This is a genomic window from Achromobacter sp. 46006 (assembly GCF_059761975.1).
Window position 1 is genome coordinate 56,368 of record NZ_JCBANN010000006.1, and the last position, 57,142, is coordinate 113,509.

47 protein-coding genes and 2 pseudogenes (1 of these 49 cut by a window edge) are annotated in these 57,142 nt (G+C 65.4%); 21 read left to right on the forward strand and 28 right to left on the reverse strand.

The window, feature by feature from the left end; translation table 11 throughout:
• The 10 genes and pseudogenes from AC6LKG_RS05245 to AC6LKG_RS05290 all read left to right on the forward strand — a co-directional run.
• Positions 1–828: the 3' portion of an HpcH/HpaI aldolase/citrate lyase family protein gene (locus tag AC6LKG_RS05245; protein ID WP_498163261.1), read on the forward strand. It extends 18 nt beyond the left edge of the window; 828 of the gene's 846 nt are visible here — the last part of the coding sequence; its start codon lies off the left edge, out of view; the stop codon is at positions 826–828.
• A gap of 34 nt (positions 829–862) precedes the next feature.
• Positions 863–2,071 carry a CaiB/BaiF CoA transferase family protein gene (locus tag AC6LKG_RS05250; protein ID WP_498163263.1) on the forward strand — a complete coding sequence of 403 codons (1,209 nt, stop codon included), beginning with the start codon at positions 863–865 and terminating at the stop codon, positions 2,069–2,071.
• Positions 2,072–2,121: 50 nt separating this feature from the next.
• Positions 2,122–3,120 carry a cyclase family protein gene (locus AC6LKG_RS05255; RefSeq protein ID WP_498163265.1) on the forward strand — a complete coding sequence of 333 codons (999 nt, stop codon included), beginning with the start codon at positions 2,122–2,124 and terminating at the stop codon, positions 3,118–3,120.
• A 69-nt stretch (positions 3,121–3,189) separates the two neighbouring features.
• Positions 3,190–4,176, forward strand: a complete 987-nt coding sequence (locus AC6LKG_RS05260) for a Bug family tripartite tricarboxylate transporter substrate binding protein (protein WP_498163267.1) — start codon at positions 3,190–3,192, stop codon at positions 4,174–4,176.
• A 65-nt stretch (positions 4,177–4,241) separates the two neighbouring features.
• Entirely contained in the window at positions 4,242–4,694 is a 453-nt protein-coding gene (locus AC6LKG_RS05265; protein ID WP_498163268.1) for a carboxymuconolactone decarboxylase family protein, read from the forward strand.
• A 94-nt stretch (positions 4,695–4,788) separates the two neighbouring features.
• A complete protein-coding gene (locus AC6LKG_RS05270) occupies positions 4,789–6,702 on the forward strand; it encodes a B12-binding domain-containing radical SAM protein (RefSeq protein WP_498163270.1) in 1,914 nt (637 codons plus the stop codon).
• A 1,435-nt stretch (positions 6,703–8,137) separates the two neighbouring features.
• Complete coding sequence (locus AC6LKG_RS05275; RefSeq protein WP_498163272.1) at positions 8,138–10,690, forward strand: DNA methyltransferase; 2,553 nt, start codon at positions 8,138–8,140, stop codon at positions 10,688–10,690.
• A 3-nt stretch (positions 10,691–10,693) separates the two neighbouring features.
• A complete protein-coding gene (locus AC6LKG_RS05280; RefSeq protein ID WP_498163273.1) occupies positions 10,694–11,905 on the forward strand; it encodes a hypothetical protein in 1,212 nt (403 codons plus the stop codon).
• Positions 11,906–11,913: 8 nt separating this feature from the next.
• Positions 11,914–12,414, forward strand: coding sequence for a hypothetical protein (locus AC6LKG_RS05285; RefSeq protein ID WP_498163274.1), 501 nt, complete (start codon positions 11,914–11,916; stop codon positions 12,412–12,414).
• A gap of 798 nt (positions 12,415–13,212) precedes the next feature.
• Positions 13,213–13,638: pseudogene (locus AC6LKG_RS05290) on the forward strand (radical SAM protein); the annotation flags it as partial.
• Here the strand turns inward: AC6LKG_RS05290 and AC6LKG_RS05295 are convergent.
• Positions 13,574–14,785, reverse strand: coding sequence for a helix-turn-helix transcriptional regulator (locus AC6LKG_RS05295; protein ID WP_498163276.1), 1,212 nt, complete (start codon positions 14,783–14,785; stop codon positions 13,574–13,576). The pseudogene AC6LKG_RS05290 and the gene AC6LKG_RS05295 overlap by 65 nt on opposite strands.
• 58 nt (positions 14,786–14,843) lie before the next feature.
• On the opposite strand from AC6LKG_RS05295, the gene AC6LKG_RS05300 reads away from it, so the two are divergent.
• Positions 14,844–16,961: a TonB-dependent siderophore receptor gene (locus AC6LKG_RS05300; RefSeq protein ID WP_498163277.1), complete on the forward strand. Its 2,118-nt coding sequence runs from the start codon at positions 14,844–14,846 to the stop codon at positions 16,959–16,961.
• A gap of 217 nt (positions 16,962–17,178) precedes the next feature.
• Positions 17,179–19,359: a TonB-dependent siderophore receptor gene (locus AC6LKG_RS05305; RefSeq protein ID WP_498163279.1), complete on the forward strand. Its 2,181-nt coding sequence runs from the start codon at positions 17,179–17,181 to the stop codon at positions 19,357–19,359.
• Between the two features lie 70 nt (positions 19,360–19,429).
• Here AC6LKG_RS05305 and AC6LKG_RS05310 read toward each other — a convergent pair whose 3' ends face one another.
• The 4 genes from AC6LKG_RS05310 to AC6LKG_RS05325 all read right to left on the reverse strand — a co-directional run bounded on the left by AC6LKG_RS05310 (position 19,430) and on the right by AC6LKG_RS05325 (position 24,327).
• Positions 19,430–20,902, reverse strand: coding sequence for an NAD-dependent succinate-semialdehyde dehydrogenase (locus AC6LKG_RS05310; protein WP_498163281.1), 1,473 nt, complete (start codon positions 20,900–20,902; stop codon positions 19,430–19,432).
• A gap of 76 nt (positions 20,903–20,978) precedes the next feature.
• Entirely contained in the window at positions 20,979–21,743 is a 765-nt protein-coding gene (gene hpaI, locus AC6LKG_RS05315; protein ID WP_498163283.1) for a 4-hydroxy-2-oxoheptanedioate aldolase, read from the reverse strand.
• Between the two features lie 58 nt (positions 21,744–21,801).
• On the reverse strand, positions 21,802–23,322 hold the full coding sequence (locus tag AC6LKG_RS05320; protein WP_498163285.1) for a UxaA family hydrolase: 1,521 nt from the start codon (positions 23,320–23,322) through the stop codon (positions 21,802–21,804).
• A 3-nt stretch (positions 23,323–23,325) separates the two neighbouring features.
• Entirely contained in the window at positions 23,326–24,327 is a 1,002-nt protein-coding gene (locus AC6LKG_RS05325; RefSeq protein WP_498163287.1) for a tripartite tricarboxylate transporter substrate binding protein, read from the reverse strand.
• Between the two features lie 131 nt (positions 24,328–24,458).
• On the opposite strand from AC6LKG_RS05325, the gene AC6LKG_RS05330 reads away from it, so the two are divergent.
• A complete protein-coding gene (locus AC6LKG_RS05330) occupies positions 24,459–25,397 on the forward strand; it encodes a LysR substrate-binding domain-containing protein (protein ID WP_498163289.1) in 939 nt (312 codons plus the stop codon).
• An 18-nt stretch (positions 25,398–25,415) separates the two neighbouring features.
• Here AC6LKG_RS05330 and AC6LKG_RS05335 read toward each other — a convergent pair whose 3' ends face one another.
• Positions 25,416–25,553: a hypothetical protein gene (locus AC6LKG_RS05335; protein WP_498163291.1), complete on the reverse strand. Its 138-nt coding sequence runs from the start codon at positions 25,551–25,553 to the stop codon at positions 25,416–25,418.
• A 358-nt stretch (positions 25,554–25,911) separates the two neighbouring features.
• Here AC6LKG_RS05335 and AC6LKG_RS05340 point away from each other — a divergent pair, with 358 nt between their 5' ends.
• Positions 25,912–26,127 (forward strand): hypothetical protein, encoded by a 216-nt coding sequence (locus AC6LKG_RS05340; protein WP_498163293.1) that lies wholly within the window; start codon positions 25,912–25,914, stop codon positions 26,125–26,127.
• A gap of 26 nt (positions 26,128–26,153) precedes the next feature.
• Here the strand turns inward: AC6LKG_RS05340 and AC6LKG_RS05345 are convergent, their stop codons facing one another.
• The 10 genes from AC6LKG_RS05345 to AC6LKG_RS05390 form a co-directional block, all read right to left on the reverse strand.
• The gene (locus tag AC6LKG_RS05345; RefSeq protein WP_498163294.1) at positions 26,154–27,011 is read right to left on the reverse strand and encodes a class I SAM-dependent methyltransferase; all 858 of its coding nucleotides are present in this window, start codon (positions 27,009–27,011) and stop codon (positions 26,154–26,156) included.
• A gap of 78 nt (positions 27,012–27,089) precedes the next feature.
• The gene (locus tag AC6LKG_RS05350; RefSeq protein ID WP_498163295.1) at positions 27,090–28,259 is read right to left on the reverse strand and encodes a CMD domain protein; all 1,170 of its coding nucleotides are present in this window, start codon (positions 28,257–28,259) and stop codon (positions 27,090–27,092) included.
• 24 nt (positions 28,260–28,283) lie between these two features.
• Positions 28,284–29,642 (reverse strand): acyl-CoA thioester hydrolase/BAAT C-terminal domain-containing protein, encoded by a 1,359-nt coding sequence (locus tag AC6LKG_RS05355; protein ID WP_498163297.1) that lies wholly within the window; start codon positions 29,640–29,642, stop codon positions 28,284–28,286.
• A gap of 10 nt (positions 29,643–29,652) precedes the next feature.
• The gene (locus AC6LKG_RS05360) at positions 29,653–31,224 is read right to left on the reverse strand and encodes an ABC transporter substrate-binding protein (protein ID WP_498163298.1); all 1,572 of its coding nucleotides are present in this window, start codon (positions 31,222–31,224) and stop codon (positions 29,653–29,655) included.
• Positions 31,225–31,255: 31 nt separating this feature from the next.
• On the reverse strand, positions 31,256–32,389 hold the full coding sequence (locus tag AC6LKG_RS05365) for an ABC transporter ATP-binding protein (protein WP_498163300.1): 1,134 nt from the start codon (positions 32,387–32,389) through the stop codon (positions 31,256–31,258).
• Positions 32,386–33,408 (reverse strand): ABC transporter ATP-binding protein, encoded by a 1,023-nt coding sequence (locus tag AC6LKG_RS05370; protein WP_498163302.1) that lies wholly within the window; start codon positions 33,406–33,408, stop codon positions 32,386–32,388. Before AC6LKG_RS05370 ends, AC6LKG_RS05365 begins: the two co-directional genes overlap by 4 nt.
• Positions 33,405–34,316 carry an ABC transporter permease gene (locus AC6LKG_RS05375; RefSeq protein ID WP_498163304.1) on the reverse strand — a complete coding sequence of 304 codons (912 nt, stop codon included), beginning with the start codon at positions 34,314–34,316 and terminating at the stop codon, positions 33,405–33,407. The genes AC6LKG_RS05370 and AC6LKG_RS05375 overlap by 4 nt, the downstream gene beginning before the upstream one ends.
• A gap of 29 nt (positions 34,317–34,345) precedes the next feature.
• Entirely contained in the window at positions 34,346–35,320 is a 975-nt protein-coding gene (locus AC6LKG_RS05380) for an ABC transporter permease (RefSeq protein WP_049077724.1), read from the reverse strand.
• Entirely contained in the window at positions 35,317–36,792 is a 1,476-nt protein-coding gene (locus AC6LKG_RS05385) for a SidA/IucD/PvdA family monooxygenase (protein WP_498163306.1), read from the reverse strand. The genes AC6LKG_RS05380 and AC6LKG_RS05385 overlap by 4 nt, the downstream gene beginning before the upstream one ends.
• Complete coding sequence (locus AC6LKG_RS05390; protein ID WP_498163307.1) at positions 36,789–37,757, reverse strand: LysR family transcriptional regulator; 969 nt, start codon at positions 37,755–37,757, stop codon at positions 36,789–36,791. The genes AC6LKG_RS05385 and AC6LKG_RS05390 overlap by 4 nt, the downstream gene beginning before the upstream one ends.
• 331 nt (positions 37,758–38,088) lie before the next feature.
• On the opposite strand from AC6LKG_RS05390, the gene AC6LKG_RS05395 reads away from it, so the two are divergent.
• Positions 38,089–38,298, forward strand: coding sequence for a cold-shock protein (locus AC6LKG_RS05395; RefSeq protein WP_056323411.1), 210 nt, complete (start codon positions 38,089–38,091; stop codon positions 38,296–38,298).
• 225 nt (positions 38,299–38,523) lie between these two features.
• Here AC6LKG_RS05395 and AC6LKG_RS05400 read toward each other — a convergent pair.
• The 5 genes and pseudogenes from AC6LKG_RS05400 to dsdA all read right to left on the reverse strand — a co-directional run.
• A pseudogene (locus AC6LKG_RS05400) lies at positions 38,524–38,747 on the reverse strand (DDE-type integrase/transposase/recombinase); the annotation flags it as partial.
• Positions 38,748–39,016: 269 nt separating this feature from the next.
• Positions 39,017–39,655, reverse strand: a complete 639-nt coding sequence (locus AC6LKG_RS05405; RefSeq protein WP_498163309.1) for a hypothetical protein — start codon at positions 39,653–39,655, stop codon at positions 39,017–39,019.
• A gap of 243 nt (positions 39,656–39,898) precedes the next feature.
• Positions 39,899–41,422 carry an amidase gene (locus tag AC6LKG_RS05410; protein WP_498163311.1) on the reverse strand — a complete coding sequence of 508 codons (1,524 nt, stop codon included), beginning with the start codon at positions 41,420–41,422 and terminating at the stop codon, positions 39,899–39,901.
• 15 nt (positions 41,423–41,437) lie between these two features.
• Positions 41,438–42,424: a Bug family tripartite tricarboxylate transporter substrate binding protein gene (locus AC6LKG_RS05415; protein ID WP_498163313.1), complete on the reverse strand. Its 987-nt coding sequence runs from the start codon at positions 42,422–42,424 to the stop codon at positions 41,438–41,440.
• A 5-nt stretch (positions 42,425–42,429) separates the two neighbouring features.
• Positions 42,430–43,812, reverse strand: a complete 1,383-nt coding sequence (gene dsdA, locus AC6LKG_RS05420) for a D-serine ammonia-lyase (RefSeq protein ID WP_498163315.1) — start codon at positions 43,810–43,812, stop codon at positions 42,430–42,432.
• Between the two features lie 120 nt (positions 43,813–43,932).
• Between dsdA and AC6LKG_RS05425 the strand changes: the two genes are divergently transcribed.
• Entirely contained in the window at positions 43,933–44,856 is a 924-nt protein-coding gene (locus AC6LKG_RS05425; protein ID WP_498163317.1) for a LysR family transcriptional regulator, read from the forward strand.
• Positions 44,857–44,930: 74 nt separating this feature from the next.
• Positions 44,931–45,170, forward strand: a complete 240-nt coding sequence (locus tag AC6LKG_RS05430) for a hypothetical protein (protein WP_498163318.1) — start codon at positions 44,931–44,933, stop codon at positions 45,168–45,170.
• Between the two features lie 442 nt (positions 45,171–45,612).
• On the opposite strand, the gene AC6LKG_RS05435 is transcribed toward AC6LKG_RS05430, so the two are convergent.
• Entirely contained in the window at positions 45,613–46,578 is a 966-nt protein-coding gene (locus AC6LKG_RS05435) for a 2-hydroxyacid dehydrogenase (protein ID WP_498163319.1), read from the reverse strand.
• Between the two features lie 164 nt (positions 46,579–46,742).
• The gene (locus AC6LKG_RS05440) at positions 46,743–47,738 is read right to left on the reverse strand and encodes a Bug family tripartite tricarboxylate transporter substrate binding protein (RefSeq protein ID WP_498163321.1); all 996 of its coding nucleotides are present in this window, start codon (positions 47,736–47,738) and stop codon (positions 46,743–46,745) included.
• 175 nt (positions 47,739–47,913) lie between these two features.
• Between AC6LKG_RS05440 and AC6LKG_RS05445 the strand changes: the two genes are divergently transcribed.
• Positions 47,914–48,804, forward strand: a complete 891-nt coding sequence (locus AC6LKG_RS05445) for a LysR family transcriptional regulator (RefSeq protein ID WP_498163322.1) — start codon at positions 47,914–47,916, stop codon at positions 48,802–48,804.
• Positions 48,805–48,904: 100 nt separating this feature from the next.
• Here AC6LKG_RS05445 and AC6LKG_RS05450 read toward each other — a convergent pair whose 3' ends face one another.
• Positions 48,905–49,294 (reverse strand): DCC1-like thiol-disulfide oxidoreductase family protein, encoded by a 390-nt coding sequence (locus AC6LKG_RS05450; protein WP_498163323.1) that lies wholly within the window; start codon positions 49,292–49,294, stop codon positions 48,905–48,907.
• A 110-nt stretch (positions 49,295–49,404) separates the two neighbouring features.
• Complete coding sequence (locus AC6LKG_RS05455; RefSeq protein ID WP_498163325.1) at positions 49,405–50,025, reverse strand: DUF2239 family protein; 621 nt, start codon at positions 50,023–50,025, stop codon at positions 49,405–49,407.
• A gap of 207 nt (positions 50,026–50,232) precedes the next feature.
• Between AC6LKG_RS05455 and guaB the strand changes: the two genes are divergently transcribed.
• The 3 genes from guaB to AC6LKG_RS05470 all read left to right on the forward strand — a co-directional run bounded on the left by guaB (position 50,233) and on the right by AC6LKG_RS05470 (position 54,218).
• Entirely contained in the window at positions 50,233–51,693 is a 1,461-nt protein-coding gene (gene guaB / locus AC6LKG_RS05460; RefSeq protein WP_175135329.1) for an IMP dehydrogenase, read from the forward strand.
• Positions 51,694–51,813: 120 nt separating this feature from the next.
• Positions 51,814–53,406: a glutamine-hydrolyzing GMP synthase gene (gene guaA, locus AC6LKG_RS05465; RefSeq protein WP_498163326.1), complete on the forward strand. Its 1,593-nt coding sequence runs from the start codon at positions 51,814–51,816 to the stop codon at positions 53,404–53,406.
• 329 nt (positions 53,407–53,735) lie between these two features.
• The gene (locus AC6LKG_RS05470; protein WP_498163328.1) at positions 53,736–54,218 is read left to right on the forward strand and encodes a DUF8051 family protein; all 483 of its coding nucleotides are present in this window, start codon (positions 53,736–53,738) and stop codon (positions 54,216–54,218) included.
• A 60-nt stretch (positions 54,219–54,278) separates the two neighbouring features.
• On the opposite strand, the gene AC6LKG_RS05475 is transcribed toward AC6LKG_RS05470, so the two are convergent.
• The 3 genes from AC6LKG_RS05475 to msuE all read right to left on the reverse strand — a co-directional run bounded on the left by AC6LKG_RS05475 (position 54,279) and on the right by msuE (position 57,069).
• Positions 54,279–55,307 (reverse strand): methionine synthase, encoded by a 1,029-nt coding sequence (locus AC6LKG_RS05475; protein WP_498163330.1) that lies wholly within the window; start codon positions 55,305–55,307, stop codon positions 54,279–54,281.
• A 41-nt stretch (positions 55,308–55,348) separates the two neighbouring features.
• Positions 55,349–56,332 (reverse strand): DUF1852 domain-containing protein, encoded by a 984-nt coding sequence (locus tag AC6LKG_RS05480; RefSeq protein WP_498163332.1) that lies wholly within the window; start codon positions 56,330–56,332, stop codon positions 55,349–55,351.
• A 155-nt stretch (positions 56,333–56,487) separates the two neighbouring features.
• A complete protein-coding gene (gene msuE / locus AC6LKG_RS05485) occupies positions 56,488–57,069 on the reverse strand; it encodes an FMN reductase (RefSeq protein ID WP_498163334.1) in 582 nt (193 codons plus the stop codon).
• Positions 57,070–57,142 lie beyond the last annotated feature (73 nt).

A 57,142-nucleotide genomic window follows, 5' to 3' on the forward strand; every position in this document is an offset into this window, starting at 1 on the left:
GTGCCGGCATCGCGCCCGGAACTGTTCGACAAGGCCATGGCGAGCGAGGCCGATGCGCTGTCGTTCGACCTGGAGGATGCGGTTGCGCCGGCCCGCAAGCAGGAAGCCCGCACCGCCTTGGCGGCCTGGCTGGCCGCCCCCGCGTTCGCCGCCGTCCATGAGCAACATCCCAAGAAAATTATCGTCCGCGTCAACGCCGCCGATACGCCCGACTTTGCCGCCGACCTGGCCGCGCTGCCCGGCCTGCCGATCGACGTGCTGAACCTGCCCAAGGTCGAAAGCGCCGCCGCGCTGCGCGCCGCGATCGACGACGCCACGGACGCCGGTTTCGCCGGTGAATTCCTGGTCACCGTCGAAACGCCGCGGGCGCTGGCCGACGCCGCGCAACTGGCGGCGGCCCATCCGCGCGTTGCCGGCCTGCAACTGGGCCTGGCCGACCTGTTCGAGCCGCTCGGCATCGAGCGCTACCAGCCCGACACGCTGCGCGCGGTGATGCTGTCCCTGCGCCTGGCCGCCGGCTGTGCCGGCAAGTACGTCATGGACGCGGCCTATGCCCGCGTGCGCGATGCCGAGGGCTTTCGGGCCGAGGCGCAACTGGCGCGTTCGCTCGGGTTCCTGGGCAAGTCCTGCGTGCATCCCAGCCAGATCGCCATCGCCAACGACGTGTTCGGCTTCAGCGCGGACGAGATCGCCCAGGCCGAGCGCATCGTGTCCGCCAGCCGCGAGCATGACGGCGTCGGCGCCTTCGTGCTGGACGGCAAGATGATCGACGCCCCCTTCGTGCGGCGCGCCCAGGACGTGCTGCTGGCCGCCGGCCGCGCCGCCTGACGCGGCCGCGCTACCGATTTTGAGTGAATCCGCAATGCAACAAGAATCCCCCGCCGACCTGCCGCTGGCCGGCATCAAGGTCCTGGACCTGAGCGCCTACATCGCCGGCCCCTATGGCTGCGCCCTGCTGGGCGATCTGGGCGCCGACGTCATCAAGGTGGAGCCGCCCGAAGGCGACAACCTGCGCAAGTACCCGTCGACGCTGGCCAGCGAAAGCCGCGCCTTCCTGGGCATCAACCGCAACAAGCGCGGCCTGTGCCTGAACCTGAAGGAAGCCGCCGGCCACGAGATCCTGCTGCGGCTGGTGCGCGAGGCCGACGTGCTGATCCACAACTTCCGGCCGGGCGTGCCCGAGCGCCTGCGCATCGACTTCACCACGCTGTCGGCGGTCAACCCGCGCCTGGTCTATTGCGCCATGACCGGCTATGGGGCGGTCGGCCCGATGGCGCGCCACGCCGGCTACGACCAGGTGCTGCAATCGATGACCGGCATGTGCGCCGCCCAGGCCAAGGCCGACGGCCCGCCCGAGGTGCTGTACGGCTCGGTGGTCGACTACTACGGCGCCGCGCTGATCTCCAACAGCGTGGCGGCGGCCCTCTACCGGCGCGAGAAGACCGGGCGCGGCCAGGCGATCGAAGTGTCGCTGCTGGGCAGCGCCCTGGCGATGCAGTCGGCCCGCCTGGTCTGGGCCGATGGCGAACCGCGCCATATCGAGCGCGACATGCGCTCGGGCGGCATCACCGGCATCCATCCCACCCGCGACGGCTACCTGTACCTGTCGGCCAACACGCCGCACTTCTGGCGCGCGCTGTGCGGCCACCTCGACCTGCCCGAACTGGCCGAGCACCCCGACTACGACAGCGTGAAGAAGCGCGCCGCCCAGGCCGCGGTGCTGGTGCCGCTGGTGCGTCAGGCGCTGGCGCGCGCCTCGGCGCGCGAATGGGCCGAGCGCTTCGGCCAGAGTGTGCCTTGCGCCGAGGTGCGCCCGGTCGAGGACATGTTCGACCATCCCCAGGTCGAGGCCATGGGGCTCATGCGGCCTTATCACAACCCGCAGGCTGGCGATTACCTGGGCCTGGCGCAGTGGGCCCACTTTGGCGCCGCCGCCGATACCCCGGCCGCCAGCCAGGCGGTCGGGCGGGGCGCGCCGGGGCTGGGCGAACACAGCGAAAAAATTCTGTCCACCCTGGGATACAGCGAGCCGGAAATCCGCCAATTGCTGCAGTCGTCGGTGGTGCAATAGCCGCCACGACAAAATAAGACTCATCCGCCAACGAACGGGGAGACAACCGAATGCCCGCACGCTATCTGCAACGCCCCGAGGGCTCCAATTGGGGCGATTTCGGGGAAGACGACCAGCTCGGCACCCTGAATCACCTGGACCGCCAGGCGCGCCTGGCGGCCGTCGCGGAAATCCGGGAAGGCCTGTCGTTTTCCCTGAGCCTGCCGTTGACGGTGCCGCGCGCGCCGATCCTCAACCCCCGCCGCAAGGGCCCGCAGATCCAGCCCGCCGAAAAGAACGGCGTGCCGGTCTACCGCTATCCCCTGGCGCGCGACGTGCCCGGCGCCACCGACGTGGTCAGTGACGACCGCGTCACCCTGTCGCCGCAATACTCCACCCAGTGGGACGCCCTGGGCCACGTGGGGTCGATGTACGACGCCCATGGCACCGGCCAGCCCCAGCCCACCGGCTACAACGGCTTCACCGTCAGCGAACCGTGCGCCGAAGGTTTCACCGGCACGCGGGACCTGTCCATCGCGCCCATGGCGCGGCACGGCATCCAGGGGCGCGGCGTCATGGTCGACCTGCGCGCCCGCTTCGGCGACGCGCACCGCAAGGTCTCGCACCAGGACCTGATGGACGTGATGCAGGCCGACGGCGTGCAGGTGCGGCCCGGCGACATCCTGTGCCTGCATACGGGTCTGGCCGATCTGGCGCTGTCCCTGGGCGACGATGAACAGGAGCGCCTCAAGACCAGTTGCTGCGTGCTGGACGGCGCCGACGCGCAATTGCTGGCCTGGATCAAGGACAGCGGCATCGCCGCCATCGCCGCCGACAACCACGCGGTGGAATTGCGCAACCATCACCTGGAGACCGGCAGCGGGCCGCTGTTGCCGCTGCACGAACAATGCCTTTTCAAGCTGGGTTTGCCGCTGGGCGAACTCTGGCACCTGACCCCGCTGGCGCAATGGTTGCGCCAGCATGGCCGCCACGCCTTCTTCCTGACCGCCGCACCGATGTACGTGCCCGGCCTGGTGGGCGCGCCGGTCAACCCCATCGCGACCGTCTGACCTCGGGCGGATCGCGCCACGATCCTTGATCGATTCATCATCCCCGCAGGGGAGACGTGAGGAGCACACATGAAGAAAACCCGTCACGCGGCCCTGGCCGCACTGCGTCCCCTGGTCGCCGCCATCGGCCTGTCCAGCGCGCTCGGCGCGGCCCAGGCCGCCGGCTATCCCGACCAGCCCATCACCGTGGTGGTGCCGTATTCCGCCGGCGGCGGCGCCGACAATGCGGCCCGCATCATCGCCCAGGGCATGGGTGAAGTCGCCGGCCAGAGCGTGGTCATCGAGAACAAGGGCGGCGCCAGCGGCTCCATCGGCGCCGCTTACGTGGCCCGCGCCAAGCCGGACGGCTACACCGTGCTCTATGACGCGTCCGCCTTCTCGATCAACCCGGTGCTGCGCAAGCTGCCCTACGACGCCAAGAAAGACTTCATCCCGGTCTCGCAAGCGGTCAGCGTGCCCAACATCCTGGTGGCCGCGCCCGGCTCGGCCTTCAACAACCTGCCCGACTTCATCAAGGCCGCGCGCGCCCACCCCGGCCGCTACACCTTTGCCTCCTATGGCCCGGGCAGCCTGGCGCAGATGGCCGCCGAACTGCTCAAGAGAGACGCCAAGATCGACGTCGTGCACGTCCCGTACAAGGGCGGCGCGCCCGCCATCGTCGACGTCATGGGCGGTCAGGTCGATGTCTACTTCGCCAATGCCGCTTCCAGCCTGAACTATGTCAGCGGCGGCAAACTCAAGGCCCTGGCGGTGTCGTCGGCCAAGCGCATGCCGGAACTGCCGAACGTGGCCACGGTCAGCGAAAGCGGCATCAAGGACTTCAACGTGGTCGAATGGAATGGTTTCTTCCTGCCGGCCGGCACCGACCCGCAAGTCGTCGCCAAATTGCAGGATCTGGTGCAAAAGGCCCTGGCCCGCCCCGAAACCCGCGAGAAGCTCGCCAAGCTCGGCCTGACCCCGGTCGGCAGCAGCGCCGCGGACTTCGCCAAGTTCGTCGACGCCGAGCAGATCCGCTGGGCCGAGGTCGTGAAAGCCAATAACATCACCGTGAACTGATCGACAGGGGCGGGCAGCGCCGTTGCCCGCCCCGCCGATGCAAGCACCCAAGGGGAGATGCCGCAATGAGCCGGGAAGACGATTTCGAGCGCGGCCTGGCCAACCGCCGCGCCGTGCTGGGAGAAGAATGGGTGCAGCGCTCGCTGGACCGCGCCACCACCTTCACCGCCGATTACCAGAACCTGATCACCCGCTACGCCTGGCACGACATCTGGAGCCGTCCCGGCCTGCCGCACAAGGCGCGGCGGATGATGGTGCTGGCGGTGACCTTGTCTTTAGGGCGGTGGGAGGAATTCGAGCTGCACGTGCGCGCCGCGCTGACGGCGAAGGACGAGTCGCGGCTGAGTCCGGATGAACTGAAGGAAGTGCTACTGCAGAACGCGATCTACGCGGGCGTGCCGGCGGCCAATACCGCGTTCAATCTGGCGCAGGGGATTCTGCGCGAGGTGGCGGGGGAGATTGGGTATGTGGTGGAGCCGGCCGATGCGCGGCAGGCGGATTTGTTTGGCGGCAGGTAGACGGCCGGGGGGGCCCTGGGCTGTTGGCTGTTAGTCGCCGGTAACTATAATCCCCCCTCGATCCCCGCTTTGACGGCATTTTCCGCCGTGTTTCATGTCCGCCACGCCCCTTCGCGTGCTGTCCGTCATCCCGCCGATGACGCAGCTCAATACGCCATACCCGTCCACCGCCTACCTGACCGGCTTCCTGCGCTCCCGCGGCGTCACGGCCACGCAGGAAGACCTGGCGTTGGCGCTGGTCTTGCGCCTGCTGTCGCCCGACGGCCTGCGCGCCGTGGCGGCCAAGGTGGATGCGTTGCCGCTGGACAAGCACACCCCCGCGATCCAGGCCTTCGTCGCCATGCAGCCGCGCTACCTGGCCACCATCGGCCCGGTGATCGCCTTCCTGCAAGGCCGCGACTCGACGCTGGCGCACCGCATCGTTGGCCGTAACTTCCTGCCAGAAGGCCCGCGCTTCGCTTCGCTGGACGTGTACGTCGACGACGAGGGCGGCGACCCGCTGGGCTGGGCCTTCGGGGCCCTGGGCCTGCAGGACCGCGCCAAGCACCTGGCCACGCTGTACCTGAACGACCTGGCCGACGTGCTGCGCGACGCCATCGATCCGCGTTTTGAATTCGTGCGCTACGCCGAATCGCTGGCAGGCAGCCAGCCGACCTTCGACCCGCTGGCCGACGCGCTGGCCGCGCCGCTGAACCTGGTCGACGACACCCTGCGCGACCTGACCCTGGAAGCATTGGCGCGCCACCAGCCCACCATGGTGCTGCTGTCGGTGCCGTTCCCCGGCGCCGTGTACGCCGCCTTCCGCATCGCCCAGGCGATCAAGGCGCAGGACCCCAGGATCATCACCGTGCTGGGCGGCGGCTTCGTCAACACCGAGCTGCGCGAACTGAAAGACCCGCGCGTCTTCGACTACTTCGACTTCGTCAGCCTGGATGCCGGCGAGCGCCCCTTGCTGGCGCTGATGGAACACGTCGAAGGCAAGCGCTCGCGCCAGCGCCTGGTGCGCACCTTCCTGCGCGACGCCGACAGCGGCGCGGTGCGCTACGTCAACCTGGTCGAGCCCGACGTCGCCTTCGCCGAAGTCGGCACGCCCACCTGGGACGGCCTGCCGCTGGACCGCTACCTGTCGCTGCTGGACATGCTCAACCCCATGCACCGCCTGTGGAGCGACGGCCGCTGGAACAAGCTGACCGTGGCCCACGGCTGTTACTGGAAGAAGTGCAGCTTCTGTGATGTCAGCCTGGACTACATCGGCCGTTACGAAGGCGCCTCGGCCACCGTGCTGGCCGACCGCATCGAGGCCATCGTGCAGGAAACCGGGCAGACGGGTTTTCACTTCGTCGACGAGGCCGCGCCGCCCAAATCCCTCAAGGCCCTGGCCACGGAACTGATCGCGCGCAACGCCGGCATCTCGTGGTGGGGCAACATCCGCTTCGAGAAGACCTTCACCCCCGAACTGTGCGAACTACTGGCAGACAGCGGCTGCATCGCCGTCTCGGGCGGCCTGGAGGTCGCCTCGGACCGCCTGCTGAACCTGATGAAGAAGGGCGTGTCGGTCGACCAGGTGGCGCGCGTCACGCGCGCCTTCAGCGACGCCGGCATCCTGGTGCACGCCTACCTGATGTACGGCTTTCCCACGCAGACCGTGCAGGACACCGTCGACGCGCTGGAATACGTGCGCCAGTTGTTCGAGAACGGCTGTATCCAGAGCGGGTTCTTCCACCGCTTCGCCTGTACGGTGCATTCCCCGGTGGGATTGAATCCCGAGGAATACGGCGTGACGCTGCGGCCGCTGCCCGAGGTGACGTTCGCCAAGAACGACATCGGCTTTGACGACCCGACCGGGGTGGACCACGACGCGCTGGGACGGGCGTTGAAGAAGGCAATCTATAACTATATGCACGGGATCGGGCTGGACGAGGACGTGCGTAGCTGGTTTCCGTTCAAGGTGCCGAAGACGACGGTGGGGCGGCATCGGATTGCGAAGGCGTTGAGCCAGCGCGGCTAGAGCGAGGTGCTAATAACGGACTCGCACGGCGGCTGCATTATGTTCGGGCTCGCGGAGGAGCACCGCTTCAATATTTTTGCCGTCTGGATCAAGCACAAACTCCGCATGATAGCCTGATTGGTGTGAACGCTCGCCTGGCACCCCATTTTCCCGGCGGCCATGCGTTCGCAGTTTGGTAGAACACATCCACCATGGCTCGGCGGCGAGCCTGAAATGCTAGGTGAATACGTCCGATCAGGAGACCTTCCAGCCCGTCGCTGTCGGAAGTCGATATAAATAACTCGTCCACCCATAGATTATCGTCGTCCAGGCGGGATATTCGGCGAGGCTGGGATTCTAGCGGTAAGACCGGTGCCATTAACATATTCAGTCAAATAATCGCCGGCCATCTGGCGCCCGTCGCACTACTTTATTTCAACCTGTTCCAGGGTCGGTCGACTTCACGGCCAAGGTAGATCGTTGAAAAATGCATCCCGTTTCTGCTTGGCGCGTCTATCCTATTGGCGTTGTATGGTCCCAGTGATCATTGGCGACCTGCCGTCGCCCAGCGGGAAATACCATGTCGACGTTCGCAAATGCTCGTAAGCCGGGCGCATTGACATGGATGGAGAAAACACAAGTCTTCGTCTTTGAGGTACGCGTCTCGGAAGAATGTCAGTCTGCAGTGGAAGATTTGGCGGAGTTCGACGCGCCTACGCTGGGAGATCAGTTGTAGCTTGAATGGGTGTCGAAGGCCGAGCTTTGTTCATGGCATACGTCGTTCAACCCGCAATATGGCCTGCAGTCTGCGTCGTCAAAGGGGGGGGGGGGCGATCGTTGATCTACGCATCGAAAAAGTGAGCGGCTCTTGAGTCGCTTAGGAACCGCTCTGAAACTTTGCAACAGTGCCTTGACTGCTTCCTCGGCTGACTTGCCCTGATTTGCCGCGTCTTTCAGTTCAATGACGAATCGGGGAAAAGCAGCTTGGTGCTGGCGGCCAACAGGCCGATATGTATCCGCTCTTGTGGGGCGCGGGCTGTGGCCTTACCGGGAATTTAGCCAGTGCTCTGAATGACGCCCGGCATGGAAGGGGCAGGGTAGGTTGGATAGGCGTGGTTGTCGCTGCAGGCGTGGAGCAAAGACTGCCGCGGCAAGTAGAGAAATTTCGGTGAACAGGTGCGCAGGTTGCACATCCAGTGAAGCTACGGAGTCGTCCGCTGCGGTATTGTGGAAGTGCTTCGTAAGCGGACGGATGTGCCCGCAGTGCGTGGCAGGCTAAGGTACCGGAATGCAACTAGTGTCCCGAATCTGAAGTGTCGGAGGCGCGACCTGGCACCATTTTTTCGCCTACCCGATATGGACCGACGATTCCATGCATGGCCATGGTAAAATTACCAGTTAATGCACTGGTGGGGGGGGCTCCCTCATCTGCAGAAACAATTTAGGCATATACGATATGGTTGTGGTTAACGAGAATATTAAAAAGCGCGCGTTAATTCGTTCATTTGAACGAGAGGGCACGTTGTTAGATCAATTGACATCTTTGACCAGCCCGTCAGATTATGATACGAGCTACGCTACGCACGGCATTCATCCATATCCTGCAAAGTATATCCCTCAGCTTCCAAATCTAATAATACGTGAGCATACTGACGAGCGGAATATTGTCCTTGATCCATTTTGTGGTAGTGGAACGAGTTTATTGGAAGCAACGTTGATGGGGCGGCGCTCAATAGGTGTCGATTCCAATGTCGTGGCACAGCTGATTTCTTCAGCGAAGACTGCTGTGCTCAGCCAAACTGAGATTCAGGAAGCTATAGATTTTGCGGAACAAGTCAAGTCGTTTCGTAGTCCCAGAAAAGCTTTTAGGCCCGCGGGAGCCGATGAGTTAAATTTGTATCACTGGTTTCGACCCGATGTCGTTACTGATCTTCAGCATTTGAAAGATGCGATCGATAATAAATTTCGTGGCAGGGTGGCTCTTCACTCCGTTATGAGGTGCATATTTAGCAGCATCATCGTTAGTGTTAGTAATCAAGAGAGCGAGACTCGCTATGCGGCAATTGAAAAGGATCTGCCGGCGAGCGAAGTGTTCAGGCGCTTTAGTAAGAAATTAGAGCGAGAGATCCCTGGAGTGTTGGAGTTAGCGAACAGCGCCAGTGCTCGGAGGGCTCCTGCTCGAGTTATCCATTCGGACATCAGAAAAATAAGCACAATGGGAATTGAAGAGAATTCCATTGATTTGGTGGTCACGTCCCCGCCCTACCCAAATAGTTTCGACTACTATTTGTACCACAAATGGCGAACTTTTTGGCTTGGGCATGATTATAGAGATGTAATGGCTGCGGAAATTGGCTCTAGAAATGAGCACTCCTCACGCAAGCAGCCTATGGCTGCTTATATCTCAAAGATGCGCGACGCCATGATCCCAATTGGCCGAGTATTAAAACCAAGCAAGCTCGCTTATTTCTTTGTCGGCGATGCTGTTATAGGTGGCGAGTTTTTTGATATTTCAAAAGTTTTTCAGGAAATATTGCAAGGCACTGATTTGCGAATGATCGCAGATAGCAATTATTCGCTGGAAAAGGTGACGCGTTCGTTTCATGAAAAGACCTCCGACAACTGTCATGGAGGGCGCAGGAGCTTTAAGAAGCGTCAACATATTTTGATTTTTGAAAAGATTAATCGCTCGCGCGTGGCGATGAATGGAGCTAGAGCGCGAGCTTCTGCCAAGCCGGAATCTCAACAGGTACAACTTTCTGAGACCGTTCTTACGAACGGACAGGTGATCGCCCTAAAGTCCAGTGACGAGCAACGGCACGTTCACAGCATAGGAAGGTATCCCTCTAAATTCATTCCGGAAATTCCGAGATGGGCAATTGAGAAATATAGCTCGAAGGGAGCGACGGTGATGGACCCTTTCGGGGGGTCTGGGACTACGGCAGTGGAAGCGCTCCTAAGTGGCCGCAATGCAATTTGTTCGGACATTTCGCCCTACTCGATTCTTCTGACTCGCGCGAAGACCTGCAATGTAAATTCCGTTGGTCTGGCAGTAGCCGTGGAAAATTTCGTCACGGAAATTAAGGCTGGCTTTCCATCGGGACGAGTTCGCTTCGCCAAGTTTGAACTGGATGATTTCTGGTTTCCGCCGGGTTATCTAGATGATTTTGCATCAGCGACAAATTATATTAGAACGCACATCGAATCTCAGTATCACGACATATTGCTTGCCGCGGTGTCAATGGCTGTTCGACCTTGCAGCTACCAGGATGAAAGCCAGATAAAAGTCAAACGCGACCCCAAGAAAGTAATCGCTGGAACCCCCCCTCCAGCAGCAGTTATTAGCACCATGGCCAGTCGCGTTTTGGACCGAAAACTTGAGTTCTTGAAGCGCTTGCCTTCGCAGCTCAGTGCGCGTGTTATTACAGCTAGCGCTGATCGACTGTTGAATGACGGGGTGGCGAAGAAGGACGCCGTAGATTTGATTGTGACATCGCCGCCTTATATAAATGCGATGAATTATCCGATGACTCACCGGTATGAGAACATCGTCCTCGGTCTGCTCTCTCCCGAAAATAAGACGAAGCACGAGCAGGAATATTTTGGCTCCGAGCGGGTGTATGCTGCGGATTACTCAATTCCGCGGCAAGTTGAATGGGTGTTTTCTCGAAAGCAGGAGCTTAACTTTGCGCTGGAAAAAATATATGCCGGTGAGCCAAAGAGGAGCTTTGTTGCATATAGATTTTTTAATCTAATGCGAGAATCTCTCATTCAGCAATTTCAGTGCCTCAAGCCAGATGGGCACTTAGTCCTTGTGGTCGGTAGAAATACAATAAAGGGCGTTCCTATAGATACTTTTGGATTTCTGGTGTCGATTGCTGAAGCGCTTGGATTTTCAACCGAGCTTAGCTTTGAGTATGAAATTATCAAGAACGCATTTAAGCTTACGCGTCACGAAACTGCAGATATTATTAAGACGGATGGCGTTGCTGTTCTCAGGAAAAGATGAGAAATGCACTATCACTTATACCACCACAAAAATCTCCCTCTAGCCAACTACGTATTAGAATGCAGCCCCAGTCTCAAGGCTGCACGTGCAACTGGAGAGGCTAGCGTACACTCGTTGCCTCAGCAGCACTCCAGTAAAGATTTTGCGATGTTGCCGACAGCGCTACGTCGCCTGTTGTTTTTCGCACGGCCAGATTTAGTGGTATGTGTTGATGACGGCGAGCACCCTGTATATCCGATCTTCGCATTTGAGCTTACCGATCATGTGCCGGCACAGGATCACTGGATGCAGCGATTTAATCATTTAGTTGGGTGCGCACAGCAGGGAGTTCCGGGTGCATATGTCCTACCTTTCGGTATGCCGAATCACCCTAAGTTCCCTTCGCAGTTGGATCATGTCTTTTTCTTTGCATATGACCGTGTGACAGAGATTCACGAAACGCCGATGTTTATCGCGGAATGGGAAGTTGATGGTGGTCACACAACAAAATGCGACTCCATATACGCGTCGCTTCCTGATCGGCATTCATCGGACCTTGCGCTTACTTTCCAATATCTTGAAAGAGTCATAGACTACGCGATACATGGACGACCGCTGAGAGAGCTCTATCGAGAAAGACTAATCGTTGATCTCAGAAACCGCATAAGGCGACGGGCATACAGCAAGTTACCCAAAATTGCGGACTTCAAGCGACTCAAGTTCAACATGCCCAAAGGTGAGCCGCTAACAAGTTCGGAGTTTGCCTTCTGGCTTCAGGCTAAGGGATTGGTCTTGCCTTCTGACTTTCCAGACAGGCTAGTAAAGCGAGACAAATACTTAATATTTGTGCCTCAGAGTGATCGAGGGTCAGATACCATTGATGAATTGCGAGATAAACTCAAAAGACGGATAAAGGATAAGGGAGGAGATCCTTATTTAGGTCAGCCCTTGGCCTTTGATTATCTATTTTGTAGGTTAGGGCCGACCACTTATGAGCGCGATGTTAGCCTCGTGATTGATCTTAGCGTATTGAAATTCGAAGATATGGCTGAGTATCATCAGTCTGTTTGGAATAGTAGCCCTCTAAGACATACTGACCCAACGAAAGTGAAAGATATTCCGACATACACTATGCATTTAAAGGAAGGTTCGTCTCAGGTATTAAAAAATGTTCTGCGCATATATGCTTATGCGGCGGATGCTATTGTTTATAGAGATGCTTTAATCTACTTCTGAAGATAACCATGTTGGAAGATGAGGTTATTGATGTTCTTGCCAAAGCGGCAAGAGCCCGAGGACTGGCGGTGCTTGCCGAAGGGGGTAATCAAATGCGGGCCTTTCGTTATGTATCGGTAGGCGGTCGGCGCAAAGCTCCGGATTTGGTATTGTTTGGCGAAGGGCAATTGGTTTGCTTTGAGGCCAAAATCCAAGGGGGTTCGTTGTTACGTGTGCCGAAGGTTGGCCCCTCAGACGTGGAAACACAGATTTTCGCTCATCAATCAAGATGCACTAGAGACGCCCTTGCAAAAGAAGGGCAGCGGCGATTGGCAGCAGCGGGACGAGTCGACCAAATAGTAAAATCGGTTGGATTTGGTTTGATTTCGGCTACATGGCACGAAGACGTTGAAAAATTATCACACGAATTCGATCTGTGCTACGTTGTGTGTGACGTGAGCACCGGTAGCTGGCGAGTTCCAGTTTCGAATGCTGAATTCGAGATTTTATTTAAAAATCCTTGCGCCTGATAAAATTAGAAAAGTATATAATAATAATTCGACAAAATAATCATATTTGTGTTAAGTGTAAACTATCGCTCAAGGGGGGTTAATTTTTCTATCTATCCACGTGGGGCTCGTTAATTAATTCGTTTAAGGCTTGATGGTCGTCGTGAAGTAGTAATGCCGGGCTACGGTTTTACTCAGTCAAAGCTGTAGTGTGAGAGCCATGTTTGCAATAGTGTATATGGCTGATTTTATGGGTAGGTGCCTTGATGAAAACTTTCGATGTGCTAGTGGTTGCGAAACTAGTTCAGACTCATCTGCTACTAAGCCCATAAAACCTACAATATGATCAAAAAAGCCCCTCTATATCCTGCCCATCAACTTAGACGGAACCCAATTATCTAATGGCTGGGCGTTGGCAGTCTTTGGGTGGTTCGCGCTGTTCCCAATATCCGGATAATCGCCGAGGTCTCTCTGGCAAGCTCACTCCATTCGCCAAAGATCGACCAATCTAACAGCGCCATGTTCCGGATCGTCCGATGTGGCCCAGCGATCGAGGGTGCAAGGGGTATTCACAGCAGCCTTCTGTTGTTCGCGAGGCCCGCACCCCGCAAGTCAATCGGGTGAGCAGGCGCAAGGTCGGGTGTGGCACACCAATAGCGGGAGCAACCGATGCACGCTAGCGTGCATCGGCCAAAGCCTGCCGTAGAATAGAGAAGGGCCTACGGACGTGGAAATGCCGCTATTGCGAGGGCTGTCCCCGTTAGCTCGGGCAGTCAACGCGCGTGTTTGATGACGGCCCACCTGGTCGAGCCCGACGTCGCCTTCAGCGACGCGCGCATCCTGGTGCACGCCTACCTGATGTACGGCTTTCCCACGCAGACGGTGCAGGACACCGTCGACGCGCTGGAATACGTGCGCCAACTGTTCGAAAACGGCTGTATCCAGAGCGGGTTCTTCCACCGCTTCGCCTGTACGGTGCATTCCCCGGTGGGGCTGAACCCCGAGGAATACGGCGTGACGCTGCGGCCGCTGCCGGACGTGACGTTCGCCAAGAACGACATCGGCTTCGACGATCCGACCGGGGTGGACCACGACGCGCTGGGACGGGCGTTGAAGAAGGCGATCTACAACTACATGCACGGGATCGGGCTGGACGAGGACGTGCGTAGCTGGTTTCCGTTCAAGGTGCCGAAGACGACGGTGGGGCGGCATCGGATTGCCAAGGCGTTGAGCCAGCGGGGGTAGGCGACAGGCCACGCTTGTATTCCCCCGGCCCCACGCCAAACTCCTTGCGGAACGCCGCCGCGAAGTGGCTGGGATTCGAATACCCCAGGTCGAACGCCACCTCCATCACCGTCACCTTGCCCGCCCGCAGCCGCTGCTGCGCCTCGCGCATCCGCGTCTGCTGGAACAAGCCATAGACGCTGTGGCCGAACAACTCGCGGAACCCGCGCTTGATGCGCATGGCGCTCAAGCCCGTCTCCGCGGCCATCTGCGCCAGCGTGGGCGGGTGGGCGAGGTCGGCCAGCAGATAGTCGCGCGCGGCCATCAGGCGTTGCCGTTGCGGCGTGGCGGCATTGGCCCGGCGAGTGTCCGCGTGGCCGGCCTCGAGAAACAGCCCCGTCAGCATCATGGCCTGCGCTTCGCGGATCAGCCGTGCGCCGGGGGTGTCGCAGGCGGGCGTGCGCATGTGCTTCAACTCGCGGCTGATGGCGAGCGCGGCTTGATGCAGCTTTTCGCCGCGGTAGCCGGTGCGAAAGCAACTGCCAGAGTCCAGTGAGCGCCGCAGCGGCGCGTCCTCTTCGTCCTCGATCCACGTGCGCAGCACGTCCGGCCGCAACGCAACGGTCAGGCTCTCGCACACCCCATGTTGGGCAAAGCGTCCGCGCCGATCCGGCGTGTAGTACACGCAGCCGGACGTTTCCCTGACGGCCTCGCCCCGTCCTGCGATGCTCCCTTCCATCCAACAATCGGTCTCGCCGCGCAATTGGTACGACAGCAATACGCGGTCGCCGTCGTCACGCGTGTGCACGGTGAACGGCTGCTCGAATGCGCTTTGCCAATGGCACAGCTCGATGCCCTCCGCCACTTCCGCATACACCAACCGATGTCGTTGTCCTGACAGGTAGTGCGCCAGGAAGTCCGTGTCGAACATCGAGGACGTGGGCACATCGGGCAGGGAGGAAATGGCGCCGTGGCGCGGCGCGTCGGGATGGGTCTTCATAAAGCGGTGCCGGGGAACCGTTTCGGGGGTGACGACCCGATCCGGGTAGTTAAAGGAATGAGACGCAATATTAAATGGAGCGGCTTCCAAGCAATGCCCATACATCGCGCCCGGCGACATGCGCCGGGTCTCGGGATGCATGCCATCAAACAAACGGACCACGCTCATGATCTTCCAATCCCGCGCCAGATGCGCATCGCCCCGGGTTCTTACCGTCGGATTTCATTTGCTGCTGCTGGCCTGGACCCAGCCCGGCGCGGCGCAGGCGGCCGCAGCGGCCAAGGCGGGGGATGCGCGCACCTTGCCGTCCGTCGAGGTCGTCGGTATCCCGCAGGACGACGGCGTGGTGCCACGTCGCTCCAGTTCCGCCACGCGCACCGACACGCCCCTGATCGAGACGCCGCAGTCCCTCTCGGTGATCACCCGCGAACAGATGGACGCGCGCAACGTGCGCTCGGTCAACGAGGCCTTCCGCTACGCGCCCGGCGTCGCCACAGAATCCTGGGGCGCCGTTACCGCCTATGACGACATGAGCATCCGCGGCTTCAGCACGGGCAACGGCCCCGTCGACACCTTCCTGGACGGCATGCGCCTGAACCGCGGCGTTGTCTTCGGCGGCCAGCAGGTCGATCCTTTCCTGCTCGAACGCATGGAAGTGCTGCGCGGCCCCGCCTCGGTGCTGTACGGCACCTCCACGCCCGGCGGCGTCATTGCGCTGACCAGCAAGCTGCCGCGCGAAGACGCCGTGCGCCTCATCGAGTTGGAAGGCGGCACCAGCCGCTACCGTCGCGGCTCGTTCGACCTGGGCGGCAAGGCCGACGAACGCGGCACGCTGCTGTTCCGGGTCGTCGGCACCGCCATGAACAGCGATGGCCAACTGGACGGCACCTGGTTGCGCCGCCGCGCGGTCGCGCCCTCGCTCACCTGGCAACCCAGCGCCGCCACCCGTTTCACGCTGTACGCGCGCTACCAGGACGATCCCGGCCTGGGCATGATCTCGTCGGTGCCGGGCATCGGCAGCGTGCTGCCCAACCCCCACGGCCAACTGCCGCCCCGCTTCAACGTGGGCGAGCCTGGCTACGACACATTCGCGCGCACCATCCGCGCCGTGGGCTACCAGTTCGACCAGAAGCTGGCGGGCGACTGGTCGATGAGCCTGAACGGCCGCTACACCCGCGTCGACAGCGACTATGACGCCGTGGTCCTGGCCGCCTTGCAACCGGACCTGCGCACCATCGACCGCCAGGTGCTCGGTTCCACCGAGCGCTACGACAGCGTCACCCTGGACAACCAGTTGAAGGGCCGCTTCGCCACCGGCGCCGCGCGCCACGAACTGCTGGCCGGCCTGGTGTGGGAGCAGATGCGCGGCGACGGCGACTACCGCACGACCTACAACGGCACCAAGCTGGATCTCTACAGCCCCGTCTACGGCGTCCCGCAGCCCGTCCCGCCCACGGTCATGGACAAGGGCATGCGCTCGACGCTGACCGGCCTATACGTGCAGGACCAGATCGCGCTGGGCAACTGGCACACCACCGTCGGCGTGCGCCAGGACTGGTCGACGATCGATTCCCGCGACAGGCTCTCGCACAGCGGCTTTACTCAGAAGGACCAGGCCACCACCGTGCGCGTCGGTACGCTGTATCGCTTCGGCAATGGCCTGGCGCCGTATGCCACCTACGCGCAGTCCTTCGAGCCCGTGAACAGCCTGTCCGCCAGCGGCGAGCCTTTCAAGCCGACCCGGGGCGAACTGTTCGAGACCGGCCTGAAGTACCAGCCGGAGAACTGGGACGCCCTGTTCACCGCGGCGATCTACCACCTGACCCAGACCAACGTGCTGAGCGCCGACCCCGCCAACCCGCGCCTATCCGTGCAGTCGGGCGAGGTCCGCTCGCGCGGGCTGGAGCTGCAAGCGCATGCGCGGCTGTCGCCGCAGTGGAGCGTGATCGCGGCCTATACCTGGCAGAACGTCGAATACACCAAAGGCAATGCCAACGAAGTGGGCAGGACGCCGTCGCGCGTGCCGACGCGCTTTGGCGGCGTCTGGCTGGCGTGGGATGCGCCCTCCGGCCTGGGCGCGGCGCTGGGGGTGCGGCATAACGGGGGAAGCTGGGGCGGGTACCAGACGTTGCAGGATTTCCGGGTGCCGGGATACACGTTGGTGGACGCGCAACTGCACTATGACCTGGGGCGGCAGGTGCCCGGCTTGAAGGGGACGAAGGTGCAGTTGAATGTGTCGAATTTGACGGACAAGCGGTATAGCGGGGGATGCTATGACCTGGATATCGGGTGCTTCGCGGGGGCGGGTCGGGTCGTGAGTCTGAAAATGGCTTACCAGTGGTAAGCCGGCCCGATGCTTCGACCATGCGCGGCTAAGGTATCGGCGCACGGGCGGCGGCAGGAAGCCGGGCCGCCCGTAGCGGATCCGGGTAATTGCTCCGATCCGGGTAGTTGATTGAACGAGACGCACTATCAAATATGGGTGTCTCAAAAGCAGTGCCATGGCCCCACGCCGTCAGCGGATGGCCGAGGCCCGGCCTGCGATCAACAGGAGCCCGCTCATGATTTTCCCCTCCCTAGCCGGACGCGCCAGGCGCGCGAGCTCTCGGGCCCTTGCCGCCGGTCTGCCACTGCTGCTGTTGGCATGGGTTCCGCCTGGCGCGGCCCAGGCGCCCGCAAGCCGCGCCACGCCGACGCTGCCGCTGATCGAGGTGGCTGGCCGCGCCGACGCGGACAACCTCACTGCGCGCCGCGCCAGTTCCGCCACGCGCACCGACACCCCACTGGGCGAGCTTGCGCAATCGGTCTCGGTAGTGACGCGCTCGCAATTGGACGCGCAGGACGCGCGTTCCGTCAACGAAGCCTTCCGTTATGCCCCGGGCATTGCGACCGAGCAGTGGGGCAGCGTCACCGCCTTCGACCAACTGACGATTCGCGGCTTCACTGGCGAGAACGGCGAGGCCGACACTTTCCTCGATGGCCAGCGCCAGACCGCCGGTATCGTTTACGGCTCGCAGCAGGTCGACCCGTTCCTGCTGGAACGCATGGAGGTGCTGCGTGGCCCGGCGTCGGTGCTGTATGGCATGGCCAGCCCTGGCGGCATACTGGCCCTGAGCAGCAAACTGCCTCGCGACGAGTCCATCCGGCTGGTCGAGCTGGAGGGCGGCACACGGGGTTACCGGCGCGGCTCTTTCGATCTGGGCGGGCGGGCCACGGAAAACGGCGCCTTGCTCTACCGTATCGCTGGCACCGCGTGGAACAGCGACGGCAATGTAGACGGCTTTCCGGCCCGCCGCCGCGCGGTCGCGCCTTCGCTCGCCTGGCAGCCCAGCGCTGCGACGCGATTGACGCTGTACGCGCGCTATCAGGATGATCCCTCGATGGGAACGCTGGGCGCCGTGCCCGCCTCGGGCAGCGTGTTGCCCAACCCGAATGGCCGGATTCCCCTGTATCTCAATCCTGGCGAGCCATCCTACGACACCTTCTCCCGCAAGCAGCGCGTGGCGGGCTATCGCTTCGATCAGCGCCTCAACGACGAGTGGGCCATTTCCTTGCATGGCCGCTACAGCGGCATCGAACTGCATCGCGCCACGATCAGCGGCGTTCGCCTGCGGCCGGACCTGCGCACCATCGACCGTAATACTTCGCTGTCCGAGGAGGCTTACCACGCCATCACGCTGGACAATCAACTGAAAGGCCGCTTCGCCACCGGTGCTGTCGAACACGAACTGCTGGCCGGCATCAGTTGGGAACAAATGCGCGGCCGTGGCGACTATGCCCAGGGCGCCGCGCCGCCGCTGGATCTGTACCTGCCAGTGTATGGCATGCCGATCATCGGCTCGCCAACCGTGTTCATGGACAACCGCATACGCTCGACGCAGACCGGCTTCTATCTGCAGGATCAACTTCCTCTGGACGGCTGGCACACCACGCTGGGCGTGCGTCATGACCGATCCACCATCGACACCGACGATCTGCTGGGGCGCGCCGGCTTCAAGCAGCACGACGACGCCACTACCGTCAGGGCCGGCACCTTGTATCGGTTCGGCAATGGTGTGGCGCCCTATGTGACCTACGCCCAGTCGTTCCAGCCCACCAACCGCCTGTCATCCAGCGGCGAGCCGTTCAAGCCCAGCCGCGGGGAACTGATCGAAGCCGGTGTCAAGTACCAACCCGAACATTGGGACGCCTTGCTCACCGCGGCGGTGTTCAACCTGACACAAGCCAACCTGCTCAGTGCCGATCCCGCCAATCCGGCATTCAGCGTTCAGGAAGGTGAACTGCGGTCGCGCGGCCTGGAACTGGAAGCGCGAGCCAGACTCGGGGCGCAATGGAGCGTGATTGCCGCATACACCTGGCAGCACGTCGCTTATACCAAGGGCGACCCGGCCCACGTCGGCAAGACGCCGCCGCGCGTGCCCGAGCGCTTTGGCGGCATATGGCTGGCCTGGGATGCGCCGTCCGGCCTGGGCGCCGCCCTGGGCGTGCGCCATGACGGCGGCACGTGGGTGGGGGACAGGACATTGCAGCAATTCCGCACGCCGGCTTTCACCTTGCTGGACGCGCAGGTGCACTATGACCTGGGACGGCAGGTGCCGGCCATGAAAGGGGCGCGGCTGCAGTTGAACGTCTCCAACCTGACCGACAAGCGGCATGTCGCGAGTTGCTACGACGCGACCATGGGCGGGTGCTTCCGCGGCGCGGGTCGGGTGGTGAATATGAAGTTGGCGTATCAGTGGTGATATGTGCCCGCCGGCGCGGGCGGGGCGCGGCGCTCGATCCTTCGACGCGCCGCCTTGTCTTCCCGGCGTTTCAGGCCAGCCCGCCCTGGCACACGTACTTGATCGACAGATAATCGTCCAGGCCATACTTCGAGCCCTCGCGGCCGTAGCCGGATTCCTTGACGCCGCCAAACGGCGCGGCCTCGGAGGCCAGCGCGCCTTCATTGACACCGACGATGCCCGATTCCAGGGCGCGCGACACCCGTTCGATGCGGCGCACGTCCTGCGTGTAGAAGTACGAGGCCAGGCCGAAGGGCGTGTCGTTGGCGGCGGCGATGGCCTGGGCTTCGTCGTCGAAGTGGAACAGCGGCACCACCGGGCCAAAGGTTTCCTCGCCGCACAGCGCCATGCCGGCATGGGCCCCGCCCAGCACGGTGGGCGCATAGTAGTGCGGCCCAAGGTGCGTCAGGCGCTCGCCGCCGGTCAACACGCGGGCGCCCTGGGCGCGGGCGTCGTCGACGTGGCGGGCGATCTTGTCGACCGCGCGGGCATTGATCATGGGGCCGATCTGGCTGGCCGGATCGGTGCCCGGACCCACGCGCAGGGACGCGACTCTGTCGCGCAGCAGGGCGGCGAAGCGGTCGTAGACGCCGGCCTGCACATAGACGCGGTTGGGGCAGACGCAGGTCTGGCCGCCATTGCGGAATTTGGCCGCCATGACGCCCTCGACCGCCGCGTCCAGGTCGGCGTCGTCGAACACGATGAAGGGCGCGTTGCCGCCCAGTTCCAGCGATAGCTTCTTCAAGGTGTCGGCGGACTCGCGCGCCAGGTGCTTGCCCACGGGCGTCGAGCCGGTGAAGGTGATCTTGCGGATGCGGCTGTCCGCCAGCCACGCGTCCACCGCCTGTGCCGCCTGGGCGCGCGATGCGGTGATCAGGTTCAACACGCCAGGCGGCAAGCCCGCCTCCTGCGCCAGCCGCGCCAGCGCCAGGGCCGTTAGCGGCGTGTCTTCGGCCGGCTTGCCGACCACCGTGCAGCCGGCGGCCAGCGCCGGCGCGATCTTGCGCGCGATCATAGCCAGCGGGAAATTCCACGGCGTAATGGCGGCCACCACGCCAATCGGCTCCTTGATCGCCGTCATGCGCTTGCCGCGCTGCTGGTCGGGGATGATGTCGCCATAGATGCGGGTGGCCTCCTCGGCGAACCAGGCGATGTACGAGGCGCCATAGGCCACCTCGCCGCGGGCCTCGGCCAGCGGCTTACCCTGTTCGCGCGTGATCAGCGCGGCCAGTTCCTCCTGGCGCGCCAGGATCAGCGCGTGCCAGCGCCGCAACCATTCGGCGCGTTCGCGCGGCAGGCACGCGCGCCAGGCGGGCAGGGCGGCCGCGGCCGCGTCGGCCGCGGCGCGGGCATCCTGCGGGCCGCTGTCGGGAACGTGGGCGATGACCGCGCCCGTGGCTGGGTCGGTCACATCGAAACGGTGCCCGGTTTGGCTCGGCGCCCAGGCGCCGTCGATGAAATTGTCGGGTTGGAACAGCGCCGACGCGTCGGCATGCGTGGTCATGTCGTTCAGGCTCCGTGGCCGTAGGCGGGCCGGGGGAATTGGCAGAAGGTAGGCCACGCCGCCGCGGCCAGTGGGATCAGCAATCGAAATCGCGCGCCAGCTTGCGTGCGGCGCCGGCGAACAGCAGGATGTCCACGCCGGTCGCCACGAAGGTGCAGCCCAGTTCCAGGTAGCGCCGGGCCAGGGCCGGGTCCGAGGTCAGCGTGCCGGCGGCCTTGCCCGAGGCCACGATGGTGCGCATGGCCGCTTCGATCGCCGCTTGCACTTCGGGATGGCCGGGGTTGCCGCGATGGCCCATCGACGCCGCCAGGTCCGCCGGGCCGATGAAGATGCCGTCCACGCCATCGGTGTCGCACAGCGCGGGCAGGTTGCGCAAGGCGGTGGTGGTCTCGGCCTGCACCAGCAGGCAGATCTCGTCGTCGGCCACCGCCAGGTAGTCAGCGCGCTGATTCCATTGCGAAGCACGGCCGACCGCACTGCCCACGCCGCGCACCCCATGGGGCGGGTAGCGTGTGGCCGCGACCAGGGCGCGGGCCTGCTCGGCGCTGTCCACCATGGGAACCAGCAGGGTGCGCGCGCCAATGTCCAGCAGCCGCTTGACGCGCGAGGGGTCGCCATCGACCACGCGCACCACCGGTTGCGACGGGTAGGCGGCCACCGCCTGCAGCGCCTGCAAGGTGCTGCGCAGGTCGTTGGGCGCGTGTTCGCCGTCGATCAGCAGCCAGTGAAAGCCGGCGGTGGCCGCCACTTCGGCCAGGTAAGGATCGGCCATCGACAGCCACAGGCCGATGCGCGGCGTGCCGGACGCCAGCGCGGATTTGAAGGGATTCAGGGCAGGCATGAGTAGCGCCTATGACAAATGACGTGAAGGAAGCGCGCCGCGGGCGCGGCGCCATGGGTTAGCTGACGATGCCCAGGTGCCAGGGCACGAATTCGTGGTCGCCCAGGCCCAGCAACTCGCTCTTGGTGCGCCGGCCCGAGGCGGCCAGCAGGATCTGCTCGAATATGCGTTGGCCCATCTGCGCCACGCTCAGTTCGCCGTCGAGCACCGGGCCGCAATCGATGTCCATGTCTTCCTCCAGGCGGCGGAACATGGGCGTGTTGCTGGCCAGCTTCAGGGTCGGCGCGGGCTTGGAGCCGAACATCGAGCCGCGCCCGGTGGTAAAGCAGATCAGGTTCGCGCCGCTGGCGATCTGGCCGGTCACCGCCACCGGGTCGTAGCCCGGCGAGTCCATGAACACCAGGCCCGGCCGGTCGATCGGTTCGGCGTATTCGTACACGGCCTGCAAGGGCGTGCTGCCGCCTTTCATGGCCGACCCCAACGACTTCTCGAAAATGTTGGCCAGGCCGCCTTGCTGGTTGCCGTGGCCGACCCTGCCATTGAACTGGGCGTTCTGGCCGGCGGCGTAGCGTTCCCACCAGGCCAGCCGCGCCAGCAGCTTCTCGCCCACCTCGCGGCTGGCGGCGCGCCGGGTCAGCAGGTATTCGACGCCATGGATCTCCGGCGTTTCCGACAGGATCGCGGTGCCGCCATGCCGCACCAGGATATCCATGGCCGCGCCCAGCGCCGGATTGGCCGTGATGCCGGAAAACCCGTCCGAGCCGCCGCACTCCAGGCCGATTTTCAGGTGCCGCGCCGACACCTCGCTGCGCGCGCAGTCGTTGGCCGCCGGCAGCATGGCCTGGACCGCCGCGATGCCGGCGGCGATGGTGGCGCGCGTGCCGCCGCTGTCCTGCATCACCAGCGCGCGCACCCGTGGATCGTTCGCCAGCCCCTGGCTATCGACCAGCGCATCGACCTGGTTGCGCTCGCAGCCCAGCCCGACGATCAGCACGCCGGCCAGGTTGGGATGCCGCGCATAACCGGCCAGCGTGCGGCGCAGCACGTCGAAATGCTCGCTGGGCGAGGACATGCCGCAGCCGCTGGTATGGGCGAATGCCGCCACGCCGTCCACGTTCGGATAGGCGGCCAGCCGCTGCGCATCGAAGTGCGCGGCGATGGCCTTGATGACGGTGGCCGAACAGTTCACCGACGACAGGATGCCGATGAAGTTGCGCGTCCCGACTCGGCCGTCCGGCCGCACGTAGCCCAGGAAGCGGGCCTGTTCGGCCGGCGCCACCGGCGTCACCGGCACCGCGTCCAGACAGAAGCCTGGGTCGCGATGAAAATCCGCCAGTTCGACGTTGTGCGTATGCACATGGTCGCCGGCGGCGATGTCGCGGCCGGCCACGCCGATGACCACGTTGTACTTGCGCACGGCCTCGCCGCGCGCGATGCGCCGCGCGGCGATCTTGTGGCCGGCGGGCACCTGGGCGCGCACGCGCAGGTCTAGGTCCGGCAGGGCCTGCCCCAGGGCCAGGGCATCGCGGGCGATCAGCACGTTGTCGTCGGGGTGCAGGCGGATGAGCGGCGATGGCATGGTTCAGCTCTGTTGCAGCAAGGCCTTCAAATGCAGGCGTTCGATCAGTTCGGTTTCCTGGCCATAGACCTGGGCGACGTAGTTCTGGTAGTCGGGGCCATCCAGGTACATGACAGGGGCGTCCAGGCTGTCGGCGACCCGCTTGAATTCGGGGCTCGCCACGGCCTGGCGGAAGGCATCGCGCAGGACTTTCTCGGCGGCCGGGTCCAGGCCCTTGGGCGCGCCCACGCCGTTGGGCGCGTCCACCACCACGTCATAGCCCAGGTCCTTGAGCGTCGGGCTGTCGGCAAAGCGCGCCGGGCGCTGGGCGCCCCAGGTGGCCAGCAGGCGCAAATTGCCGGCCAGCACCTGCGTCGCCCAGGAACTGGAGTCGGCCAGCAGGTCGATCTGGCCGCCCAGCAGGTCCTGCAGCGCGGGCGCGCCGCCCTTGTAGGCGATGGCGTTGAATTTGATGCCCGCCGCCATGGCGAACTGCTCCATGCCGACATGCGTCGCCCCGCCCACGCCCGCGTGACCATAGGTCACGATGCCGGGATGCGCCTTGGCGTACTGCACCATGTCGGCCAGGGTCTTGAAGCGCGAATCGGCCCTGACCACGATGCCGAAGGTCTGGCCCGAGGTGCGCGCGATATAGGTGAAGTCCTGGCGCGGGTCCGCCGACAGCATGCCCAACTGCGCAAAGCGCGTCACCGAAATCGGAATCTGGCCGATGGTGTAGCCGTCCGGCTTGGCGTTGGCCAGCGCCTTGGCGCCGATCATGCCGGAGGCGCCGGCACGGTTTTCCACCACGATGGTCTGTCCCAGCACTTTGCTGGCCGCCTGGCACAACACCCGCATCGATTGATCGGCCGTGCCGCCCACGGCCCACGGACAGATGAAGGTGATGGGGCGGCTGGGAAAGCCAGCCGCGCGCGCGGCCCGAGGCAGCATCGCGGCGCCGGCCATGGCCGCGCCGCCCAGCAGCAGTGCCCGCCGCAGCGGCTGCATCGCAAAACGTTCTTTCATTGTCTCCTCGCTCTCGGTTCTTCCCGACTCTGACGCTCGGGCTTGCGTTGCATTGTGGCGGGGGTTTATATAACCTTCCAATCAAAAAACGGTATTGCTACATAACATAAACATTAACTAGAGCGTCCGCCATGGCCCAGATCGACCGCGTCCTGCGCAGCAACATCAAGCTGCGCCACCTGCAATTGCTGGTGGCGCTGGACCAGTTCCGCCATCTGGGCCGGACCGCGGAATTCCTGTCCGTCAGCCAGCCGGCCGTCTCGCGCATGCTGACCGAAATCGAATCGATGCTGGGCCAAACACTGTTCCTGCGCTCCACGCGCGGCACCGAGCCCACCACCGCCGGCGCCGCCATGGTGCGTTTTGCCCGCTCGGTGCTGGCCCAGTACGAGCGCACCCGCGACGAGATCGGCGCGCTTGAAAGCGGCGCCGCCGGCCGGGTGCGCGTGGGTGCCATGGACGTGGCCTTGTCGCCATTGCTGGCGGATGCCGTGGATCTGCTCAAGCAGCGCAGCGAACGCGCCACCGTCCTGATCGAGACCGGCGACCTGACCGGCCTGCTGCCCAAGCTGCGCCTGGGCGAAATCGACTGCTTCGTCGGGCGCCTGGAGCCCGGCTACGCCTCTCCCGACCTGACCACCGAGGCGCTCTATGCCGAACCCATGGTCGCCGTGGCCCCGCCCGGCCACCCGCTGGCGCGCCGCCGCAAGCCGACCTGGGCGCAGGTGGCCGACCTGCCTTGCGTGATGCCGCCGCCATGGGCCTCGCTGCGGGTCAAGCTGGAACAGCAGTTCCACCGCCACGGCGTCCAGCCGCCCGAGGATGTCATCGAGTCGTGGTCGTACCAGACGGTCGGGATATTCGTGCGCCGGCGCGGCGCGGTGGGCTTCATGGCGCAAAGCGCCGCGCGCGAACTCGAACGCGCGGGCGCGTTGTCCGTGCTGCGGCTGGCGGTGGAACTGGAATTGCCCAGCGTGGGGATCATCACGCTGCGCGAAAGCACGCCGACGGCGGTGGCGGCGCAACTCATGCAGAGCCTGCGGCAGGCGGCGGGCGCGCGCAGGAGGTAGGGAAGGGCTCGGCGCTTGTTAGGTCGTGGCGGCGATGTTCGCGCGCGACAGCCTGGCGCGCAGGTTCTTGACGACCGAGGCCTGGATATTGCCGGGTCCGATGGACAGATGCTTCAGGCAAGGCAGGCGCGCGATCAATGCCGGCAATTCCTGCATCGGGTCCAGGGTCGGGGCGTCGAAAACGAACCTGGCGACATACGGCCCCCGGAGTCATGGTGGCTGTCGGCAAGGCGGGCATGGCGACATGCGGGACCGGCATTGTCGAAGGGGGAACAATAAAACAAATCGGCGATCTTGCGTGAACCGGGTTGCTGTTCTGTTAGGGGGCGCCGTGATGGCCTCCCGTGCTTTCGCGCTGTCCCAATGCCGTGATACGGCCGGAACGCGGTTCCCGACCCGCGCAGGCCGGTGTTGCTGCCAGCCGGCGCCGACGGCTGACACTATTTTTTACCCCGCCCCGAGGCTGTGGCTGTCATCGTCGCCGGTACACTACGGTGATTCCTCAAGGAGCCATATGTCGATTCAATCGTTGGGCCGCTACGGTATTGTGCTATTTCTCGCTGCGTTGAGCTCGGGCTGCTCTTCAATAATCGGCGAGTGCGGCTTGGCCCGCAGCAGTTGCATGTATGAAGGCAAATACGAACAGGGCGAGGAAGACTACGCGGAAGCCGAGGCAAAGCGGCTGAACAAGCAGTCGACGGATCGGTTGCGTCGAAGCTCCGGGGATTGAACCCGGGCGACGTGCTGCCATTGCGCTCAGGACGCCGTCACAGGTTCCGGCAGGAAAAACCGATCCTTCAACTCCTGCAACCCAATCCGATCCAGCATCTCCGTCAGCCGTTCCGCCGGCTTCCTGCGCGGCAGATCCTTGTACTGCGCGATGATCAGCTCATTCTTCATCGAATGCTCCCACCCCACCAGCTCCGTCACGCTGACCTGGTACCCGTGCGCTTCCAACTGCAAGCACCGCAGCACGTTCGTGATCTGGCTGCCGAACTCCCGCGTGTGCAACGGATGCCGCCAGATCTCCGCCAGCGGATCGGCCAGCGCCTTGGCCTTGTTCTTGCGTAGCACCGACGCCACTTCCGCCTGGCAGCAGGGCACGACCACGATGTACTTGGCCTTTTTCTCCAGCGCGAAATGGATCGCGTCGTCGGTGGCGGTGTTGCAGGCGTGCAGGGCCGTGACCACGTCGATGGTCGCGGGCAGTTTGTCGGAGGTGATGGACTCGGCCACCGACAGGTTCAGGAACGACATGCCGCCAAAACCCAGGCGTTTGGCCAGCTCTTCCGATGACTTGACCAGTTCCTCGCGGGTTTCGATGCCGTAGATGTGCGAGCCGTTCTTCAGCGCGTCCGGTTGTTCCTTGAAGAACAGGTCATACAGGATGAAGCCCAGGTACGACTTGCCCGCGCCGTGGTCGGCCAGGGTGACGGCGCCGCGTTGTTGCTGGACGTCCTTGAGCAGCGGTTCGATGAACTGGAACAGGTGGTAGACCTGCTTGAGCTTGCGGCGGCTGTCCTGGTTCATCTTGCCGTCGCGGGTCAGGATGTGCAGGGCCTTGAGCAGTTCGATCGACTGGCCGGGGCGGATGTCGTGGGTTTTGTCGGACATGGGGGTAAGGCAATGCGCCCCGCTTGGGGCGGGGCGCATGAATAGGCGGAAAGCGCCAGTTTAACGAAAATGCCGCCGTCAGACCTGTACGACCACCGGCTCGCCCAGGTTCAACATCAACCGGTTGGCCCACGCGAAGATCGCGTCCGAATGCAGCAGGTCCAGCACTTCGCCGTCGCTCAGGCCCACGTCCTTCAACGCCTGGATGCTGGCCGCATCCACCGAGGCCGGCGCGTCCGTGATCTGGATCGAGAACTTGCCGATCGCCAGTTCGCGGGCGGTGGTGCCGGCGGTGGCCGGGTCTTCGAACACCTGCGCGATCACGTCATTGCGCTTGGCCAGTTGCTCGAAGCGCTGCGCGTGCACCGAGGCGCAGTAGACGCAGCCGTTGACGCGCGACACCACGGTCGCGCCCAGTTCGCGCTCGGCGCGCGACAGGCCGCCGGGCGCGTACATGATGGCGTTGAACGCGGTGGAGCGCTGGCGCAGGATCTCGGGCTGGTGCACCAGGAACAGGTAGTAATCCGAGACCTTGGCCTTGGGGTGGCTTTCTTCCAGGACCGCGATCTGCTCGGGCGTGGCGCTGTCGACCTGGACCACGTCGAGCCACGCCTTCCATTCCAGCACTTCGTTGGTGAAGCCGTGGGCCTTGATGACGGCGCCCGGTTCGGTGGCGGCGGTGTTGGCCGGGAAGGGCGCGGGCGGGGTGCCGGCCGCGGCGGGCTTGGCTTCCAGCGCCTGCATGGCCTGCAGGCCGGCGATCAGGCGCACCTGGTACGACAGGAACGCCACCAGTTGCGACAGCGTGACCACGGCGGGCGTGGAGACGCCAGCGGCCGGCAGGGTCTTGAGCGCGGCTTCGTCGCCTTCGACGGGCTTTTCGATCAGCTTGCGGGTGTATTCCAGGATCGCGGCCAGGCGGGGGTCGGCGGCGTCCGCCGGCTTGCCGGACTCGGCCACCTGGATATCGGCGGCGCTGGCGCCGGCCTCGACCAGGCGCTGGCGGTAGTGCGCGGCCAGCGCCGGCGACGGCGTCAGGCGCGCGGCGTACAGCGCGACCAGCAGGCGCTCGGCCAGCGCCAGGCCGGGCAGGGCCGGGTCGAACAGGGCGTCGTAGCTGCCCTGGGTGGCGGCGGCGACCTTGTCGCGCTGGTGGCGCACGGCGTAGGTGGCGCTGTCGGCCTTCAGGCCGACCAGTTGGTCCACCAGGTCGCGGGCGGCGTCATAGACGATGGGTGGTTGTGCCATTGAGAAAGTCTCCTTGGATGTCGTTCAGCCGACGTTGCCGGGCGTGGCGGCCGCGCCGGCTTCGGCGCGGTTCGCGGACGGCGCGGCCTGGCCGCGCGCCTTGACCGCGGCGTCCAGGAACTTCAGCACGCCTTCCCACGATTGCTCGTCGGCGCGCGCGTTGTCCTTGGGGTTGCCGCCGCTGGTGCTGATCTTGCCGGACACGGGGTGGGCGTAGACCAGTTGCGTGGTGGGCACGTAGGGGAACAGGATCGAGTGGCCGCCGTTCTCGTAGTCCAGCCATTGGACCGGGTACGGATGCTGCACCTCGGCCAGCTTGTCGCGCACCATCTTCGAATACAGGCTGGACGGCCACGAGCCGTCGTCGGTGGCCGACAACAGCATCACCGGGCCCTGGATGTCCTCGACCTTGATGCGGGCGCGGGCCACGGCGTCGGGGTCCTGCAACGCGGTGAGGATGGCTTTTTCGTGGCGATGCGGCGCGGGGCCTTCGTCGAACGGCGCCCAGGTGGCGGTGCGGTTGTTTTCCCAGACGTGCGGCAGGGGCTTGCCGCCCAGCAGCCAGGTCGGGCCTTCGCGGCCGATCTTGGGGTCGCAGGCGTTCTGGCCGCTGTGGACCACGGCGCCGGGCACGTAGGCCACGACCGCCGATACTTCCGTGGGGAAGGTGGCGCCCAGCAGCAGCACCAGTTCGCCGCCGCGCGACTGGCCGCTGATGGCGACGAAGTCGTGCCTGGGCTGGACCTTCTTGCGCAGCCAGCGCAGGCCGGTCTGGAAGTACTCCAGCGGCGTGTTGGAGATGTAGTCCGACAGGCCCGGCGCCTTGAAGTAGGCCAGGGCAAAGGCGGCGTAGCCGCGCGACGCATACAACGCGGCGCGCGGTTCGTTGATGCCGCCGCCCGAGCCGTTCAGGATCAGCACGGCGGGATGCGAGCCGGGCGCGGCGCCGGGCGGCAGGTAGAGCGTGCCGACCAGGCCATCCTCGCGCACCTCCTGGCGGGTGACGCCGTCGGCCGCCAGGCGCTGGGTGAGGCGCGCCTCGCTCTGGGCGCCGGCCACGCGCGCCACCACGTCGGTGACCAGCGGCTCGCTGACCGGGTGGTTGAAGTGCTCGCGGCTGGGCGAGTCCACGGGCGACTGCGACCACACCAGGCCCATGGGCGCGATGCCGCTGTAGTCGCCCGAGACGGGCGCGTCGCGGGTCAGGTCGACCACGCCGTCCTCGCCCGCGACGAAGGCGGCGTGGCTTTGCCACAGCACGCCGTTGCGGCGGGTGAGGGCGGTGATCTCCACCGTCTGGCCGGGCGCCACATGCTCCACCCGGATCTGGCGGGGCACGTCGATGAGCGCGTCGGCGGGTTGGATGCTCAGGCTGGGAACCATGATGCGCGCCTTACTTGCCCGAGTCCTTGGTGACCATCATGGCGGCGGTGCGGTCGCTGGTCATGGGGGTGACCTTCAGGCCCTTCTTGGCGGCCCAGATGTTCTTGTAGTGGAACAGCGGGATGATGCCGACGTCGTCGGACACCATCTTGACGGCGTCGCGCAGGATGGCTTCGCGCTTGGCCACGTCGAATTCCGAGGTGGACTGGTCCAGCGCGGCGTCGACCTTGGCGTTGCTGTAGTGGCCCCAGTTGGAGGCGCCCAAGCCCTTCTTGGCGTCGACGGTGGCCAGGATGTTGACCAGCGCGTAGCTGGCTTCGCCCGTGCCGTTGCCCCAGGCCAGCATGCTGACCGCGAATTCGTTCTTGTTGGCGCGGCCCGAGTAAACGGCCCACGGCACCACTTCCACCTGCGTCTTGACGCCGATGCGGGTCCAGAACTGCGCCACCGCCTGGGCCGTTTCCGGGCCTTGCGGGTAGCGGTCGTTGGGCACGTGCATGGTCAGCTTGAAGCCCTCGGGGTAGCCGGCTTCAGCCAGCAGCTTCTTGGCCTGGGCGACGTCGTTGGGGATGTCCTTGACCTCGGGGTTGTAGCCGAAGGTGCCCTTGGGCATCCACTGGTTGGCTTCGGTGGCGGCGCCCTGCAGGATGCGGTCGGCGATGGCCTTGCGGTTGATGGCCAGGTTCAGCGCCTGGCGCACGCGCACGTCCAGCAGCGGGTTCTTGTCCAGCGGCTTGCCGTTGTTGTCGGTGATGTACTGGTTGGGCGCGGGGTTGAAGCTGGGTTGCAGCAGCATGACGCGCAGGCCGTCATAGGGGAAGACGGAAATGCCGGGCGACTTCTGCAGCTTGGCCAGGTCGGACACCGACACCTTGTCGATCACGTCGACGTCGCCGGCCAGCAGCGCGGCGGTGCGGGCGGCGGCGTTGTTGATGTAGCGGTAATTGACCTTGTCCCAGGTGGCCTTATCGCCCCAGTAGCCGTCGTTGCGTTCCATGATGACGCGGTCGCCGGGGGTGTACGACACGAACTTGTAGGGGCCGGTGCCGATCATGGCCTTGCCCGAGTTGTAGTCTTCGGTGGTGGACTTTTCGCCGACGTGCTTGCTGACGATGTGCACCGACGCCAGGTTCAGCGGCAGGTCGGGGTTCGGGGCGCGGGTCTTGACGATCAGGGTCAGCGGGTCCTTGGCGCTCATCGACTCGATGGTGCGCAGGTAGCCGGCGAAGGTGGCGACGCTGCCGGGCACGGCGCGGGCGCGGGTGTATGAATAGATCAAGTCATCGGCCGTGAAAGGCACGCCGTCCTGCCACTTGACGCCTTCGCGCAGCTTGAATTCCCAGGTGGTGCTGTCCAGCGGCTTCCAGCTCACCGCCAGACCGGGCTGCAGCTTGTTCCACTTGTTCTCGACCAGCAGGTCCCAGAAGTGCAGGTCGACCGAACGGTCGCCGGCGTGGTTGTTCAGTTGCGGGTCGAGCGAAGACAGCGGGTCGGCAAAGCCGATCGCCAGATTGTCGGCCGCGGCGGCGGCGGAGGCGCCGAGGATGGCGGCGGTGAGGGTCGAGAGAATCAGGCGTTTCATGTTCGGGGTCCTTGGTGAGGGGGAACTTCTTTCAGGCCATGTCGTTCAGGTGACAGGCGCTCAGGTGGTTGATGGCGATTCCCTTCAGGGTGGGAACCTCGGTTTTGCAGCGCGCCATCGCATGCGGACAGCGCGGGTGGAAGTGGCAGCCGCCGGGCGGGTTGAGTGGGCTGGGAATCTCTCCCTTGATGGCGGTGAAGGTCTTGTGGCGCGATTTCAGGTTTGGGATCTCGGCCAGCAGCGCCTGGGTGTAGGGATGGTTGGGGCGGCCGAACACTTCCTCGACCGGCGCGGTTTCGACCACGCGGCCCAGGTACATGATGACCACGCGGTCCGACAGGTGCTCGACCACGCCCAGGTCATGGCTGATGAACAGGTACGTCAGGTTGAGCTGTTCGCGCAGGTCCATGAACAGATTCAGGATCTGCGCCTGGATCGACACGTCCAGCGCGGCCACGGCCTCGTCGCACACCAGCATCGACGGCTGCACCGCCAGGGCGCGGGCGATGCCGATGCGCTGGCGCTGGCCGCCGCTGAACTGGTGCGGGTAGCGCTGGCGCAGGGCCGGGTCGAGGCCGGCGCGTTGCAACTGGGCGCTGACGTAGTCGTCGAAGTCGCCGTTGCCGACCAGGCCGTGGATGCGCGCGGCCTCGCCGACAATCTCGTCCACGCGCAGGCGCGGGTTCAGGCTCGCGTATGGGTCCTGGAAGATCATCTGCACCTTCAGGCGCGCGGCGTGGGCCTGGGCCGGCGTCATGTCGGCCGGGCGCTGGCCGTTGATCAGCACCTCGCCGCCGGACGGCGTCAGCAGGCCGGCCGCGATGCGGCCCAGCGTGGACTTGCCGCAGCCGGACTCGCCGACCAGGCCGACCACTTCGCCGGGGCGCACCAGCAGATCCACCTGATCGACGGCGCGGGTGATGGCGGGCGGCTTGGACAGGCCCAGGCGCTGCAAGGCGCGGCCGGCGGCGCCGACGGGGCGTTCGCCAAAGCGCTTGCTGACCTGGCGCAGGTCGATGAGGGGCGTGGCGTTGCCCGCCGTGCGCGGGGCGGCGTCGTCTGCCTGGGCGTCGAGCGCGGGACGGGAGGCGGTTTGCGCGCCGTCGCCCACGGGCAATGCCGTGTTGGCGCCGTTGAGGATGTCCGGGATCGTCGTCTGGCTCATGCCGTCACCTCGCCCGGTTGGCGCGACGGATGAAAGCAGCGCACCTGGTGGCCGGGCAGCACGTCGGTGATGGCGGGCTGCTGGCCGCATTGCGCCGTGGCGCGCGCACAGCGCGCCGCGAAGGCACAGCCGACGGGCAGGGTGAGCAGGTTGGGTGTCATGCCGGGAATCTGGCGCAGGCGTTGGCCGCGCTGGTTGTTGCTGGGCAGGCTGTCGATCAGGCCCACCGTGTAGGGATGCTGCGGACGGTCGAGCACGTCGTCGACCTTGCCGTGTTCGACGATGCGGCCGGCGTACATCACCGCCACCTCGTCGGCCAGGCCCGCCACCACCGACAGGTCATGGGTGATCCAGATGAGGCTGGTGCCGTGCTGCTGCGCCAGCTTCTGCACTTCGGACAGGATCTGCGCCTGGATGGTGACGTCCAGCGCCGTGGTCGGCTCGTCGGCGATGATCAGGTCGGGCCGGTGCAGCATGGCGATGGCGATCGCCACGCGCTGGCGCATGCCGCCGGACAACTGGTGCGGATACGCCAGCAGCCGTTCCTCCGGGCTGGGAATGCCCATCATGCCGAGCGTGTCGCGGGCCAGCTCGCGGGCCTGCGCCTTGCTCATGTTGTTGTGGGCGCGCACCGTTTCGATCATCTGCACGTCGACCCGCAACACCGGGTTCAACGTCATCATCGGATCCTGGAAGATCATGGCGATGCGGTTGCCCTGCAGCTTGCGCAGCTCGCGGGGGGCCAGCTTGGTCAGGTCGCGGCCCTGGAACAGCACCTGGCCGCCGACCACGCGGCCGGGGGCGTCCACCAGGCCCATGATGGAAAAGCCGGTGACGGATTTGCCCGAGCCGGACTCGCCGACCAGGCCCAGGATCTTGCCGCGCTCCAGCGTGAACGACACGTCGTCCACGGCGGGCAGGGTGCCGGCGCGGGTGAAGAAGTGGGTGCGCAGGTTGCGCACTTCCAGGGTCGGCACGTTGGCGGCGGCCGGCGCCGCGACGGGACGGGCGGCGCTCATTTGTGGGTCCTCGGGTTCAGCACGTCGCGCAGGCGGTCTCCCACCAGGTTGATGGCGACGATGGTGATCAGCAGCGCGATGCCGGGGTAGAAGCTGATCCAGTATTCGCCGGACAGCATGTATTGGAAACCGTTGGAGATCAGCAGCCCCAGCGACGGTTCGGTCACGGGCACGCCCAGGCCCAGGAAGCTCAGCGTGGCTTCGAGCGTGATGGCGCGCGCGATCTGCAGGGTGCCGATGACGATCAGCGGCGGCAGGCAGTTGGGCAGGATGTGCTTGAGCATGATCCGCCAGTTGGGGATGTCCAGGCAGCGCGCCGCCTCGACGTACTCGCGGCGGCGTTCGACCAGGGCCTGGCCGCGCGCGGTGCGGGCGTAGTAGGCCCATTCCAGGATCACCAGCGTCAGCACCACGTTGCCCACGCCCTTGCCCAGGTAGGCCAGGATCATCATGGCCACCAGGATCGACGGGAACGACAGGATCAGGTCGACCAGCCGCATGATCAGCGCGTCGACCTTGCCGCCGGCATACGCCGCCAGCAGGCCCAGCAGCGTGCCGATGATGCCGGCGATCAGCGCCGAGCCCACGCCCACCATCAGGCTGATGCGCAGGCCGTACAGGATGCCCGACAGCAGGTCGCGGCCCTGGCCGTCGGTGCCGAGCCAGTAGTGGAAGGTGTCCAGCCCGTTCATCGTGCCCGGCGCCAGGCGCGCGTCCAGCACGTCGATCTGCAGCAGGTCGTAGGGGTTCTGCGGCGAGATCCACGGCGCCAGGATGGCGGCCAGGATCAGCAGGGTGGCGATCACCAGGCCGAACACCGCCGTCTTGGACGACAGGAATTCCAGCAGGTTGCGGCGCCAGGGCGATTCGCGCTTGAGCGCGGGCGCGGCGGGGGTGGCGGTTTGCATGGCGTCTGCCCGGGAAGTGTTCGGCGCGCTCATGCCGCGGCCTCCAGCCGTACCCGCGGGTCCAGCACTTTGTACAGGATGTCGACGATCAGGTTGAGCGTCACGAACAGGCACACCACCACGATCAGGTAGGCCACGATCACCGGGCGGTCCAGCGCGTTCAGGCTGTCCAGGATCAGCTTGCCGGCGCCGGGCCAGGCGAAGATGCTTTCGGTGATGACGGCGAAGGCGATGGTCGAGCCCAGCTCCAGGCCCAGCACCGTCACCAGCGGGATCATGGTGTTGCGCAGCACGTGCACACAGACCACCCGGAACGGCGACAGGCCCTTGGCGCGGGCGAACTTGACGAAGTCCAGCGGCATCACGTCGCGCACGCCGGCGCGGGTCAGGCGGATCACCAGCGAGATCTTGAACAGCGACAGGTTCAGCGCCGGCAGGATCAGGTGGCGCCAGCCGTCGGCCGTCAGCCACGACCACTGGAAGCCCAGGAATTCCACCGTCTGGCCGCGGCCGCTGGCCGGCAGCCAGCCCAGCGACACGCTGAAGGTCATGATCAGCATCAGCGCGACCCAGAACGTCGGCAACGAAAAGCCGACGATGCTGCCCGCCATCACCAGCTTGGAGAAGCGGCTGTCCGGATACAGCCCGGCCAGCAGGCCCAGCGGCAGCCCGATGATCACCGCCAGCAGCAGCGCGGCGATGGCCAGCTCCAGGGTCGCCGGCAGGCGCTGGATCACCAGTTCCACGGCGGGGATGTTGTAGACAAAGCTGTTGCCCAGGTTGCCGTGCAGCGCCCCGTTCAGAAAGCCCAGGTACTGTTGCCACAGGGGCTTGTCCAGCCCCAGTTCGGCGATGATGCGGGCGCGGTCGACCTGGTCGACGTCCTGGCCGATCAGGATGTCGACCGGGTTGCCGATGGCGTGCAGCCCGACGAAGACGATCAACGTCATCAGGAACACGACCACCGCGGCTTGCGCCACGCGGCGGAGCAGCCAGCCGGTCATTGCGCGGTCTCCGCCTGCCGGGCCGCGCCGGGCGCCGGGGCCGGCGTCCATTCGTCGCCGAACACCTCGGGTTCCGAGAACGCTTCCATATTGGCGTAGTGCGTCGCCACGTCCTCGCGGTAGAAGAGGCCCGCGATGCCCTGCGCCAGGCGCTTGGCGCCTTCGCTGATGGCGGGGATGTCGCCCGACACGGTGCCGTGCGTCAGCGCGGCCGGGTACGAGAAGCAGTGCACCCGGTCCAGGCCGGGACAGGCGCCCGGGGTTTTTTCCTGCAATTCGAAGGCCGCGCCCAGGTCGGGCGAGTCATGCAGCTCCTGATCTTCCTCGCCGGCGGGCGGGGTGTAGCGGTCGCCCCAGGCGCGCACGTGCGGCGCCAGCGCGGCGAATTCCGGCCGCACGGTCCAGTCGATGCGGAAACCCGTGGAGAACACCAGGAAGTCCAGCGTGAAGATGCCCTTGGGCGTGGTGACGCGGATTTCGTCATCGACCAGCGCCAGGTCCTGCACGCCGCAGCCCAGGTTGAAGCGGGCGTTCGGGTGGCGCGACACGCGCAGCGTGCTGCCGCGCGGCGGCGGCACCTGGGCGGCGTTGATGTAGTGGCGGATCTTCCACTTCCAGTCGTCGGGCAGGTTCAGGTGGCCGTGGGTCAGGCCGGGGTTGCCGGCGCCCTTGCCCTTGTTGATGCGGGGAATGTCGTCGCGGCGGATCAGCAGGTCGACGCTGGCCGCGCCCGCTTCCAGCGCGGTGGCGGCGCTGTCCATGGCCGACGCGCCCGCGCCCACCACGCCGACGCGCTTGCCGGCCAGGGTGGCGTAGTCCAGCACGTCCGAGGAATGCGCCCAGCGGTCGCGCGGCAGCTTGCGCGCGAAGTCCGGCACGTAGGCGCCGCCCAGGCCGTCGCGGCCGGTGGCCAGCACCACGCGGCGCGCCAGCACGGTCTGGCGGCCGGCGGGCGCTTCGATCTCCAGTTGCACCAGCCGGTCGGCGCGCGGCAGCACGGCCAGCACGCGGTGCTGGTTGCGCACGTCCAGGTTCAGCACGCGGCGGTACCAGCGCAGGTAGTCCATCCATTGCAGGCGCGGAATCTTGTCCAGCGCGTCCCAGGCCTCGGCGCCGAACTGCGCCTCGAACCAGGCGCGGAAGGTCAGCGCCGGCAGGCCCAGCGCCGGACCCGTCAACTGCTTGGGCGAGCGCAACGTTTCCATGCGCGCGGTGGTGGCCCACGGCCCTTCATAGCCTTCGGGCGACTGGTCGAAGATCGGCGCAACGATGCCCAGGTGCGTCAGCGACGCGGCCGCGGCCAGGCCGGCCATGCCGCCGCCGATGATGGCCACGTCCAGCACCGGCTGGCCGTCCACCAGGCGCGGCGTGACCCAGGGCTTGGCGGGAATTTCCAGCCAGGACAGGTCCTGGCGCAGGCGCGCTTCCAGCGCGGCCAGGCCTTGCGGGGCGGGAGCGAGGGGTTGGTTCATGCGGGGGTATCCGTAAGAGGGGTGTCATCGCCGTAGATCGACTGCAGCAGCGCGCCGTGCTGGCAGGCGTCGTGCAGCACGAAGCCGGGCAGCAGTTGCGCGGCGGCCTGCGCCAGCGCATCGGCCATGGCCTGGCAGGCCGGCGTCAGGGCCTGCGACTGCGAGGTGATGACCCCGAAGAAAAAGGGGATGTCCAGGTCGATCGGGCGGATCACCACGCCCGCCATCGGCGCGCCGTAGGCGGTAATGGGTTCCAGCACCGACACGCCCAGGCCCGCGCGCACGGCGGCCAGGGCGTTGACGGACGAATTGGTTTCGATGGCGCCGGCGGCATGTCCCAGCGCCGCGTCCAGCCGGCGGCGCAGGCGGTAGGGATTGGCCATGGTGATGACGCGGCGCCCGGCCAGCTCGGCCACCGGCACCACCTCATGGCGCGCGGCCGGATCGTTTTCGGGCAGCGCCACCACACAGGGCGCCTGGCCGATCCAGTGCACGGTCAGGCCGCGATGCTCCAGCGGCAGGCTGGTCGCGCCCAGTTGCGCCGCGCCGCTCAGCACGGCGTGCACCACGCGCTCGGGCGAGGCGCTGCGCAGTTCGATGCGGGGGGCGAGGTTGGCGTGCGGCTCGATGCGCTTGAGCGCGTCCGGCACCAGCCCGGCGGCCAGCGCCGAGGTGGCCGCCAGCAGCAGCGGTTGCGCCTGGCCACGGGCGATCTCTTCGGCCCTTTCACGGATCTGGCGCAGGCCGGACAGGGCGCGCTCGACATCGTCGTACAGCAGGAAACCCTGCTCGGTCGGCGTCACGCGCGGCCCGCTGCGGGCGAACAGGGCATAGCCGATCTCGGCTTCCAGCTCCTGCAGCAGCCGGCTGATCGCGGGCTGCGAGCGGCCAAGCAGACGCCCGGCAGCGGTGACGCTGCCCGTGGACATGACGGCCGCGAAGGCCTCGAGTTGACGAAGTTCCATCTTTCTTGCTTTATGCCAAGGACGAATTCTTACGTATCGAGTATGCGCCGTACAAATAATTAAAGGGCATAAGCAAATTCCCTAATCGGGATTTCCTTATGCCCTTTCATGACTGTCAGTTATTTCAACCACTTGCGGGATTCCCTCTAGGGGATCTGCGCGGATGCGCGGTGGTCGCTTGATGGGTGGCGGGGGCTGCCGGAGGGCCTTTAGATTGCGGTCCGAGGCACTGCTGGTGTATGTGTCATTTTGAAACAGACATATCTTTGTGGCTGCCAATGGCCCATAGTGGCCCTGGGGATACTTTTCCCTGGAAAATCTAGGACTTACATTGAAGATTGAAACTGGTATTGTGAAGTGGTTCAACAACGACAAGGGCTTCGGCTTTATCATGCCGGAGCTGGGCGGGAAGGACCTCTTCGCTCATTACTCTGAGATTCAGGGTAGCGGGCACAAATCTCTGGAAGAGAACCAGCGTGTGTCTTTCGTCGCCGGCCAAGGACAAAAAGGTCCTCAGGCGACAATGATCAAACCGATTTAAGAACTGGCTGGCTTGCCTGAAGGCAAGCGAGTTGGCACCTAGCAAGTGGGGCCGAATCCTTTGAAACAGGGGATTCGGCCCTTTGGTTTTGGGCGACCGCAGACTGCCTGCTGATCGTGTTTCCGCAATTGAATACGTCGATCAGTTCTTCCAGGAACCTTATGAGGGCGGCGAGCATGGAAGAAGTCTCCAAGGGGACGGGCCACAGCGCCTGCTGATGTTGCCAGGCTGGCGGGCGTATAGGGCCTGCCCCGGCGCATCAATCACGAAGTCCGTCGCATGGATTTGCTCACGCGCCAGCCGACATTGCGCCGGGCGTAGCCGTCGACCACGAAGGCCACATACAGCCAGCTTTGCCATGTCGAGACGTAGGCGAAGTCCGAGACCCACAACTGGTTCGGCCGCTCGGCCCGGAACTGCCGGTTGACCCGATCCTCTGGACGGCCGGCCGCATCAATCGGCCTCGTGGCGCTTGGCCCAGGTCAGCAGCGTCTGAGCCGAGCCGCCGATCTTGGGCGCGATTGACTCGACCGCCACTCACCGCGCGGGTACTCGCTGCGTGATTCCTGCACCAGGCGCACCGCGCGCTTCAGGGGAAAACTTGTTCGCGTTGTTTTTTGCTCATGGCTCGCAGTCTCTCAAGAATAGGAACCTCAGCAAATCCCGGGGCGATTCAGTCCGCGCATTCAATGCGCGCGATAGGAAGAACCACGCGGCGCTAGAACCAAACCGTTGCGATGAGCAGGGCACAGCCCCCCAAGGCGGTGATGGCCATGACGACAGCGAGGCGCGTCGCGATTTTACGTTCCCTGCGGCCGACATCGGGGTTGCCGTCGTTGGCCCTGCGCAGTTGTTCCCAGGTGGATGCGGCGGCAGCTTCGCGGCTGTGCGCGGCGGAAGCCGCGTTGGCCGTGGCGCGGGAGATGTTGATAAATCGGAGAGCAGGACAGGCCAGTAGCAGCCCGGCCAGAAACAACGCGCAAGCGCCTGCGGCGCCCATCGTGAAGGCCACGCTGTCGCGCGCGGCAAGTAGGAATATGGCCGTGCCAAGACCGACCAGATTCAAGCCCGCAAGTGCTTTTAGCGCCTGGACCCCCCAAGCGCCAGTGGCTTCTTCGGTGAATTCTCCGATCGAACGCCAGTAGGCGGTATCATGGGAAGCTGCCTGGAAAAAAAAGGCGAGATCTCGGAGCAGCACTTCGCCTTGTCTGTCCTCAGGCTTGCGTTCTCGACACCATTCAAGCGCAAACCTCGCGCTTCGCTTTGCATCCGCGTGATGCGCACGTGCCCAGTTCTTCGCCAACTGCACCGCCACTTCGGCAGTGATAGCCTCTTCAGGTCTCACCCCGTCTGTCATGATTCTTGTCTCGCCAATTTGGCTTCTTGCCTCGCCAATTCAGAGACATTGTACTTCGCACGGTTCGTGCTTGCGGTGTCCGTGGTATGTCATCCTCTTCGCCGCCTGCGAACAATGGACTCGGCGGCGTCATCGGTACCGTCCACTGCTGCGTGCCGCCCAGGGCCGCTGGCCAGCGTTGCCCCGGTGGTGTCGGCTCGCAGCAGCCCAAGCGCGGCGCGCAACACATCGCGCTGGCCGCGTCTACACCGCCGAGACGCTGGCCTGCGTGGTCGCCTGCGCACCGCCCGGCGGCGCCGTCACAATCGACGTCAACGCCGGCTCCGCTGCCTTCAACCCCGCCAGATCCGGCCGCGGCCGCCGCAGTTCCTCATTGCCGGCAAACGCAGACTCCATCCCCTGCGCCGCCGCCAGCACCTCGCGATCCCCGCGGAAGCGCCCCACGATCTGCAGCCCGAACGGCATCCCCTTGTGATCGCGTCCGCAAGGCAGCGTCAACGCCGGATGCGTGGTCAGCGTGATCACATACGTCAGCGCCAGCCAGCGGTAATAGTTCTCCTGCCGCTTGCCGTTGATGGCCTCCGCATACAACTGCGTCCACGGAAACGGCGAGACCGGCGTGGTCGGCGACAGGATCAGGTCGTAGTCGTCGAAGGCACGCTGGAAGCGCTTGATCAACCGCGTCTGCTCGGCCTGGGCCCAGGCGCAGTCCTTCAGACTCATGGCCGCGCCCATCTCGAAATTGGCGCGGGGGTTGGGGCCGAGGCTGGCAGGGTCCTTCTCGTACGCCTCGCGCATGCCGGCCACGAAGGCTTCGGCGCGCAGCACGTCGAAGCAGCGGTGGGCCTCGCCGAAGTCGATCTCGATGGGATCGCAGGCCGCGAACAGGTGGCGCATGGCGGCGATCTTGGCGCGGAAGGTGGCGCGGATGCCGTCGTCCACGTCGCACAGCCCGAAGTCTTCGGTATAGGCGACGCGCAGGCGGCCCAGGTCGGCGTTGCCTGGCGCCAGGAACTGCAGCGGATCGAGCGGATAGCTCAGCGGGTCGCCGGCGTCCGGGCCGGCGCTGGCGGCCATCTGCAGGCAGGCGTCGGCCACCGTGCGGCCCATCGGGCCGACCACCGAGATCGGCGTCCAGCCCAGCGGCTTGCGCACGCTCGGCACCACGCCCGGTGACGGCCGGAAGCCGACCACGCCGCACTTGGCGGCGGGGATGCGCAGCGAGCCGCCAGTGTCCGATCCAGTACACAGCGGGAACAGGTCGCTGGCCAGCGCCGCGGCCGAGCCGCCCGAGGAACCGCCGGCGTTCAGATTCGGATTGAAGGGATTGCCGGTGGCGCCCCACACCGTGTTGCGCGAATTGGCGCCCGCGCCCATTTCCGGCACGTTGGTCTTGGCCGCCACGATGGCGCCGGCGCGGCGCAGGCGCGCCACCAGCGTCACGTCCTCGGCCGGCACGTGGTCGCGGTAGATCGGCGAACCAAAGGTGGTGAGCAGGCCGGCGGTGGGTTCCAGGTCTTTCACGCCCAGCGGCAGGCCGTGCAGCAGGCCGAGCGCATCGCCGGCCATCACCGCCTGTTCGGCGGCGCGCGCTTCGGCGCGGGCCCGTTCGAAGGCGGTGGCGGTGACGGCGTTGATGTAGGGGTTGACCGCCTCGATGCGCGCGATGCACGCCTCCAGCAGTTCCACCGGCGAGAGCTGGCGCGCACCGATCAGGCGCCGCAGTTCCACCGCCGACAGCGAGACCAGGGAATCATCCAGGGTCATGAGGGTTCCTTTGCTTCAGTCAATCTTGATGTTGGCGCGCTGCGCGACCTCGCGCATCTGCGGCAATTCCTTCTGGATCAGCGCCTCGCCCTCGGCCGCGCTGGAGAAGGCCGCCTCGAAGCCCTGCGCTTCCAGGCTCTTGCGCACGTCGGGCGATTCGACCGTGGCGCGCAAGGCGGTTTCGAGCTTGGTCTTGACGTCGGCGGGCAGGCCGCGCGGCGCGGCGAACATCAGCCAGGTGTCCATGGCCACCGACGGATAGCCCTGTTCCGCGAACGTCGGCACGTCCGGCAGGAAAGCCGAGCGGGCCGGCGCGGATACCGCCAGCACCCGCACCTTGCCCTGCTTGCTCTGCGGCAGCGCGGCGGCCACCGTGTCGACCGAGAACGGAATCTGGCCGCCGATCAGGTCGGTCATGGCTGGCGCGCTGCCCTTGTAGGGCACGTGGATCATCTTGATGCCGGCGGCGGCCAGGAAGGCCTCGCCCACGAAATGCGCGGTGGTGCCGGCGCCAAACGAGCCATAGGCCGGCGGTTCCTTGTCGCGCGCCTTGGCGTAGGCCACCAGTTCCTTCAGGTTCTTGACCGGCACTTGCGGGTTGGCCAGCAGCGCCAGCCCGGTACGGCCGGCGATGCCGATCGGCTCGAAGCTCTTGATCGGATCGTAGGGCAGCTTGGCCTGGATCGCGGGGTTGACCGTGAAGGTGGTGCCGGAACTGACCAGCAGGGTATAGCCGTCGGGCGCGGCCTTGGCGACATAGCCGGCGCCGATCGCGGTGCCGGCGCCCGCGCGGTTTTCCACCACGACGGTCTGGCCCAGTTCCTGGCCAAGTTTTTGCGCGATGACGCGGCCGAGCACATCGGTGGCGCCGCCGGGCGGGTATGGCACCACCAGGGTAACGGGACGGGTCGGGTAGCCGGACTGGGCGCTGGCCGGGGCAGAGGCGGCGAGGGCGCCCGCCAGGGTGACACCAAGGGCGATCAAGGCAGTCTTCATGGTCATGCTCGTCAAGAGGGATGGTGGAGGAAAGGCGCATCGGTCGGCGCCTGATGGGTGGCCGCGAGTCGTTGCCCGCGGCTCAGAAAACGGTCGTACTCTTCGGCCGGCACATACAGCCCGCCGGTGGTCCAGGCCAGGTGCGTGGCGCGCGGCAGATGCGGCAGCAGGCCGCGCGCGCGCAGCCACTGCTGGCCGGCGACGCTGCCCAGCAGATGGCGCGGCCCGGAAAATCCGGCCGCCGCCGATGGCTCGATGCGCAGGCCTTCGCTGTCGTGCAGGCGGGCCAGGTCGCCGTAGAGCGTGTCGTCTGCCACCGTGTAGACCCCCGCCAGCAAGTGGCCCACGGCGGCATGCGCCAGGTCGGACGCGCGCGGCACGGCCAGGCCGTCGGCCTCGGTCTGGTTGGTCAGGCCGATGTCGTAGACCGACGGCGGCACCGGCACGCCCGGCAATTGACCGTGGCCGGCCATCATGCGCAGCAGGAAGCAGGGCGATTGCACCGGTTCGGCGAAGAAGCAATGCGCATGCGCGCCGTACAGCAGCGACAGGCCGAAGGCGATGCCGCCCGGCGCGCCGCCCACGCCGCAAGGCAGGTAGACGAACAGCGGATGTTCGGCGTCGACCACGATACCGGCCTGCGCGATCTGCTCGCGCAGCCGCAGGGCCGCGGCCGCGTAGCCCAGGAACAGCGAGGCCGAGCGTTCGTCGTCGACGAAATAGCCGTGGGCGTCGGCTTCGACCTGGCGGCGGCCGGCGGCCACGGCCTTTTCATAGTCGCCGGGATGCTCAACCACCTCGACCCCGCGGGCGCGCAGGCGCGCCTTCTTCCATTCCTTGGCGTCGGCCGACATGTGCACGGCGGCGCGGAACCCCAGCGCCGACGCGATCACGCCGATGGACAGCCCCAGGTTGCCGGTCGAACCCACCGCCACCTGGTATTGCGCGAAACAGGCGCGGGCGGCGGGCGCGGCGAGCTTGCGGTAGTCATCGCCGGGCGTGATCAGGCCCTGCGCCAGTGCCAGCTTTTCGGTGAACTCCAGCACTTCGTGAATGCCGCCGCGGGCCTTGATCGAGCCGGCCACCGGCAGGGCGTGATCGGCCTTGAGCCAGAGGCGTCCGGCCGTGGCCGGCAGGCCCAGCGCCGCCTGCATCGCGGGGGCCGCGCGCAGGGGCGATTCGATCACGCCGCCGGTGGCCTGCAGTTCCGGGAACAATTGCGCCAACAAGGGCGCGAAGCGGCTGAAACGGTCGTGCGCGGCCTGCACGTCGGCCAGCGTGAAGGGCGCGCCGGCGGCGGGCGCGCCCCGGTCGGGGCGGGTCCAGAGTACGGGGCGCGCGGCGCGCAGCGCCGGCAGGGACAAGGACGAAACGGAAGCGTGGGACGGGATCATGCCGTGGTTGCAAGGAAAAACGTCATCTAACGGTCACATCCTAGGCGGGGCCTTAGCATTGCTGCAATATGAATTGATAGAATCATTCATTGCGTTTTGCGCAAACCAAGGGGAAACCCGATGAACCCGCAAATCCTGCAGGAAGTGGCCGTGCGCTACTTCCTGGAAGTGGCGCGCTGCGGCTCGGTCAGCGTGGCCGCGGACAAGCTGGAAGTGGCGCCGTCCGCGGTCAGCCGCCAGATCGCCCGGCTCGAACGCGAACTGGGCACACTGCTGTTCGAGCGCCGTTCGCGCGGCATGGCGCTGAACGCCGCCGGCGAGCTGCTGGCTGCCCACGCCCGCCGCGCGCAGCAGGATGTGGACCGCGTCGCCGGCGATATCCTGGGGCTGCGCGGCCTGCGCCAGGGCCTGGTGCGGGTCGTCTGCACCGAAGGCTTCGTGCATGACGTGGTGCCCGCCGCGATCGCGCAGTTCCGCGAGCAATATGCCGGCATCCGCTTCACGCTGGACGTGTGTTCGCAGCGCGAGGTGCCGGCCCGGGTGCGCGATGGCGCCGCCGATGTCGGCATCACCCTCAGCCTGACGTCGCATCGCGATGTGCGGGTGGAACTGCGCATGCCGGCGCCGGTGCGCGCGGTGGTGGCCGCCGGCCATCCGCTGGCGCACCAGGCCGAGGTGTCGCTGGCGCAGTTGATGGCCTATCCGCTGGCGCTGCCCGATGCCGATTCCACCTTGCGGCAATTGATCGACATCAGTTGCAGCCGCCAGCAACTGCAATGCGAACCGGTGTTTTCCAGCCGCAGCGTCGATGCGCTGGTGGCGTTCGCGGGGGCGGGCGGTGGCGTGGCTTTTTGCGGCGAACTGGCGATCCGTTACCGGTTGCACGGCGGGCAGGTGGTAGCGGTGCCGCTGCGCGATCGCGAAATGAATGAACGCCACTTCGAGGTCCAGACCCTGGCCGGCCGGGTACTGCCCGAAGCCGCCAAGGCTTTCATCGCCAGTCTGCGCACGCAATTGCGGGCCGGCGACGCGGGGCAAGACTGAGCGGGCGGGCGTTTCGGCGCGGACACGGCGGCCAACGCGCTACCCATGTGCGTCTCCATAGCCAGGGACGACTCGTGGAAAACATCAACGGCTTTCAGATCACGCGCGGCGCGGTGCAAATACAGGACGGCTATCTGCCGGTGATCGAGGCCCATGGGCCGGCGGGCGATGGCCGCACCTTGCGCGGCGCGGTCACCGTCACCGAGTACGGCGTGTTCGACGACCAGGAAGAGGCGGTCAATGCCGGCTGGAACGTGCGGGTGCGGTCGATCGTGGCCGATGGCAATGGCCTGTCGATCCGCATCGACGAATAAGGCGTGGGTTGGCGGGTGATGCCGGCCGATGAGGCGTGTAGGCAGGTGGTTGCCGGCCCGGGGTGGTGATCGCCCGGCGGCGGCGCGGATGCACTATCGCGCAAGCAAAAAAAAATCCGGCCCGAAGGCCGGAAAAAAACATACAACAACAAGCACAAAAGCTCGCCGGCACGAGCCAGTGCGGTGAGAAATTTATCAGATATGCGATATTCTGCCAGGGGTGATGTCCGCACAATGGACAGGAATCGGCCACTCTCCGGGTTTTTCCTGATCCTGGCGCCCGGCTGGTCGCGTCCTGCGCTTGAACCTTCGAGACCTTCCCTTCGCCTTGATCGGCGGGCCGCTGAAGATCCGTGGCGGTGACGCCGCGCCGCCGCGGCCGTTGGCGATGCCGCTGCGCTGAAGGGGCGCCGGCAGGGCCCGGCGCGTCAGCGCCGCGCCCTCACGCAACCGGCGTCAGCGTGGTGCCGTCGCGGAACCAGCCGTCAAGGTTGGCCAGCATCAGGTCCGCCATCGCCCGCCGCGTTTCGTGCGTGCCGCTGGCGATATGCGGCAGCATGACCACGTTATCCATGGTGTTCAGCGCCGCTGGCGTGGCGGGCTCGTGTTCGAACACATCGAGCCCCGCGCCGGCGATGGCGCCGGCCTGCAGCGCGGCCACCAGCGCGGCTTCGTCCACCACGGTGCCGCGCGCGATATTGATCAGCCAGCCGCGCGGCCCCAATGCCCGCAGCACTGTTGCATCGACCAGATGGCGCGTGGCGCCGCCGCCCGGCACCGCCAGCACCAGGAAATCGCACTCGGCCGCCAGCGCCTGGATGGTCGGGCAATAGCGGTAATGCGCGGGCGCATCCGGCCGCGGCTTGCGGTTGGTGTACAGGATGGGCATGTCGAAGGCCTCGGCGCGGCGCGCGATCTGCATGCCGATATTGCCCAGCCCGACAATGCCGCACCGCTTGCCGCTCATGCGCGTGCCCAGCCCGAAGCCCATGTCCGGCCAGCGCCCGGCCCGCACGAAACGATCAGCTTCGGCGATGCGGCGCGAGGCCGCCAGCATCAGCGCCAGCGCGGTGTCGGCCACGCAGGCGTCGAGCACGCCCGGCGTATTGGTGACCCGCACGTCGCGCGCCCGCGCCGCCGCCAGGTCGATGGTGTCGTAGCCGACCCCGAAACTGAACACGCCTTCCAGCGCCGGCAGGGCGTCGATCAGGTCGCGCGACGCGCCAAAGCGGCCGCTGGTGGCGATGCCGCGGATCGCCGGGCCGTGCTCGCGCAACAGCGCGGCCGGGTCAGGGCTTTGCCACCAGCGGTGCACGCGGTAGCGCGATTCCAGGTCGGCGGTCAGCTCGGGCAGCAAGGGGCCGACCATCAACAGGTCGGCGATGGGCGTGGAAGAAGTCGTGGTCATGGAGGTTGTCACGGTTGTCACGGCGATCCGTGGGCGGATCGACAGAAAAAGGCCGGGCGGCGGACCGACCGCGCTGGCGGCCGGCTCGGTGCCCTTGCAAAAGGCGGGACAGGGCGCCGGAGCCGGGAACGAATACGCCGCTCCGCGCCCATGCCCCGGGGGATTCACTGCGTCTGGATGTGGCGTGTCTTGATGATCTCCCCATAACGCGCGCGCTCGCTGGCGGCCAGCGCTTGCAGCGCCTGCGGCGTCGACCCATGCGCCACCGCGCCCTGCGATTCCAGCTTGGCCTTCATCGCCGGATCGGCGGCCACTTCGCGGATCGCGGCCGACAGCTTGTCGATCACCGCCTGCGGCGTGCCCGCGGGCGCCAGCACCGCCGTCCACGAACCGGTCTGCGCGTTCTTGACGCCGGCCTCGTCGATGGTCGGCACGCCGGGCAGGGCGGGCGAACGCGTCGCGCCCGTGACCGCCAGCGCGCGCAGCTTGCCGGCGTTAACGTATGGAATGGTCTCCAGCACCGACGCGAACAGCATGTCGACGCGGCCCGCCATCAGGTCGGTCATGGCCGGACCGCCGCCCTTGTAGGGCACGTGCATCAGGTCGGTGCCGGTGGCCTGCTGGAAGATCTCGCCCGACAGGTGCGGCGCGCCGCCCGTGCCCGAACTGGCAAACGTGTGCTTGCCGGGTTGCGCCCGCGCCAGCGCCACCAGGTCCTTCACGTCCTTGGCGGGCAGGCTGGTCGGCACCACCAGCACGAATGGCAGGTCCGAAAACAGCGACACCGGCGCGAACGCTGTGGCCGGATCGGAATGCAGCTTGTAGATCCACGGATTGATCGCCAGCATGCCCGAGTTGGCGAACAGCAGCGTGTAGCCGTCGGGGTTGGCGCGCGCCACCAGATCGGCGGCGATCTGCCCGCCGGCCCCGGGGCGGTTGTCCACCACCACCGATGACGCCAGTTTGTCGCCCAGCGCCGCCGCCAGCAGGCGCGCCGAAATGTCGGTGCCGCCGCCCGGCGAGAACGGCACGATCAGGTTGATCGGGCGGTCCGGGAACGGCGCGGCCTGCGCCGCGGCGGGCAGGGCGCCACAGGCGGCCAGGGCCAGGGCCGCGGCAAGGAACCGGCGGCGCGGGCGTGCGGAATTGCTTGTCTCCATGGTCTTCTCTTTGTAGTAGTGAGCGGCGCGGGCCGCGGAAAGTCGATGCTGCGATGGCACTCCTTTCGCGGGGCGCAAAGCGCGCGCCCCGGTGCTGCGGCCGAGTATAGGAACGTCGGCCGATGGATGACTATTCGAGCTATAAATAGCATTGATCAATTCAAGGATTGAATCGATGGAATTCCGCCAGCTCGAATGCTTCATCGCCGTGGCCGAGGAACTGCACTTCGGCCGCGCCGCCCAGCGCCTGTGCATGACGCAGCCGCCGCTGTCGCGCCAGATCCAGTTGCTGGAGCAGGACCTGGGCGTGACGCTGTTCGAGCGCAGCAGCCGCCAGGTCGAACTGAGCGCCGCCGGCCGCCGCTTCCTGCGCGACGCGCGCCACCTGCTGGAGTATTCGGCGCGCGCCAGCGCCAGCGCCCGCCGCACCGCCGGCGGCGACGCCGGCCACATCACCCTGGGTTTCACGGCGGTGGCGTCGTACCGGCTGATGCCCTCGCTCATCGTGCGGGCGCGCAAGCGGCTGCCGGGCGTGGAGATCCAGTTGCGTGAAACCGTCAGCACCGACCTGTCGCGCCTGCTGCTGGCGCGCGAACTGGACGCGATCCTGGCGCGCAGCGTGCCGCGGCAGGCGGGCATCGAGGCCCGCCTGATCGAGCGCGAACCGCTGGTGCTGGCGCTACCCGCCGGCTCGCCGCTGTGCGCGTACGAGGTAGTGCCGCTGCGGCTGCTGCAAGGCCAGCCCTTCGTGCTGTATTCGCCGCGCGAAGGCAAATACTTCTATGACCGCATCGTCGGCGCGTTCGGCCTGGCCGACGTGCAGCCCGACTACGTGCAACGCGCCAGCCAGACGCATACGCTGCTGGCGCTGGTGCGGGCAGGGCTGGGCGTGGGCATCGTGCCGGATTCGGCGCGCGAGCTGCGCCTGGAAGGGGTGGAGTTCCGGTCGCTGGGCCAGCGCGACCTGTATGCCGATATGTACCTGGCCTGGCATGCGCAGCACGACAACCCGGCGCTGGCCGCGTTCCTGCGGCAGGTAGCCGAGGTGCTGCCCCCCGCGCCCTGAAGGGGGGCGACAGCCGGGGGCGCGGCCCGGCGTGTCGTTGCCTTCGAGCGGTGGCTTGCATCGGCAGGGTGCGGGTTTCCTGCGTCTGCACCACCCAGCGTCAGGCCGGCATCTTCTTCTTGCCCAGCAGCGCCAGCGTCAGCGCGCGGCCACGCCGCATGAAGGGGTACAGCGCCGCCGACAGGCACGGGCGGCGGAATATGGCGGCGTTGACCTGGTTGAACAGGTCGTTGTCGGAGCTGATCAGCGCCAGCCGGTTGACGCAATCGGCGCCCCAGTAGATATGCCCGTCCAGCCGCAGCAGCATGCCGTCGTTCAGGTCATAGCCGCGGTCGCGGAAGTGCGCCACCAGGTCGGGATGCTGGCGCATGTCGAGCAATTCGACCGGGCCGACCGCCTTGCGCAACTGCACCATCCGCACGTAGTTGGTGCAGAACGGGCAGTCGCCGTCGTACAGCAGGAAGTTGCGGGGAGCGGTATCCGTATCCATGGCGTACAGCTTACCAGCGGCGGACGCCGCTTGCTTGGGGCGGCGGATGCCGGCGACGCGCGATTGGGAACGGTGCCTGACGCCCGCCCAGCGATGGCGCGGCCTGCCGCTCAGGCCTCCTCATCCGCCCACGCCAGCGCCATGGCGTAATCGCGCACGTCCGCCGGCCATGCGGCCACCTGCCGCGTGAAACCGGCGCGATCATCGGCATACAGCGCCCGCGTGGCCTCCTCGAAGCCCGGCAGGTTGCCGCCCATGCTCGACATGAAGTGGTACGCCGCTTCCTGCCGCTGGCGCCGCTGGTCGCGCGCCTCGTTGTCGCGGCGCGCCTGTTCCACCAGCTTGCGCAGCGCCACCGACGCGCCGCCCGGCTGCGCCGCCAGCCAGTCCCAGTGGCGCGGCAGCAGCGTCACCTCGCGCGGCACCACGCCCAGCTTGGGCCGTCCGCGCCCGCGCGGGGCGGCGTCGGCGCTGTCCGCTTCCTCGGCGGGCGCCGGTGCGGCATCGATTGGCGCCTGATAGCGCGCGCGGATGTCGGCGTCGGCGCCGCGCAGGTCCAGGTCGACCTGCTTGCCGGTGTGGTCGTCGAACACTAGGATCGCGCCGCCGCCATGACGGTTGGCGTGCCCGTCCTGGGCCTGCTTGACCGCCAGGGCGACCTCGGCGAGCGCGCCACGCGCCAGCAGGCGGTGGCCTTCGAAAGCGGTATGGGAAAGGAGGGGTTGGGTCATGGCATGAAGGGTTTATTTACCCGGATAAATTTGATGTCTGGCATTGTGCGGGCTGCCAAAGCGCTTGTCAATATAACCCGGATAAAAATAATGCAAGGTCGCAACGCCTATTGAAAAAAGTCGCAAAAATTCCCGTTCTACCTAGGGTCAACACCTAGTCAAAACACGCCAGCGGCGTATAATCTTGCTTTGCGCCCGGAGTTACCCATGCGTCTCGTTCACAAAGCGCTCACCTTCGACGATGTGTTGTTGGTGCCTGCGTATTCCGAGGTGTTGCCGCGCGACACCTCCCTGGCCACGCGCCTCACCCGCAATATCTCCCTGAACATCCCCCTTGTGTCCGCCGCCATGGACACCGTCACCGAATCCCGCCTGGCCATCGCCATGGCCCAGGAAGGTGGCATCGGGATCATCCACAAGAATCTGTCCGCCGACGCCCAGGCCCGTGAAGTCGCCCGCGTCAAGCGCCACGAATTCGGCATCGTGATCGATCCGGTCACCGTCACCCCCCAGATGAAAGTGCGCGACGCCATTGCGTTGCAGCGCCAGCATGGCATCTCGGGCCTGCCGGTGGTGGAAGGGCGCAAGCTGGTCGGCATCGTCACCAACCGCGACCTGCGCTTCGAAGAGAACCTGGACCAGCCCCTGCGCAACATCATGACGCCGCAGGAACGCCTGGTCACCATGAAGGAAGGCGCCACGCTGGACGAGGCGCAGGCCCTGATGCACAAGCATCGCCTGGAACGCGTGCTCATCGTCAACGACGGTTTCGAGCTGCGCGGCCTGGCCACCGTCAAGGACATCGTCAAGAACACCGAGCACCCGCTGGCCAGCAAGGACGCCCAGGGCCAGTTGCGCGTCGGCGCCGCGGTCGGCGTCGGTGGCAACACCGAAGAGCGCGTTGAAAAGCTGGTCGCCGCCGGCGTCGACGTGCTGATCGTCGACACCGCACACGGCCACTCCAAGGGCGTGCTGGAAGGCGTGCGCTGGGTCAAGCAGAACTACCCCAAGGTCGAAGTCATCGGCGGCAACATCGCCACCGCCGCCGCCGCGCGCGCGCTGGTCGAGCACGGCGCCGACGGCGTCAAGGTCGGCATCGGCCCCGGCTCGATCTGCACCACCCGTATCGTCGCCGGCGTCGGCGTGCCGCAGATCCACGCGATCTCCGAAGTCGCCAAGGCGCTGGAAGGCACGGGCGTGCCGCTGATCGCCGACGGCGGCATCCGCTACTCGGGCGACGTCGCCAAGGCCCTGGCCGCCGGCGCGTTCTCCTGCATGATGGGCGGCATGTTCGCCGGCACCGAAGAAGCGCCGGGCGAAGTGGTGCTGTTCCAGGGCCGTTCGTACAAGTCGTACCGCGGCATGGGCAGCCTGGGCGCCATGACGGAAGGCTCGGCCGACCGCTACTTCCAGGACCCGGCCAACAACGCCGACAAGCTGGTCCCCGAAGGCATCGAAGGCCGCGTCCCCTACAAGGGCAGCGTGCTGGCCATCATCTACCAACTGGTCGGCGGCATCCGCGCCTCCATGGGCTACTGCGGCGCCGCCACCATCGACGACATGCGCACCAAGGCCGAATTCGTGGAAATCACCTCCGCCGGTGTCCGCGAATCCCACGTGCACGACGTACAGATCACCAAGGAAGCGCCCAACTACCGCGCCGACTGATCCCCGTACAGTCAACTACAATGTCATGCATCACGCACCGGCAGAACCGCAAAATCAGTCAGCGGGTCTGCCGGTGCGGTTTTATTTACAGCGATTTCATTCCTTACCGGTAGAGTCTCCATGCACCAGCGCATCCTCATTCTCGACTACGGTTCGCAAGTCACCCAACTGATCGCCCGTCGCGTGCGCGAAGCCGGCGTCTACTCCGAAGTGCACCCGGGCGACGTCGACGATGCCTTCATCCGCGACCAGATGGCGCAGGGCCTGAAGGGCATCATCCTGTCGGGCAGCCACGCATCGGCCTACGAAGAAGGCTCCATGCGCGTGCCGCACGCCGTGTTCGAGCTGGGCGTGCCCGTGCTGGGCATCTGTTATGGCATGCAGTCCATGGCGCAACAGTTGGGCGGCGTGGTCAGCTTCTCCGACCACCGCGAATTCGGCTACGCCGAAGTCCGCGCCCACGGCCACACCAAGCTGCTGGAAGGCCTGGCAGACTTCACCACGGACGAAGGCCACGGCATGCTCAAGGTCTGGATGAGCCACGGTGACAAGGTCACCGAGCTGCCGCCGGGCTTCAAGCTGATGGCCTCCACGCCGTCCTGCCCCATCGCCGGCATGGCCGACGAAGAACGCCGCTTCTACGCCGTGCAGTTCCATCCCGAAGTCACGCACACCGTGCAAGGCAAGGCCATGCTGGCCCGCTTCGTCAACGAGATCTGCGAATGCCAGGGCGACTGGAACATGCCCGACTACGTCGCCGAAGCCGTCGCCCGCATCCGCGAGCAGGTTGGCGAAGACGAAGTCATCCTCGGCCTGTCCGGCGGCGTCGACTCGTCGGTGGCCGCGGCCCTGATCCACAAGGCCATCGGCGATCAATTGACGTGCGTGTTCGTCGACCACGGCCTGTTGCGCCTGGACGAAGGCAAGCAGGTCATGCAAACCTTCGCCGAGAACATGGGCGTCAAGATCATCCACGTCGACGCCACCGCCCAGTTCATGGGCAAGCTGTCCGGCGTGGCCGACCCCGAAGCCAAGCGCAAGATCATCGGCCGCGAATTCGTCGAAGTGTTCCAGGAACAAGCCGGCAAGCAGAAGAGCGCCAAGTGGCTGGCCCAGGGCACCATCTACCCCGACGTCATCGAATCGGCCGGCGCCAAGACCGGCAAGGCCACCTCGATCAAGTCGCACCACAACGTCGGCGGCCTGCCGGATACGCTGAACCTGAAGCTGCTGGAACCCCTGCGCGAACTGTTCAAGGACGAAGTCCGCGAACTGGGCGTGGCCCTGGGCCTGCCGCCGCAGATGGTCTACCGCCATCCGTTCCCGGGCCCGGGCCTGGGCGTGCGCATCCTGGGCGAAGTCAAGCATGAATACGCCGAGCTGCTGCGCCGCGCGGATGCGATCTTCATCGAAGAGTTGCGCAACACCAAGGACGAGGCCAGCGGCCTGACCTGGTACGAGCTGACCTCGCAAGCCTTTGCCGTGTTCCTGCCGGTGAAATCGGTGGGGGTGATGGGGGATGGGCGCACCTACGAATATGTCGTGGCGCTGCGGGCTGTGCAGACGTTTGACTTCATGACGGCGGATTGGGCGCCGCTGCCGCATCCGTTGCTGGCTCGGGTTTCCTCGCGGATTATTAATGAGGTGCGGGGGATTAACCGGGTGGTGTATGACGTGTCGAGCAAGCCGCCTGCGACGATTGAGTGGGAGTGATCCCGCTTCGCTTCTCGAGCGGCAAATGAAAAAGGCGCTTCGGCGCCTTTTTCATTTACGGCATATGTCGACCGCAGGAAGGTCTACGGCCTCGGGCATGCCCTTCAGCAGGTCCTCTGAAAGACACATGTCCAGGTACAGAACGGACTCAGCCTTCGAAAAGCACCGTGACGACTTTCTGCCCATCCTATCTGGAAGATTCGTCGAAAAATACAATAGCTATTGCAAGCTTTGATCAATTCATGGCGGGGGGGCGTCCATCCGGCGCGTGCCTTGGCGCATTCGATGACGCCTCTTTCGCCTTTTGCATATCCTGGATAGACACGCGCATGACTCTGGCCCGCACCCTTGCAGCCCTGCTTTTTCTGAGCGCCGTTAATCTTGCCCTGATGATTCCGGGCGGTTTGGTCGAAACCCGCAGCTTTCCGGGCTATGGCGTCGCGACGCTCGGCGCTTTCAATGTTTTTCTAACCGTGCTCGGCCTGGGCAGCCTGGTCCTGGCATATCGTGTTTTCCGATCGCAGCATGCGGGGGCGATGCCGGCGCTGGCCGGCGTTGCATACGTTGCGGTCTATGGCCTGGATCTGACGCGTATTTTTCCGGTGTCGGCAGTGCCGATGCCTGCCACGCTGGCCACCATGGAGGGGATTGGAGCCGTGCTGGGTCTGGCCACCATCGCGGCCGCGGTGCGGCTGGCATTTGTGCAGCGGGGCAATGTGGCGGACCGATCGGGGTTGCCGCGCGGGCTGCTGATCGCAATGGGCGTCGCGGCTTTGGCGATCGTGATCTTTGCGACGCTGTCGGCGATGTGAGTGTGGGGCGGGAGGCCGTTGTCCCGGCTCCGCCCCGTTCTTGATCGCGTCAGTCCGACATCAGCCCAACAATTCCTTCCGGACGATCTCCGCGCCTTCGCTCAGCGCCAGCAGCTTGCCGTGCGCGATGGCGCGCGACAGCGGCGCCATGCCGCAGTTGGTGCAGGGATAGAGCTTGTCGGCGTCGACGAACTTCAGCGCCTTGCGCAGCGTTTCGGCGACTTCCTGCGGCGTTTCCACTTTGTCGCTGGCCACGTCGATCGCGCCGACCATCACCTTCTTGCCGCGGATCAGTTCGAGCAGGTCGATCGGCACGTGCGAGTTATGGCATTCCAGCGAGATGATGTCGATCTTGGACTGCTGCAGCTTGGGGAAGGATTCCTCGTACTGGCGCCACTCCGAGCCCAGCGTCTTCTTCCAGTCGGTGTTGGCCTTGATGCCGTAGCCATAACAGATGTGCACGGCGGTTTCGCACTTCAGGCCTTCGATGGCGCGTTCCAGGGTGGCGATGCCCCAGTCGTTCACTTCGTCGAAGAAGACGTTGAAGGCCGGCTCATCGAACTGGATGATGTCGACGCCCGCGGCCTCCAGTTCCCTGGCTTCCTGGTTGAGGATGGTGGCGAACTCCCAGGCCAGTTTTTCGCGGCTCTTGTAGTGGGCGTCGTACAGCGTGTCGATCATCGTCATCGGGCCGGGCAGGGCCCATTTGATGGGCTGCCTGGTCTGCTGGCGCAGGAACTTGGCGTCTTCGACGAAGACCGGCTTCTGGCGGCTGACGGCGCCCACCACCGTCGGCACGCTGGCATCGTAGCGGTCGCGGATGCGGACAGTTTCGCGCTTCTCGAAATCGACGCCGTCCAGGTGTTCGATGAAGGTGGTGACGAAGTGCTGGCGGGTCTGTTCGCCATCGCTGACGATGTCGATGCCGGCGTGCTGTTGTTCGTGCAGCGCCAGGCGCAGGGCGTCCTGTTTGCCCTCGGCCAGCTCCTGGTCCTGCAGTTTCCAGGGTGACCAGAGCTTTTCGGGCTGGGCCAGCCAGGACGGCTTGGGCAGGCTGCCGGCGGTCGAAGTGGGCAGGAGTTTTTTCATGTTAGGCGGTTCCGAGTGTATGGGGTGTCTGGTGCGGGTGATTAGTGCGCGTAGTTGGCGGCCCAGCGATCGAGCACGTGCTTGTACGGCTTGATGAAGTGTTCTTCCGTGAACTTGCCCTGCTTGACGGCCAGTTGGCTGCGTTCTTCGCGGTCGTAGACGATCTGGGTCAACGAGTAGTCCTGGTTCTTCAGGCTCGGTTGATAGAGCTTGCCGGCGGCGGAATTGGCGTTGTAGATCTCGGGGCGGTAGATCTTCTGGAACGTTTCCATCGTGCTGATGATGCTGATCAGCTCGAGGTTGGTGTAGTGGCCCAGCAGGTCGCCCTGGAAGTAGAAGGCCAGGGGCGCGGCGCTGCCCGGCGGCATGAAGTAGCGCACCTGCAGGCCCATTTTCTCGAAGTACTGGTCGGTCGACGAGAATTCGTTCTGCCTGTATTCGATGCCCAGGATGGGGTGCCGGTTTTCGGTCTGGTGGTAGGTCTTGCTGCTGGAGGCGCTGATGCAGATGACGGGCGGCTTGCTGAACCGTTCCTGGTAGGCGCGGGAGTTCACGAAGTGCTTGAACAGCTTGCCGTGCAGATCGCCGAAGTCGTCCGGCGTGGTGAACGTGGCTTTATTGTTGTTGTGCTCGGGCAGCAGCACGCTGAAATCGTAGTCGCGCACGTAGGACGAGAAATTGTTCCCGACGATGCCGTCGATGCGCTCGTTGTTGGCCTTGTCGATGATGTTGGTTTTCAGGATCTCGATCAGCGGAAAGACGTCGCCGCCGCTGGCGGCGCCGATGTGCATTTCGGCGGTGATGATCTCGAGTTCGACGGCGTAGCGGTCGCCCGTGGGGTTGTCCCAGTGCGCCAGGTTGTTGAAGCGCTTGTCGATCATGCGCAGGGTATTGCGCAGGTTCTCCTGGCGGCTCGCGCCGCGGGCCAGGTTGGCGAAGTTGGTGGTGATGCGCGTGTTGTCGGCGGGTTGGTAGTTTTCATCAAAAGAAAGGCTTTTGATGCTGAAGGTGAAATCGTTGCTCATGATGGTGGGGTGTGCGGATTCTGCGAAAAAGTCTGCGGGAAATGAAAGCCGGCGCCAGGCATGGAAGTGCCGTTGCGGAGCACCCGGCGGCGGGGAGGTTGCTGTGGCGGACGCGGCCGCTCGGTCCGCGTGGCGAGGCTTTGCCTTGGGGGGCCTCAGGCTGCGATGGCTTCCCCGGTGGCGATGGCGCCGGGGCGGCGCATCAAGTCGATCAGGGGCAGGGCCCGCTCGATCGCCAGCCGGGCCCGCTCGATCAGGGCCTCGTCGCGCAGCCGGTAGTCGGTGAAATCCTTGTCGGTGGCGTAGACGCCCAGCGGCAGGGTGCGGGCCTGGAAGAAGCTGAACAGGGGCCGCAATTGGTGGTCGATCATCAGGGCATGGCGCTCGCTGCCGCCGGTGGCAGCCAGCAGCACGGGCTTGTCGATCAGGGCGTCCTGGCCGATGAAGTCGAAGAAATGCTTGAACAGGCCCGTGTACGATCCGCGAAAGACCGGCGTGGCCACCACTAGCACGTCGGCCCGCTCGACCGCGTCCAGCTCGCGCTCGACGGTGTCGGGCAGATGGGTGCGCCAGGTGGCGCCGGCCAGTTGCGGCGCGAGCTGGCCCAGTTCGACCAGGCGCTGCACGCAGGGGACGTCGTCGGCGACCAGGTCCATCAGGTGTTGCGCCAGGGCGGCGGATTTGGAGGGGCGTTGCAGTCCGCCGGAAACGGCTACGAGACGGAGTGGACGAGTCATTTTTGCTTCATGGGAATTGATTTACGCGATGCCGCGCCGCCAGACGACGGAAGCGCATACTAGTGGCAGGGGG

Excerpts from the sequence above, each read along its gene's own strand:
- AC6LKG_RS05250 (WP_498163263.1), top strand. The coding sequence starts at position 863 with ATGCAACAAGAATCCCCCGCCGACCTGCCGCTGGCCGGCATCAAGGTC.
- AC6LKG_RS05255 (WP_498163265.1), top strand. The coding sequence starts at position 2,122 with ATGCCCGCACGCTATCTGCAACGCCCCGAGGGCTCCAATTGGGGCGAT.
- AC6LKG_RS05260 (WP_498163267.1), top strand. The coding sequence starts at position 3,190 with ATGAAGAAAACCCGTCACGCGGCCCTGGCCGCACTGCGTCCCCTGGTC.
- AC6LKG_RS05265 (WP_498163268.1), top strand. The coding sequence starts at position 4,242 with ATGAGCCGGGAAGACGATTTCGAGCGCGGCCTGGCCAACCGCCGCGCC.
- AC6LKG_RS05270 (WP_498163270.1), top strand. The coding sequence starts at position 4,789 with ATGTCCGCCACGCCCCTTCGCGTGCTGTCCGTCATCCCGCCGATGACG.
- AC6LKG_RS05275 (WP_498163272.1), top strand. The coding sequence starts at position 8,138 with ATGGTTGTGGTTAACGAGAATATTAAAAAGCGCGCGTTAATTCGTTCA.
- AC6LKG_RS05280 (WP_498163273.1), top strand. The coding sequence starts at position 10,694 with ATGCACTATCACTTATACCACCACAAAAATCTCCCTCTAGCCAACTAC.
- AC6LKG_RS05285 (WP_498163274.1), top strand. The coding sequence starts at position 11,914 with ATGTTGGAAGATGAGGTTATTGATGTTCTTGCCAAAGCGGCAAGAGCC.
- AC6LKG_RS05295 (WP_498163276.1), bottom strand. The coding sequence starts at position 14,785 with ATGAGCGTGGTCCGTTTGTTTGATGGCATGCATCCCGAGACCCGGCGC.
- AC6LKG_RS05305 (WP_498163279.1), top strand. The coding sequence starts at position 17,179 with ATGATTTTCCCCTCCCTAGCCGGACGCGCCAGGCGCGCGAGCTCTCGG.
- AC6LKG_RS05310 (WP_498163281.1), bottom strand. The coding sequence starts at position 20,902 with ATGACCACGCATGCCGACGCGTCGGCGCTGTTCCAACCCGACAATTTC.
- hpaI (WP_498163283.1), bottom strand. The coding sequence starts at position 21,743 with ATGCCTGCCCTGAATCCCTTCAAATCCGCGCTGGCGTCCGGCACGCCG.
- AC6LKG_RS05320 (WP_498163285.1), bottom strand. The coding sequence starts at position 23,322 with ATGCCATCGCCGCTCATCCGCCTGCACCCCGACGACAACGTGCTGATC.
- AC6LKG_RS05325 (WP_498163287.1), bottom strand. The coding sequence starts at position 24,327 with ATGAAAGAACGTTTTGCGATGCAGCCGCTGCGGCGGGCACTGCTGCTG.
- AC6LKG_RS05330 (WP_498163289.1), top strand. The coding sequence starts at position 24,459 with ATGGCCCAGATCGACCGCGTCCTGCGCAGCAACATCAAGCTGCGCCAC.
- AC6LKG_RS05335 (WP_498163291.1), bottom strand. The coding sequence starts at position 25,553 with ATGCAGGAATTGCCGGCATTGATCGCGCGCCTGCCTTGCCTGAAGCAT.
- AC6LKG_RS05340 (WP_498163293.1), top strand. The coding sequence starts at position 25,912 with ATGTCGATTCAATCGTTGGGCCGCTACGGTATTGTGCTATTTCTCGCT.
- AC6LKG_RS05345 (WP_498163294.1), bottom strand. The coding sequence starts at position 27,011 with ATGTCCGACAAAACCCACGACATCCGCCCCGGCCAGTCGATCGAACTG.
- AC6LKG_RS05350 (WP_498163295.1), bottom strand. The coding sequence starts at position 28,259 with ATGGCACAACCACCCATCGTCTATGACGCCGCCCGCGACCTGGTGGAC.
- AC6LKG_RS05355 (WP_498163297.1), bottom strand. The coding sequence starts at position 29,642 with ATGGTTCCCAGCCTGAGCATCCAACCCGCCGACGCGCTCATCGACGTG.
- AC6LKG_RS05360 (WP_498163298.1), bottom strand. The coding sequence starts at position 31,224 with ATGAAACGCCTGATTCTCTCGACCCTCACCGCCGCCATCCTCGGCGCC.
- AC6LKG_RS05365 (WP_498163300.1), bottom strand. The coding sequence starts at position 32,389 with ATGAGCCAGACGACGATCCCGGACATCCTCAACGGCGCCAACACGGCA.
- AC6LKG_RS05370 (WP_498163302.1), bottom strand. The coding sequence starts at position 33,408 with ATGAGCGCCGCCCGTCCCGTCGCGGCGCCGGCCGCCGCCAACGTGCCG.
- AC6LKG_RS05375 (WP_498163304.1), bottom strand. The coding sequence starts at position 34,316 with ATGCAAACCGCCACCCCCGCCGCGCCCGCGCTCAAGCGCGAATCGCCC.
- AC6LKG_RS05380 (WP_049077724.1), bottom strand. The coding sequence starts at position 35,320 with ATGACCGGCTGGCTGCTCCGCCGCGTGGCGCAAGCCGCGGTGGTCGTG.
- AC6LKG_RS05385 (WP_498163306.1), bottom strand. The coding sequence starts at position 36,792 with ATGAACCAACCCCTCGCTCCCGCCCCGCAAGGCCTGGCCGCGCTGGAA.
- AC6LKG_RS05390 (WP_498163307.1), bottom strand. The coding sequence starts at position 37,757 with ATGGAACTTCGTCAACTCGAGGCCTTCGCGGCCGTCATGTCCACGGGC.
- AC6LKG_RS05405 (WP_498163309.1), bottom strand. The coding sequence starts at position 39,655 with ATGACAGACGGGGTGAGACCTGAAGAGGCTATCACTGCCGAAGTGGCG.
- AC6LKG_RS05410 (WP_498163311.1), bottom strand. The coding sequence starts at position 41,422 with ATGACCCTGGATGATTCCCTGGTCTCGCTGTCGGCGGTGGAACTGCGG.
- AC6LKG_RS05415 (WP_498163313.1), bottom strand. The coding sequence starts at position 42,424 with ATGACCATGAAGACTGCCTTGATCGCCCTTGGTGTCACCCTGGCGGGC.
- dsdA (WP_498163315.1), bottom strand. The coding sequence starts at position 43,812 with ATGATCCCGTCCCACGCTTCCGTTTCGTCCTTGTCCCTGCCGGCGCTG.
- AC6LKG_RS05425 (WP_498163317.1), top strand. The coding sequence starts at position 43,933 with ATGAACCCGCAAATCCTGCAGGAAGTGGCCGTGCGCTACTTCCTGGAA.
- AC6LKG_RS05435 (WP_498163319.1), bottom strand. The coding sequence starts at position 46,578 with ATGACCACGACTTCTTCCACGCCCATCGCCGACCTGTTGATGGTCGGC.
- AC6LKG_RS05440 (WP_498163321.1), bottom strand. The coding sequence starts at position 47,738 with ATGGAGACAAGCAATTCCGCACGCCCGCGCCGCCGGTTCCTTGCCGCG.
- AC6LKG_RS05445 (WP_498163322.1), top strand. The coding sequence starts at position 47,914 with ATGGAATTCCGCCAGCTCGAATGCTTCATCGCCGTGGCCGAGGAACTG.
- AC6LKG_RS05450 (WP_498163323.1), bottom strand. The coding sequence starts at position 49,294 with ATGGATACGGATACCGCTCCCCGCAACTTCCTGCTGTACGACGGCGAC.
- AC6LKG_RS05455 (WP_498163325.1), bottom strand. The coding sequence starts at position 50,025 with ATGACCCAACCCCTCCTTTCCCATACCGCTTTCGAAGGCCACCGCCTG.
- guaB (WP_175135329.1), top strand. The coding sequence starts at position 50,233 with ATGCGTCTCGTTCACAAAGCGCTCACCTTCGACGATGTGTTGTTGGTG.
- guaA (WP_498163326.1), top strand. The coding sequence starts at position 51,814 with ATGCACCAGCGCATCCTCATTCTCGACTACGGTTCGCAAGTCACCCAA.
- AC6LKG_RS05470 (WP_498163328.1), top strand. The coding sequence starts at position 53,736 with ATGACTCTGGCCCGCACCCTTGCAGCCCTGCTTTTTCTGAGCGCCGTT.
- AC6LKG_RS05475 (WP_498163330.1), bottom strand. The coding sequence starts at position 55,307 with ATGAAAAAACTCCTGCCCACTTCGACCGCCGGCAGCCTGCCCAAGCCG.
- AC6LKG_RS05480 (WP_498163332.1), bottom strand. The coding sequence starts at position 56,332 with ATGAGCAACGATTTCACCTTCAGCATCAAAAGCCTTTCTTTTGATGAA.
- msuE (WP_498163334.1), bottom strand. The coding sequence starts at position 57,069 with ATGACTCGTCCACTCCGTCTCGTAGCCGTTTCCGGCGGACTGCAACGC.